We start from the raw sequence: 57,039 nt of genomic DNA on the forward strand, positions 1-57,039 counted from the left end.
ATGACAACTCGGCGGGCCCGCGTGCGGGCTAGAGGGGCACGACCAGGGGGGTGCCCGCTACCGGGTCGGGGACCACCACGCAGGGGAGGCCGAAGACGCGCTCGATCAGGTCGGCCGTCACGATCTCGCGAGGGTCGCCCTGGGCCACCACGGCGCCGCGGTGCATGACGACCAGGTGGGTGGCGTAGCGGAACGCGAGGTGCAGCTCGTGCAGCACGGCGACGACGGTGCGGCCCTCGCGGTGCAGGCGGCGGGCGAGGTCGAGCACCTCCACCTGGTGACCGAGGTCGAGGTACGTGGTCGGCTCGTCCAGCAGCAGCAGCGGCGTCTCCTGCGCCAGGGCCATCGCGATCCACACCCGCTGGCGCTGCCCGCCGGACAGCTGGTCCACCGGGCGGTCGGCGAGATCGGTCACCCCGGCGGCGGCGAGCGCCGCGTCCACGGCCTGCTGGTCGGCGCCCGACCACTGGCGCAGCAGCGACTGGTGCGGGTAGCGCCCGCGCGCGACCAGGTCGGCCACCACCATGCCGTCCGGTGCGGTCGGTCCCTGCGGCAGCATCGCGAGCCGGCGGGCGATCTCCTTCGGGGCGTAGCCGCCGAGCGGGCGGTCGTCGAGCAGCACCTGCCCGCCGCGCACCGGCAGCATCCGGGCCAGCGCGCGCAGCAGCGTCGACTTGCCGCAGGCGTTGGGGCCGACGATCACGGTCAGCTCGCCCTCCAGCACGGCGAGGTCCACGCCGTCGAGCACCGGGTCGCCGCCGTAGCCGACCACCAGCCCCTCGCCGCGCAGACGGGACGCACCCTCGGTCATCGACTCCTCCTCCAGCGCGAGGCCAGCAGCGCGATCAGGTAGACGCCGCCGAGCGCGCCGGTCACGACGCCCACGGCCAGCTGGGTCGGGGCGAGCACCCGCTGCGCCACCACGTCGGCGGCGAGCACCAGCAGCGCCCCGGTCAGCCCGGCGCCGACGGTGGGCACGCCGGCGGTGCCGGCGAGACGGCGGGCGACGTGCGGGGCGGCGAGCGCGACGAAGGCGACGGGTCCGGCGGTGGCGGTGGCGACGGCGACCAGCGCGACGCCGACCACGATCGCCAGCAGCCGGGTGCGCTCCACCCGCACCCCGACGCCCACGGCGAGGGGGTCGCCGAGCGGCAGCATCCCGAGCGGTCGGGCGAGCAGCCAGGACGCGGGCAGCAGCACGACCGCCGCCGCGGCGAGCAGGCCGACCTGCGGCCACAGCACCGCGTTGAGCGACCCGGCGAGCCACTGGGCGGCGGTCTGCGCGGCGGTGAGCGAGGCGCGCACCACCAGCAGCTGGTTCACGGCGGCCAGGGTGGCGCTGATCCCGATCCCGACCAGCACCAGCCGGGACCCGGCGACCCCGCGCCGCCAGGCGAGCGCGTAGACGATCCCGGCGCTGAGCAGCCCGCCGGTCACCGCCCCGCCCGCGACGGCCAGCGGACCGCCGCCGACCACGAGGATCTGGAGCAGCGCGCCCGAGGCCGCACCGGTGCTGAAGCCGATCACGTCCGGGCTGCCGAGCTCGTTGCCGGTGAGGGTCTGGAACAGCGCGCCGGAGGTGCCGAGCGCCGCGCCGACCAGCAGCGCACCGAGCACCCGGGGCGCGCGCACGTCCTGCACGAAGTACACGGCCAGCGGGTCGGACGATCGGCCGGTGAGCGCCTGCACCACCTGCCCGAGGTCGAGGCCGTAGTCGCCCAGGGTGAGCGCGACCAGCGCGAGCAGCACGATCGCCGCCAGCACGGCCAGGTGCGCGAGGGCCGCCCGCCGACGGAACCGGAAGCGGAACGGCCCGATCGGCAGCACGGCGTGACGCCGCGCCGCGCGCTCCGTGCCCACGATCCCGCCGCTCACAGCGCCGGGATCCGCGGTCGGCGCACCAGCGCGACGAACACCGGGGCCCCGCACAGCGCGGCGACGATGCCCACCTGCACCTCCTGCGGCGCGAGCACCACCCGGGCCAGCACGTCGGCGACCAGCAGCCAGGCGGGGCCGAGCAGCGCGCAGGTCACCAGCACCCACCGCTGGTCGGAACCCATCAGCGCCCGCGCGAGGAACGGCACGGCCAGCCCGACGAAGGACAGCGGACCGACGGCGGCGGTGGCGGCCCCGCAGAGCAGGGTCACCGCGAGCACGGTCAGCACCCGCGTGCGGCGCACGCGCACCCCGAGGGCGGCCCCGGTCTGGTCGCCGAGCGCCAGCGCGTTCAGCGACGGCCCGAGGGCGAGCGCGAGCAGCACCCCGATCGCCACGAACGGCCCGACGGCGGTCAGCACGGACCAGCCCCGGCCCTCCAGCGATCCGGCCACCCAGAACCGGAACTCGTCCAGGGCGGCGGCGTCGGCGAGCACCACGGTCTGGGTCAGCGCGGACAGCGCGGCGGTGATCGCCACCCCGGCCAGCGCGAGGCGGGCCGGGGTCGCGACGGTGCGCCCGGCACCGCCGAGCAGGTACACCCCGGCGGCGGCCACGGCCGCACCGGCGAAGGCGAACCACAGGTACGCGTCGATCCCCTGCACGCCGAGCAGCGCCACCGCGAGCACCACCGCCAGCCCGGCACCGGCGTTGACGCCGAGCACGCCGGGATCGGCCAGCGGGTTGCGGGTGAGCGACTGCATCAGCGCCCCGGCCAGCCCGGTCGCCGCCCCGACCACCACGCCGACCACGGTGCGCGGCAGCCGCAGGTCGTGCAGCACCCCGGAGGCCGTGGAGACGTCGGGGGCCAGCAGCAGGTGCCAGACCCGGCCGAGCGGGATCGGGTTGGACCCCACCGACAGGCTGAGCGCGACCGCGAGCAGCAGCACGCCGAGCACCAGCAGCAGCCCGAGACCGCGCCGGGAGGCGGAGCGGCGAGCGCGCCCCGGCCCACGCAGGTCCGGCGAACCCGGTGCGCCCAGGCCCGCACCGCGCGGTGCCGAGGCGTCCCGCAACGGTCCCGGACCGCCGGACGTGCCCCCGGTCACCGGGGGTCGGTCGGACCGGACAGGCCCTCGTCCGCCGCGCCGGTGCCACCCGCAGCCGCTCCGGCGCGTCGGCGCTGCACCGCGGTCACGGCCACGAACGCGACCCCCGCCAGTGCGAGCACCCCGCCGACCGCGATCCCCACCACGGGGGTGCCGGACCCGGCATCGGCGGCGGCCACCTCGACGGTGACGGCCGTGGCGGTCGGGCTCGGCTCGTCGGTCGCGGCCACGGTGGGCGCTGCCGAGGCCTCCGCTGTCGGCGTCTCCTCGGGGGCGCCGGGCTGCACCTGCACGACGGCGCCCTGCCCGGTGACCGAGGTGGCGCCGCTGCCGGTGGTCCCCCCACCGGCCGTGGTGCTGCCGGCGGCCGCCGCGGACCCGCCGGAGGTGCCGGTGGGCCCGCTCGCGCCGGTCGACCCGGCGGGCACGACCACGGTGAAGTCGGTGCCACCGCTGCGGGTGTAGCCCTCGACGCCGAGGTAGTTCCCCTGGGCGTCCGTCAGCTCGGCGCTGGCGAGGAACCGCAGCCAGTGCGCGCCCGCGGTGATCCCGGCGGGCAGCGTGAACGACCCGCGCACGGTGCCGGAGGCGGGGATCGCCTGCTGGTGCACCACGCCGGACCCCTGGATCGCGGTGTCGCCGTAGCCGACCCCGTCGTCGATCTTCACGTAGACGGTCTCGCCGCCGGGGAACCCGCTCAGCGTGAAGCTGATCGTCGCGCCGGGTGCCAGCGAGGTCGGGGACACCGAGGCCGCGGTGCCCGGGGTGTCCGAGCCGGCGCCGTCCGGCGGCAGCGCGAGCGCGGGACCGGCGACGGCACCGAGCAGCACCGGCAGCGCCAGCAGCGCACCGATCACCCGGGACCGCGCCCGGCCGCGCGCGCCGCCGTGCCCGGCGCTCATGCCGCGACCTTCCGCCGCCGCAGCACCAGCCCGCCGGCGACGCACACCAGCAGCAGCACCAGGCCGCCGCCGATCAGCCAGCCGTCAGTGGCGGACAGCCCGGAGGCGTCCGCCACGGGTGCGGCGACGGTCTCCGCGTCGTCGGCGGGAGCCGCGGTGACGGTCTGCTCCTCGGCCTCCTCCGAGCCCCCGGCGTCCTCGGCGGTGGTGGTCACCACGACGGCCTCGGGCACGGTGGCGCCGGTCCAGCCGACCAGCTCGCCCTCGGCGTCCAGCACGGCGATCTTGTGCTCCCCGGCGGGCAGCAGGCCGACGTCCACCTTGACCTGGCGGTTCGCGTCCACCTGCACCCAGCCCACCGCGGTCGGCTCGGAGTACGCGTACAGGTACACCCACGTGCCAGGGGCGGCGCCCGCCAGCGTGAGGGTGACGACCGTGCCGTCCTGCACGCCGGACACCCGGCCCGCGTTCTCGGCGGTGAGGCCGGTGCCGTCGGCGGCCGGCGGGGCCGGGACCGTGGTCGGCGCCGTGGTGCTGATCGCCGTGCTGATCGTGGTGCCGATCACCGGGCGGGACGCCGTCGTCGTGACGGTCGTGGTGGTGGCGGCCTCGGTGGTCGAGGGCACAGTGGTCGCGGGGGTCGACGGCGCGGCGACGACCAGGTACGCCCAGCCGAGGATCTCGCCGACGCGGCCCAGGTCGCCGGACTGCACGGCGAGCTTGGTGGTGCCGACCGGCAGCGTCACGCCGGCCAGCGGTGCGACCACGGTGCCGGCGGAGGTGACCCGGAACCAGGTGCTCCACGGGTAGCGCGGCGATCCGTCGGCGGCGTACGCGGTGAGGAAGGCCCAGTCACCGGCGGCGGCGCCCGGCACGGTCACGGTGAGCGCGGTGTCGGTGCGGGACAGCGTGACGCCGCCCGCGGCGGCGGCGGTGAGGTCCTCGGTGGCCTCGGCCGGGTCCGGGGCGCCGTTCGGCTGGTACTCGCCGACCACGAAGGAGTCAGACAGCAGCGTGCGCACGGTGTCACCGGTCTTCAGCGAGCCGGTGAGCACCCGCAGGGTGTGGCTGCCCTGGGTGAACGCCGGGGTGGAGCCGAGCGCACCGGCGGTGGTGCCGTCCGGCAGGGCGATCTCCGCGTCGATCGTGCCGTCCGCGGGGTTCGCGTCCACGGTGGCCCAGATCGTCTTGTTGGTGTGCACGGTGGTGTCGAGGCGGCTGTACGCGCCCTCGTCGATCTTGATGCCGAGGCGGGAGCCGCCGTCGGTGGGGTGGCACCAGCCGGCACCGGTGACGTGCAGGGTGCCGCCGACGCTGCCGTCCCCGACCACGGTCAGCGTCGGGGTGCTGCTGGTCGGCACGCAGGTGGTGACCTCGCCGCCGTCGCCCGGGTCGACCCACGGCGTGCCGCCCACGACGAGCGGGGCGCTGGTGACGGTGCGCTGCACGTCCCCGGTGAGGAAGCGGCCGGACTGCAGGGTGAGGGTGAGGTACTGCCCGGCGACCAGCCCGGCCGGGGCGTCGAGGGTCACGTCGAAGGAGCCGTCGGCCGCGATCGGCAGCACGTGGGTGGTGCCGGCGTCGGCGGCCAGCAGCGCCCAGATCGTGTCGTCGCCGGAGGCGGTGGGGTGCTGCACGACCTCGCCGGCCGGGCGGGTGTACTGCTGGCCCTCGCCCCGGTTCAGCTTGATCGCGACGATCGAGGCGGCGGTGCCGGCGGTGTCGGTCCAGCCGGTGCCGCGCAGCCGGATCGTGGACGTGCCGCCGGCGGCGACCTGCTGCTCCACCCACGCGACGGCGGTGCCGACCTGCACGGTCTCGTGCGCCCACGACGGCTCGGTGACGACCGGGGTCTCCGGCTCCGGGTCGGTGGTCGGGGCGACGACCTGGAGGGTCACCGTCTCGCCGCGGCTCCGGTCCCCGGTGAGCATCGAGCCGGTGAGCAGGTTCAGGGTGTGCTCGCCGGCGGCCCAGGCCGCGGTCGCGTTCTGCGCGGTCGGCAGCGGCAGGTCGGCACTCCACGTGCCGTCCGGCTGCGCCTGCACCATCGCCCAGATCGTCTTGTTCCCCTGCACCTGCCCGGTGGCCGGGTTGGTGACCGTGCCCGTGGTGCTCACCGAGCCGCCGTCCAGCTTGATGGCGATCACGGAGCCGGCGTCACCGGCGGTGGTGACCCAGCCGGTGCCGGAGACGTGCAGGTCCTCGCCCAGGACCACCTGGTCCGGGACGGTGATCGTCACGCCGGTGTCGGAGGTACCGGTGTGCTGGGCGGCGGTGGCGGCCCCGGCGCCGGCGGCCGTCAGGACGACCGAGAGCGCCGCGGCGACCAGCGCGCGCGGGAGACGGGCAGCGGACATGTCGGTCCTTCGTGTGCGGAGGGGTGGAGGTCCCGGGCTCAGGTGAGTGCGGCGACGACGGAGTCGACGATCCCGCCCATGAGGAGCGGGCCGCCGGTGGAGGTCCAGAGCGAGCCGTCCACGAGGATCACGTGACCCTCGCGGTAGGCGTCCAGGTCGGTGAAGCCGGGGGTCGCCTCGGCCTGGGCGAGCGCGGAGCCCGCGGCGTCGACGTCGGCGGACTCCCCCGCGTCGGGGTTGCCCAGCGAGGAGCCGCCGAGGCTGCCGAAGAACAGGTAGTCCGCGTCGATGTCCGCCAGGTTCTCCAGCGACACCGGCTCGGAGTGCCCGCGCCCGCGCCGGTCCTGGCTGGCCGGGCGGTGCAGGCCGAGGTCGGTGAGCGCCTGGCCGGCGGGCAGCTCGGTGAGGATCAGGCTGGCCGAGGTGCCCTGCCAGCGCACGATCGAGAACGTGTCGTCCGCGTAGCCGGTCAGCGCGGCGGCGGCCTCGGAGACGTGCGCGTCGTAGTCGTCGATCACCTGCTGCCCGGCGTCGGCCAGGTTGAGCGCGTCGGCCACGTTCGTGAAGGTGGTGCGCCAGTCCCCGCCCGCGTAGCCGGCGTAGTAGGTGGGGGCGATGGCCCGCAGCACCGCGATCACGTCGGGGTTGTTGTTGATGCTGGTGCCGTCCACCAGGATCAGGTCCGGCTCGGCGGCGCCGATCGCCTCGAAGTTCGGCTGCGCCACGGCCCCGAGGATCGGCACGTCGCCCGCCTGCTCGGCCAGGTACGCCGGGACGCCGGACTGCCCGCGCCCCGCGGTGGTGCCGATCGGCTCGACCCCGAGGGCCAGCGCCCCGTCCAGGGTGGGCTCGCTCAGCGTCACCACGCGCTGCGGGTGCACCGGCACCTGCATCTGCGTGCCCTCGACGTCCGTCACGGTGCGGGTCTCGCCGGTGGCGGTGCTGGCGGGGGCGGAGGCGCCGCCGGAGCAGCCGGCGAGAAGGACGGCGAGCAGGGCGACGAGCGCCGCGCCGGTCCGCCGGCTCACTGAGGTCATCACGGTCACTGCTCTCGAGCACGAGGGGGTGGAGGTTCGACAGCGAAGCGTAGCCTAACCTTCATCCGCTCAAACCGAGGCGCCCGTCAGCCGGGCCAGGAAGGGGTGTCCGTGACCGTCGACGCCACGCCCAGCCCGCTCGTCCGCCGCACCGTCCGGCACGGCATCACCGTGCGCCACCTCACCGTCGGCGCGGTCCGCCCGCTGACCAGCCGGCTGGTCCGGATCACCCTGACCGGTCCCGACCTCGCCGGGTTCGCCGCCGAGGGCCCCGCCGACCACGTCAAGCTGCTGTTCCCCGACCCGGCCACCGGCGAGATCGCCACCCCCTTCGCCCCCGACGGCAGCCGCGTCCCGCCGACCGGCCCGGTGATCGCCCGCGACTACACGCCGCTGGCGTTCCGCCCCGACGCGGGCGACGGCGGCGAGCTCGACGTCGACTTCGTGCTGCACGGCGACGACGGCCCCGCCTCCGCCTGGGCCGCCCGCGCGCAGGTCGGCGACCCGCTGGCCGTCGCGGGCCCCCGCGGCTCGCACCTGGTGCCGGACGGCCTGGAGCACCTGGTGCTCGTCGTGGACGAGACCGCGTTCCCCGCCGCCGCCCGCTGGCTGCGCCTCGCGCCGCCCGCCGTCACCGCGACCCTGCTGCTGATGACCGACGACCCCGCGCAGGCGGCGTACCTCGAACCGTCGATCGGCCCGCGCCGGGTCACCACCACCGTCACCACCGACCCGGAGACCGCCCTGCGCGCGCTCGGCCCGATCGCGCCGACCACGCTGGTGGTGCTGGCCGGTGAGGCCACCGCCCTGGTCCCGCTGCGCCGCTACCTGCGCCGCGACCTCGGCCTGCCCGCCGCGCAGGTGGACGCCTCCGGGTACTGGAAGCGGGACGTGGCGGCCCTCGACCACCACGCCCCGCTGGACCCGAGCGACCCGGACTGACGCCGGGTCAGACCCGCGCCCTCACGCCACGCGCAGGCTGGTCAGGCAGGTCAGGTCCTCCTCGCCGGTGCTCACCGTCGCCGTCCCCTCGCGCCCGTCCACCGTCACCGTGACCGTCGCGGTGCGTCCGGCGGGCAGCCAGAACCCGAGGAACCCGTTGTCCTCCAGCGGCCCGGTCGCATCCACGTAGACGTCACCGGACTCGTCGTCCACGATCCGCACGCTCGCGTCCTGCCCGCCCAGCTCGCCGGTGCAGGTGGTCAGCGAGTGGAAGAAGCAGTCGTGGGTGCCGGTGACGTAGGGCGCGATCGACAGGTAGTGCTTCCCCTCGGGCACGGGCACGCTGACCTCGGCGCCGGTGCTGTCGGACAGCAGCACCGCGTCCGGGCGCACCGAGGCGCGCAGGTCGGTGCGGCGCTGGTCCAGCGGGGTCGCCTCCAGCGACGCGATCAGGGTCTCGGCACCGAGGGCGGCCAGGGTGTCCAGGTCGGCGTCGGCCAGCGTCGCCGGGTCGACGACCATCACCGGGTCGGAGCCGTCGCTCGGCGCGGCGGCGGCCGGCGCGTCGGTGCTCGACGACGCGGCGGCGTCCGGCGCCGGGTCGTCGGCGGTGCACCCGGCGAGGGCCAGGGCGAGCGAGATCACAGCGGCAACGAGAACGGCGGGGCGGCGGGACGTCGTCATCCACCCACGCTAGGCAGCAGGATCGCCGGGCCGCCTGGGGCGGAGGTCCCCCGATCGATCGACCAGCGAAGCGTCCGGATGGTCCGGGTTCGTCCCACGTCGCACCCGGGACCCAGGTCCCGCACCCACCCCCGCCCGACGCGTGCTAGCCTCCTCCGCGAATACCTGAGTTCCCCAGGGTTGTTACCCGCCGTCGTCGCGGGGCAAGACCTGAGCCGCAGCGATGCGACTCAGGTCTTTTTTGTGCCCAGAATGCGACGCCGGCCCTCGATGAGGAGTGCACATGACGTCCGCGACGACGCGCGACAGGGCCGAGGAGATCATCCGGGCGGTCGGAGGACCGTCCAACGTCCTCAGCCTGACCCACTGCGCCACCCGGCTCCGTTTCGAGCTGCGCGACGCCTCGGCGGTCGACCAGGCCGCCGTGGAGGCGGTGCCCGGCGTGATGGGTGCCGTGCCGCAGTCCGGCGACCGCTACCAGGTGGTGGTCGGCGGGGCGGTGCAGACCGTCTTCACCCAGATCATGCACCTGCCGGAGATGGCCGGCGTGGGCGCGGGCCGGCAGTCCGACGCCGACGTCAAGGCCGCTGCCCGGTCCAAGGCCCGCGGCAAGGTCGCCTGGCTGGACGGGGTGTTCGAGTACCTGTCCGACTCGTTCCGCCCGCTGCTGGGCGTGCTGCTCGGCGCCTCGCTGATCATCGCCTTCGCCGCCGTGCTCGACGCGCTCGGCGTGGTGGACTTCCGCGCCGCCGACAAGCCCGCGACCTGGGTGTTCGTCGACGCGATGTGGCGCGCGGTCTTCTACTTCCTGCCGATCATGGTCGCCTACAACGCCGCCAAGAAGCTCCAGGTCGACCCATGGCTCGGCGCGACCGTGATGGGCGCGGTGATGACGCCGAACTTCATCTCGCTCACCGACGCGGCGACCACGGTGTGCACCACCAACGCCACCCTGGGCACCTCCTCCTGCGTGGCCGACGTGTTCGGCCTGCCGATGCAGCTCAACGACTACGGCGGCCAGGTGTTCGTGCCGCTGATCATGGTCGCGGTGCTCGCCCCGCTGTACCGCGCGCTCAAGCGGGTGTTTCCGGAGAACATCCAGATGGTCTTCGTGCCGTTCCTGTCGATGGTCGTGATGATCCCGGTCACCGCGTTCCTGCTCGGCCCGCTCGGCATCTGGATCGGCTCCGGCCTCGGCGACGGCCTGGCGTGGCTCAACGGCAACGCGCCGATCGTGTTCGCGATCGTGATCCCGCTGATCTACCCCTTCCTGGTGCCGCTCGGCCTGCACTGGCCGCTGAACGCGCTGATGCTGGTCAACATCAACACCCTGGGCTACGACTTCATCCAGGGCCCGATGGGTGCGTGGAACTTCGCCTGCTTCGGCGCCACCGCCGGTGTGCTGGTGCTGTCGATCCGCGACAAGGACGTGCAGATGCGCCAGACCGCCACCGGGGCGCTCGCCGCCGGTCTGCTCGGCGGCATCTCGGAGCCCTCGCTGTACGGCATCCACCTGCGGTTCAAGCGGATCTACCCGCGCATGCTCGTCGGGTGCCTGGTCGGCGGCCTGATCATCGGCCTGCTCGGCGGCGTCGACACCACCGCGTTCGCCTTCACCTCCCTGCTGACGATCCCGGTGTTCGACCCGATGCCGCTGTACGCGATCGCCGTCGGTGCCGCTTTCGTGGTGTCGATGGTGCTGGTCATCGTGTCCGACTACCGCACCCCGGAGCAGCGCGCCGAGGCGAAGGCCGCCAAGGAGCAGGCCGAGGCCGACCTCGCGCTGGAGGCCGCCGGCGGCACCGTCGACGCGACGCCCGCGGCACCCGCAGCCCCCACGGACGCCGTCGTCACCCCGGTCGCCGGCACGATCGTGCCGATCGAGGAGGTCGCCGACCCGGTGTTCGCCTCCAAGGCGCTCGGTGAGGGCGTCGGCGTGGTCCCGTCGGACGGCACCGTCGTCGCGCCGGTCGCCGGCACCCTGCTCACCGTCGCCGACACCGGCCACGCCTTCGGCATCATGACCGCCGACGGGGTCGAGGTGCTGGTGCACGTCGGCATCGACACGGTGAAGATGGCCGGCACCGGCTTCGCGCTGGCCGTCGCGAAGGGCGACCACGTGGCGGCGGGCGACCTGCTGGTCACCGTCGACCTGGACGCGGTGCGCGACGCCGGCTACGACACCACCACGCTGGTCACCGTCGTCAACGCGCGCAGCCTGACCACCGTCACCCCCCGCCCCGCGGGTACCGTCGTGCTCGGCGACGTCGTCATCGACGTCGAGCCCTGACCGACCTCGTGCGGGCCGTGCCAGCCTCCGGGCACCGGCACGGCCCGCGCGACCGGCCCCACCGGTGAGGAGCGCCGTGCACATCCTGCGCGTGTTCAACAACAACCTGGTCCTCGCGCGCGACGACTCCGGCAGCGAGGTGATCCTCACCGGCCGCGGCCTCGGCTTCCAGGTCAAGCCGGGCGACGCCGTCGACCCCGAGCGCGTCGTGCGGGTGTTCCGGCCCGACCACGGCCGCGACCCCGACCACCTCGCCGGGCTGCTCGCCGACATCCCGCCGGAGCACGTCCAGCTGGTCGGCGACGCCCTGACCGAGGTCGGACTGCACGCCGTCGTCGCCCGCCCCGCGCTGGTCGTCGCGATGGCCGACCACGTCTCCTCCGCGCTGTCCCGCGTCGCCGCCGGGCAGACGATCGAGTACCCGCTGCTCGCCGAGGTCACCCACCTCTACGCCGAGGAGCACGCGCAGGCGGTGGCCCTGCTCGCCGCGATCAACACCCGCGTGCCCACGCCGCTGCCGCCCTCCGAGGCCGTCGGCCTCGCGCTGCACCTGGTCAACGCCGGGCTGGCCACCGGCGACCTCGCCTTCAGCTACACCATGACCGGCCTGATCCAGCAGTTCCTCGACGTCACCGCCTCCGCGCACGGCGTCGCCCTGGACACCGGCGGCGTCAGCGTCGGGCGGTTCATCACCCACCTGCGCTACCTGTTCGTCCGCATCCACCAGCGCCGCCAGCTGGACGACGCCCGGCACTCCGCGATCGGCGACGCGATCCGGCAGACCTACCCCGAGGCCGTCGACACCGCCGACCGGCTGGCGCGCCTGGTCGAGGTCCGGCTCCAGGCCACGCTCACCCCCGACGAGGTCGCGTACCTCGCGCTGCACGTCGCACGCGTGGTGGCCGACGCGCAGGGCGAGGCGGCGTAGGCGCGGATCCGGCCGGAACCCCCGCGCCGTCCGGCACGTTCACCGGACGATGACTGCCTCTCGCGTCGGCTACGCCACCGCCACCACCGACGGCCTGGTCTGGGGCGACCCCACCGGCACCCACCTGCTGCTCATCCCGGACGCGCTCACCCACCGCCGCCACGGTGTCGACGCGCCGATCGCCGTGCACCCCTGGGACACGGTGCTGTCCGTCGAGGTCGACGTCCCGCGCCGCCGCTCCCGCCGCCCCGGCGCCGCCTCCGTGCTGCTCGCCGCGGTCTCGGAGGGCGTCGGCCTGCCGTGGGAGCCCTCGATCGCCCCGGTGCAGGTCACCGTCTGCACCCACGACGGCGAGCAGCAGATCGAGTGCGACGGCTACATCGGCGGGTGCTGGGCCCGGGACGTCGACGTGCTGGCCGCCGCCGCGCACCTGCTGGTCGCGCACCCCGCGGCCCGGCGGGCGCTGGCGCTGCCGACGGAGGTGCTGGCCGACCTCGCGGCGGCGACCGGGGTGCCGGCGGGCGAGGAGGCGGCGTGGCTGGCGGAGCGGTGGGGCACGGAGTGCGGGTGCTGATCCGCTGAGCGCTGCTGGCTCCGCCCCCAGGATTCGAACCCGGACTGCAAGGCTCCAAAGGCCTGCGTGCTGCCGTTACACCAGGGCGGACCGCGACCACCCGGCCGCCGGCCGCGCATCGCGTCGGCTGCCAGTCTGCCAGCACCGGCGACCGGCCCGGACCTGCCGGGGCGCGGGACGGACGCCCCACCGATGCCGACGGCCTGCCAAGATGGCCGGATGGCTGCTGATCCTCGACGCCCCGCGCGCCCGACGCGCGCCCGGATGACCGCGACCCAGCGGCGTGAGCAGCTGCTGGACGTGAGCCGCCGGCTGTTCGCGGAGAAGGGCTTCGAGGGGACCTCCGTCGAGGAGATCGCCGCGCGTGCCGAGGTGTCCAAGCCGGTGGTGTACGAGCACTTCGGCGGCAAGGAGGGCGTCTACGCGGTCGTGGTCGACCGGGAGATCCAGGCGCTGACCTCGGCGCTGTCCGGGGCGCTGGACGGCGGCGGCCACCCCAAGGTGATGGTGGAGCGCTCGGCGCTGGCGCTGCTCGGCTACATCGAGGACTCCGAGGACGGCTTCCGGATCCTGGTGCGCGACTCGCCGGTTGCGCAGGCGACGGGGACGTTCTCCAGCCTGATCGGTGACGTGGCGACGCAGGTGGAGCACCTGCTGGCGGAGCAGTTCACGCGGCAGGGCCTGGACCCGCGCACCGCCCCGATCTACGCGCAGATGCTGGTCGGCATGGTGGCGCTCACCGGTCAGCACTGGCTGGACGCCCGCAGCCCGAAGAAGGCGGACGTGGCCGCGCACCTGGTGAACCTGGCGTGGAACGGGCTGTCCGGCCTGGAGCGACGCCCCCGGCTCAGCACCGCGCAGCAGCCCGCCCCGCGCCGCCGCAAGGCCCCCGCGCCCGACCAGGGCGACTGACCCCGCGCGCGGCCCATCCGCGCACTCGCCCGCGCCGCGCCGAGTTGTCAGTTCTTGTCGCTTCGAGCCGCCGCGAAGCGACAACTCCTGACAACTCGCCGCGCGGAGGGGGTGGATCGCGCCGCGTCGAGTAGCCTCGCCCGCATGTCCGGTGACCTCCAGCCCGCAGGTGAGGCGGGTGCGCTCGGGCCCCGCGACGAGGTGGACCGGATCGTCGAGGCGTGGGCGCACGAGCGGCCGGACCTGGACGTCGCCCCGCTGGCGGTGCTGTCCCGGGTGAGCCGGCTGGCCCGGCACCTCGACCTGGCCCGGCGCGGGGCGTTCGCGCACCACGGGCTGGAGACCTGGGAGTTCGACGTGCTGTCCGCGCTGCGTCGCGCGGGGGCGCCCTACCGGATGTCGCCGGGGGCGCTGCTGACCCAGACGCTCGTGACCAGCGGGACGATGACGAACCGGATCGACCGGCTGGCCGCACGCGCCCTGGTCGAGCGGCTGCCCTCCCCGGACGACCGGCGCGGGGTGCTGGTGAGCCTGACCGACGAGGGGCTGCACCGGGTGGACGCGGCGATGTCGAGCCTGCTGGAGGTCGAGCGCCGGCTGCTCGCCGGGCTGGACGAGGCGGAGCGCACCCGGCTGGCCGATCTGCTGCGCGTGGTCGTCGCCCCCTTCGACACCCCCTGACGTGGACCCCGGACGCACGCGACCCCCGGTCCCGGCGCGTTCGCCAGGACCGGGGGCCACCCGCTCGACCGCTCAGGCGGCCTTGCTCAGCGCCTCCGACAGCTTGACCCGACGGCCGGTGCGCAGCACGGACCGCTCGTAGATCCGCGCGCCGATCGCGATCACGGCCACGGCCGACAGCGCGAGGATGCCGAGCGACAGCAGCGGCTCCCACCAGGACGCCTCGCCGAGGAACAGCCGCACCGGCATGCCGACCGGGGCGCTGAACGGCACGTAGGACATCACGGTCAGCACCAGCGAGTTGTCGTTGAACACCACGACCAGGAAGTACGGGATCATCACCAGCATCATCACCGGGGTGAGCACCGGGCCGGTGTCCTCGATCCGGGAGACCAGCGACGCGCTGGCCGCGAAGATCCCGGCGAGCAGCACGAAGCCGACGATGAAGAACAGCACGAACCAGGCGACCGGGGCGCCGACCAGGCTGAGCACGTCCTGCTGACCGGTGACGACCAGGCCGATCACGGCGGTGGCGGCGATGGCGGCGGTCTGCCCGAAGGCGAGCGCGCTGTTGCCGAGGATCTTGCCGGCGAGCAGCCCGCGCGGCGGGACGCTGGACAGCAGGATCTCCACGATCCGGGACTGCTTCTCCTGCACGGTGTTCTGCGCGATCGTGCTGCCGAAGGACAGCGCGGACATCATGAACGCCAGGCCGAAGGCGAGCGAGACGATGTAGCGCAGTCCCTCGCTGGTGGTGGGCTCGTCGATCAGCTCGACCGGCGGGGTGACCGCGAGCGCGGAGAGCACGCCGTCCGGGGCGGAGTCCAGGCCGACCACGACGATCCCGAGCACGTTGTCCGGGTCGTCGTCGGGCAGCACGGCGGCCTCCGCCTCGCCGTCCTCGACCAGGGTGCGCGCGGCATCCGCGCTGTCGGCGGTCACGGCCTCCAGCCCGTCGACGCCGTCCACCACCGCGGCGGTCTCCGGGACGACGGCCACCTTCGTGTCGCCGCCGGCCATCGAGTCGCCGAGCACGCTGGACAGCACAATCCCGCCGAGGATCAGCACCAGCAGCACCGCGGTCGAGATCAGGAAGGACTTGGAGCGCACCTGCGTGGTGATCTCGCGCTCGGCGACCATCAGGGTCGTCTGCACGGTGCTCGGGTGCGTCGGGCGGGCGGCGGGGCGCTGCGTGGGGCGCGCGGCGGAGCGCGGCGTGGGGGTGCTCATCGGACGGTCTCCTTCTGGCGGGCGCCGGCGGCGGGCGCGTCGTCGTGGCGCTCCTCGTCGGTGACGATGTCGCGGAAGATCTCGGCCAGCCGGGGGCGGACCGGGGCGAACTGCGTGACCGGGGCGGCGTCGAGGGCCGTCCGCAGCACGCGCTGGGCGGTGGCCTCGTCGGCGTCGAACAGGGCGTAGCCGCCGTCGAACTCGACCACCTGCACGCCGGGCTCGGTGCGCAGCCAGCCCATGTCGCCGCCGGAGGCGATCTCGTACCGGGGCTCGGCGTACTGCTCGCGCAGCTCCTCGCGGTGCCCGGCGGCACGGATCTTCCCGCCGGCGATCACCACCAGGTCGTCGCAGAGCCGCTCGACCACGTCGAGCTGGTGGGAGGAGAACAGCACCGGCACCCCGCGGTCGGCGTGCTCCTGGAGCACCCCGAGCACCACGTCGACCGCCATCGGGTCGAGGCCGGAGAACGGCTCGTCCAGGATCAGCACCTCGGGCTCGTGCACCAGCGCCGCGGCGATCTGCGCCCGCTGCTGGTTGCCGAGCGACAGGTCGTCCACCGCGTCGTCCAGGCGCTCGCCGAGGCCGAGCCGCTCCAGCAGCGCGTGCGAGCGGGCGGTGGCGTCCCGGCGGTCGTAGCCGTGCAGCCGCGCCAGGTAGGCGATCTGCTCGCCGATCTTCATCTTCGGGTAGAGGCCGCGCTCCTCGGGCATGTACCCGAAGGACCGCCGGCCGTCGTCGGTCAGCGGCGAGCCGTCCAGCGTGATCGTGCCGGAGTCGGCGCTGAGCACGCCCAGCACGATCCGCATGGTCGTGGTCTTGCCGGCGCCGTTCCCCCCGACGAAGCCGGTCAGCGTGCCGCGCTGCACCGTGAACCCCACGTCGTGCAGCACCTGGCGGTCCCCGAAGGACCGGTTGATGCCCGCGAGCTCCAGCATGTCTCTCCCACCCTCGTCGTCCGTCGCGACCCCTCGGGCCGCCTGAGGTCAACGCTAGGCAACCGACCGGTGCCGGCACCTCCGGCGCGGGGCTGAACCCGCAGGCCGGCGAGGTGGGCGGCGCCTCCGTCCCGAGGGGGAGGCGCCTGGTCCGTCAGGCGGGGATCACTCCCCCGTCAGGCCGTGCTCGTAGGCGAAGACCACCGCCTGCACCCGGTCGCGCAGGGAGAGCTTCATCAGCACGTTCGACACGTGGGTCTTCACGGTGGCGCGGCCGAGCACCAGGTCCGCGGCGATCTCGTCGTTGCTCAGCCCGCGCGCCACCAGCCGCAGCACCTCCAGCTCGCGCTCGGTCAGCGAGCCCACCGCGTCCGGGCAGGTCGACCCGCCGGGGCACTGCCCGTGGCTCGCGGTGGCGGCCGTCGCACCGGCGCCCGCACCGGCACCGCCGCCGGAGACCGCCCGCGCGATCACCGCCCGGGTCACCTCCGGGGAGAGCAGCGCGTCACCGGCGGCCACCGCGCGCACCGCGTCGGCGAGCTGCTCGGGCCGGGAGTTCTTCAGCAGGAACCCGGCCGCGCCGGACTGCAGGGACTCCAGCAGGTAGTCGTCCCGGTTGAACGTGGTCAGCACCAGCACGGCGCTGCGCACCTGGGGGTCCGCGACGATCTGCCGGGTCGCCTCCAGGCCGTCCATGTCCGGCATCTGCACGTCCATGCACACCACGTCCGGCGCCAGCGCCCGCGCCTGCGCGACCGCCTCCCGCCCGGTGGCGGCCTGACCGACCACGGTGATGTCGTCGAAGGTGCCGAGGATCGTCGCCAGCCCGGCGCGCAGCAGCGCCTGGTCGTCGGCCAGCACCACCCGCACCGGCCGGTCCGGCCCGAAGCCCGGTGTCTCGTCCGTCATCTGCCCCGCGTCCATCTGCCCTGCGTCCCCATCCGTCGTGCCCGTCATCTCACGCAGTCCCCGCCCGCGGCGCCGCGATCGGCACCCGCGCCCGCACCAGGTACCCGCCGCGCGCCCGCGGCCCGACCTCGAGCGTGCCGCCGTCCGCCGCGACCCGTTCCCGCATCCCGACCTGACCGAGCCCGCCGGACGGCACCCGGCCGCGTCGCACGCCCGTCCCGTCGTCGGCGACCTCCAGCTCGACCGCGTCGGGGGCGTAGCGCAGCCGCACGTCCACCCGCGCGCCGACCCCGGCGTGCTTGCGGGCGTTGGTCAGCGCCTCCTGGGCGATCCGGTACAGGTTGAGCGACACCAGCGGCGGCAGCGGCACCGCGTCGCCGACCACCTGGAAGCGCGCACGCGTCCCGCCCTCGCCGGCCTGGTCCACCAGCACCGGGATCTGCTCGACGGTCAGCGAGGCGAGGGCGGCACCGGCCTCGGTGTCCTCGGCGTCCGGGTCGGCGGAGCGCAGCGTGCTGAGCATGCCGTGCAGCTCGCGGATCGCGTCGCGGGCGGAGTCCTCGACGTGCTCCAGCGCCTCGGCCGCGAGCGCGGGGTCGGCGCCCAGCACCGAGCGCGCGGCGGCGGCCTGCACGCCCATCATCGAGACGTGGTGCGCCACCGCGTCGTGCAGCTCGCGGGCGATCCGCAGCCGCTCGATCGCCACGGCCTGCTCCTCGACGCGCTGCCGCTCGGCGGTGAGCAGCCGGCCGCGCCAGGCGGTGCGGGCCCGCTCACGGGCGGCCTGCCAGGCGTGCTCGCCGAAGTAGTAGGCACCGGCGAAGTACAGGATGTTCGTCAGCACCTGCACCATCAGGTACGACACCAGCGGCGAGAACGCCCCGGCACGGGACAGCCCGGGGATCGCGTCCGGGTCGGTGATCGCCTGGAACACCGTGCCGAGCACCCAGACGAACATCCCGACGATGATCCCCACGCGCACCCACAGCGCGACCATGCGCCGGTGCTCCCAGGCGCCGACCGTGTAGATGGCCATGAAGAGCGCGATGTTGAGGAACAGCGTCTCCGACACCTGGAGCACGCTCGCGGCGACGAACACCGCCGACACCCACACCGACACCTGGCTCGGCCACGTGCGGCGCCAGGCGAGCGGCAGCATCGCCGCGGCGAGCACCAGCACCGACACCCAGCCGGCGGCGGGCTCGTCGTACAGCCCCACGGTCTGCATCAGCGCCATGCTCAGCACGGAGCCGACCAGCATGCCGACCGCGAGCAGCAGGTCGGACCGCCGGTCGTCGGCGGTGATCGGAGGACGTCGCCAGCCGGGGACGTCCGGGTCCTGGGCGGCGCCCACCAGGGCGACGGCGGGATCGCTCGGCACCGGGTCACCGTACCCTTGGCGGAATGGCCCACCTGCTCGGCGGCGAAGCGCTGCACCTGTCCTTCCCCACCAAGGAGGTCTTCGGCTCCGTCACCGTCGGGCTGTCCGAGGGCGACCGCGTCGGCATCGTCGGGCGCAACGGCGATGGCAAGTCCTCGCTGCTGGCGATGCTCGCCGGCAACCTGGCCCCGCACGGCGGGCGGGTGACGGTGCGCGGCGGCGTGCACGTCGGCGTGCTGGACCAGCAGGACACCCTCGACCCGACGCTCACGGTGGGCACCGCCGTCGTCGGCGACCGCGCCGAGCACGAGTGGGCCGGCGACGCCCGGATCCGCGACGTCGTCTCCGGCCTGGTCGGCGACCTGCCCTGGGACCAGCGGATCAGCGACCTGTCCGGTGGTCAGCGCCGACGGGTGGCCCTGGCCGCGCTGCTCGCGGGCGACGACGACGTGCTGATGCTGGACGAGCCGACCAACCACCTCGACGTCGAGGCGGTGACCTGGCTGGCCCGGCACCTGAACCGCCGCTGGTCCGCGAACGCCGGCGGGCTGCTGGTCGTCACCCACGACCGCTGGTTCCTGGACGAGGTGTGCACCGCCACCTGGGAGGTGCACGACGGGATCGTCGAGCCCTTCGAGGGCGGGTACGCCGCCTACGTGCTCCAGCGGGTCGAGCGTGACCGGATGGCCGCCGCCTCCGAGGCCAAGCGGCAGAACCTCATGCGCAAGGAGCTGGCCTGGCTGCGCCGCGGCGCCCCCGCGCGCACCTCCAAGCCGAAGTTCCGGATCGACGCCGCCAACGTGCTCATCGCCGACGAGCCGCCGGTGCGCAACCCCGTCGAGCTGTCCCGGATGGCCACCGCGCGCCTGGGCAAGGACGTGGTGGACATCGAGGACGTGTCGGTGCACTACGGCCCGAAGCGGGTGCTGGACGACGTCACCTGGCGGATCGCCCCCGGCGAGCGCACCGGCGTGCTCGGCGTGAACGGCGCCGGCAAGTCGACCCTGCTCGGCCTGGTCACCGGTGCCGTGAAGCCGACCAGCGGCCGGGTGAAGCGCGGCAAGACCGTCCAGGTCGCCACCCTCACCCAGGAGCTGGCCGAGCTGGCGGACATCGCCGACGACCGGGTGTCCGACGTGATCGCCCGCTACCGCACCACCTACGTCGCCGGTGGCAAGGAGATGTCGCCCGGGCAGCTGCTGGAGCGGCTCGGCTTCACCAACGCCCAGCTGTCGACCCCGGTCAAGGACCTGTCCGGCGGTCAGCGCCGTCGGCTCCAGCTGCTGCTGATCCTGCTGGACGAGCCCAACGTGCTGGTGCTGGACGAGCCGTCCAACGATCTCGACACCGACATGCTCGCCGCCATGGAGGACCTGCTCGACACCTGGCCGGGCACCCTGCTCGTCGTCTCGCACGACCGCTACCTGCTGGAGCGCGTCACCGACCAGCAGTACGCGGTGCTCGACGGCGCGTTCCGGCACGTGCCCGGCGGCGTGGACGAGTACCTGCGCCTGCTGGAGCGCTCGCGCGCCGGTGGCAGCGGGCCGGTGTCCGACCACCCCACCGCCGCGCGCGCCGCCGACCCGGCGGACGCACCCGCCGACGCCGCCCCCGGCCTGGACGGCGCCGCCCTGCGCGCCGCCCGCAAGGAGCTCGCCGCCGTGGAGCGCCGGGTGTCCAAGATCCAGGGCCAGATCGCGATCCTCGACACGAAGATGGCCGAGCACGACCCCGCCGACTACGGCGGCCTCACCGCCCTGGGCGAGGAGAAGCACGCGCGGCAGGCCGAGCTCGCCGCCGAGGAGGAGCGCTGGATGGAGCTCGCGGAGGCTGTGGAGGGCTAGCTGTCGTCCCCCGGGAGGAGGCGACGGCGCGCCGACTCCAGGATCACCACCACCACGCTCGCGAGCACCACGAGCGCCCCGAGCCTGGTCGCCGGCCAGAAGCCGACGAGCAGACCCGCCAGGAGCACGAGCGCCCCGATGCCGGCGCCCTGCCATGCCGTCCGTGCCATGTCCCGGCCCTCCGTCGATCGCCACGACGGTCGGTCGGCGGCCGTCGGCACCGCCCCCGCGGCACCGTCCCACGACACCACCCGCACGCGGCCTACTCAACGGCCACGCGGCACCTCGCCCATATGCCGAGAAAAGCCGCAGGGATAGCCCTCGGCACGAGGGAAAACCCTGGGCATCCCTCCGGCGCGCAGGTCGTCCGGTCACCGACCCGCCCCGCACCTACGCTTCACCGCATGACCGACATCGCCGTCCGCGTCGCCCTGGTCGAGGACCACGCGCTGCTGCGCGCGCTGCTCGCCGAGCACCTGGCGCGCGAGGACGGCCTGGCGCTCACCGCCTGCGTCGGCACCGCCGAGCAGGCGCGGCGGCAGATCACCCGGGGCACCGCGGACGTCGCGGTGCTGGACGTCGGGCTGCCGGACGGCGACGGCATCGCGCTCGGGGTGCTGCTGCAACGGTCCGACCCGGACCTGCGGGTGCTGCTGCTGTCGGCGCAGGACGCGCTCGAGCCGATGCTGGTGACCCAGCGGGCGTGCGCCTCGCCGTGGAGCTTCCTGTCCAAGCGCTCGGCGCTGGCGGCCGACCGGCTGGCGGAGGCGGTGCGCTGGGTGGCGGAGGGACGGGTGGTGATCGACCCGGCACGCAGCGGCGACCTCGGGCGGGAGCGGGACGCGATCGAGGGGCTGAACGCCCAGCAGGTGCGGGTGCTGCGGCTGGTCGCGCGCGGCCTGACCAACACCGCCGTCGGGGCCGCGCTCGAGATCTCGCCGAAGGCCGTCGAGGCGGCGATGTCCACGGTCTACCGGGTGCTCGGCGTCGCGGCCGACCGGAACCCGCGGGTCGCGGCGGCGCTCGCGTACCGGCGGCACGCGGACCTGCGGGAGCACGCCGGGGCGGACCGCGCGGACGCACCCTGACGGCGTCACTAGGATCGACGCATGTCCCGCATCCTCAGCGCCGTCGCCTGGCCCTACGCCAACGGCCCGCGCCACATCGGTCATGTCGCCGGCTTCGGCGTCCCCTCCGACGTGTTCAGCCGTTACATGCGCATGGCGGGGCACGACGTCCTCATGGTCTCCGGCACCGACGAGCACGGCACGCCGATCCTGGTGCAGGCCGAGCAGGAGGGCGTCAGCCCGCAGCAGCTCGCGGACCGCTACAACCGCGTGATCGTCGAGGACCTCGCGCAGCTCGGCCTGTCGTACGACCTGTTCACCCGCACCACCACGCGCAACCACTACGCGGTCGTGCAGGAGATGTTCCGCACGGTGCACAAGAACGGGTACATGGTCGAGCAGACGACCATGAACGCGATCAGCCCGAGCACCGGGCGCACGCTGCCGGACCGCTACATCGAGGGCACCTGCCCGATCTGCGGCTACGACGGCGCCCGCGGCGACCAGTGCGACAACTGCGGCAACCAGCTCGACGCGATCGACCTCAAGAACCCGCGCAGCCGGATCAACGGCGAGACCCCGAAGTTCGTGGAGTCGAACCACTTCTTCCTGGACCTGCCGGCGTTCGTGGACGCGCTGGGCGGCTGGCTGCGCACGCGCACCGACTGGCGCCCGAACGTGCTGAACTTCTCGCTCAACCTGCTGGACGACGTGCGCCCGCGCGCGATGACCCGCGACATCGACTGGGGCATCCCGGTGCCGCTCGAGGGCTGGGAGTCCAACCCGAACAAGCGGCTGTACGTGTGGTTCGACGCGGTGATCGGCTACCTGTCCGCGTCGATCGAGTGGGCGCGACGCTCCGGCGACCCGGAGGCGTGGCGGCAGTTCTGGACCGATCCCGAGTCGCTGTCGTACTACTTCATGGGCAAGGACAACATCACCTTCCACTCGCAGATCTGGCCGGCGGAGCTGCTCGGCTACACCGGCGGCGGGTCGAAGAGCGGCGCCCCGGGCCCGTACGGTGACCTCAACCTGCCCACCGAGGTCGTCTCCAGCGAGTTCCTCACCATGGAGGGCAAGCAGTTCTCCTCCTCGCGCGGCGTGGTGATCTACGTCCGCGACGTGCTGAGCCGGTACCAGCCGGACGCGCTGCGCTACTTCATCTCGGTGGCGGGCCCGGAGAACCAGGACGCCGACTTCACCTGGCAGGACTTCAAGCGCCGCACCAACGACGAGCTGGTCGCCGGCTGGGGCAACCTGGTCAACCGCACGGCGAGCATGGTGCACAAGAACTTCGGCGAGATCCCCGCGCCGGGCCCGCGCCAGCCGGTGGACGAGGCGCTGCTCGCGCAGACCACCACCGCGTTCGGCCGGGTCGGCGAGCTGATCGGCACGCACCGGCACCGCGCGGCGATCTCCGAGGCGATGCGGGTGGTGCAGGAGGCCAACCGCTACGTGTCGGAGACCGAGCCCTGGAAGCTCAAGACGGACCCGGAGCGCCTGGGCACCGTCCTGCACACCACGCTCCAGGCGGTCGCGGACTGCAACACGCTGCTCTCGCCGTTCCTGCCGCACTCCGCGCAGCAGGTGCACGAGACGATCGGCGGCACCGGCACGGTGGCCCCGCTCCCCCGGATCGACGAGGTCACCGACCTGGACGACCCGTCGCGGGCCTACCCGATCATCACCGGCGACTACCGGCTCGGTGACACCGTGCCCGCGTGGCGGCCGAACGCGATCGTGCCCGGCACGCCGATCGCCAAGCCGGAGCCGGTGTTTACCAAGCTCGACGACTCGATCGTCGAGGAGGAGCTCGACCGGCTGCGGCAGGGCTGAGGTGGCGCGCTCCCGGGACCGGGGCTGGCCCCCGGTCCCCGAGCCGCTGCCCGTGCCCGTCGTCGACGACCACACCCACCTGGAGTCGGTGCTGGCGATGCCGGCCCCGGCGGGCGGCGACGACCCGGCGCCCGCACCGGCGACGGTGGACGACCACCTGGACCGGGCGGCGTCGGTCGGCGTGACCCGGATGGTGCAGGTCGGCTGCGACCTGGACGCGGTGGCGTGGACGGCGGCGGCGCTGACCGTCGACGCCGCCGCACCCGGCTCGGCCGTGCCCCCGGGCGCCGTGCTGCGACCGGGGCGGCGGGCGCTGCTCGGCGCGCTGGCGATCCACCCCAACGAGGCCGTGCTGCACGCCGGGGTGCACGAGGTCGCGCCGGACGGGCTGGAGCCCGACCCGCAGGACCGGCACGCGGTGCCGCTGGACGAGGCGATCGGCCGGGTGGCGGACCTCGCGCGCACGCACGAGCGGGTGCGGGCCATCGGCGAGACCGGACTCGACTTCTTCCGTGCCGGACCCCGGGGTCGTGCCGTGCAGCGCGAGGCGTTCCGCGCGCACATCGCGCTGGCGAAGGAGCTCGACCTCGCGCTGCAGATCCACGACCGCGACGCCCACGAAGACGTCATCGAGGTGCTGCTGGCCGACGGCGCCCCGGAACGGACCGTCTTCCACTGCTACTCCGGCGACGCCGCGATGGCCGAGGTGTGCGCCGAGCAGGGCTGGTTCCTGTCCTTCGCGGGGCCGGTGACCTTCGGCGCCAACACCGACCTGCGGGCCGCCCTGCGCACGGTGCCGCTGGACCTGGTGCTGGTCGAGACGGACGCGCCGTACCTGACCCCGCACCCGCTGCGCGGGCGGCCGAACTCGCCGTACCTGCTGCCCTGGACCGTGCGCCGGGTGGCCGAGGAGCGCGGGCTGCCGCTCGCCGACGCGTGCCGGGCGCTGGCCGGGACCGCCGAGCGGGTCTACGGCGCGTGGTGATCCTGCCGACGCACGTGGGGGATTCCACTGGGGCGGCCTTCCGCTCCGGGTCACGGATCGGTTACGGTCGGACGGTTGTCCCGTCGGCGCCCCTCCACGCCGGCGTCCCGATCGTGCTGGAGCCCTCCGCGTGCCTGCGCCCGACGAGCACCCCGTGCTGAACGACGGCGCGAGCCTGCCGACCAGCCGCCGGGACCTGCGCCGGCAGCGTGCCGCGGTCCCCCGCCGCTCCCGGCTGACCCGCTTCGCGGCCCAGGGCGCCGCCCTCGTGCTGGTCGCCGGCGGCACCACCGCCTTCGCCGGCCTGCACAAGGACGTCACCCTCGAGGTCGACGGCGTTCCCACCGAGGTCAGCGCGTTCGGCCGGACGGTCGGCCAGGTGCTCGCCAGCGCGGACGTCGAGGTCGGCGAGCACGACCTGGTCGCCCCGGGCCTCGGCGAGCACATCGCCGACGGCGGGCAGATCGTGGTGCAGCACGGCCGGCAGATCGACGTCGAGGTCGACGGCGCCACCCGCACCGTGTGGACCACCGCGCTCACCGTCGGCGAGGCGGTCGACGGCCTGGGCCTGCGGGCCGACGACTCCCTGATCTCCGCGTCCCGCTCCGCCTCGCTGAGCCGCGACGTGCTGCGGGTCTCCACCCAGAAGACCATCCACCTGGCAGTCGACGGCCAGGTGATCGACGGCGTGACCAGCGCGGGGACCGTGCGGGACGCGCTGCGCGGGATCGGCCTGGTGCTGAACGAGGGCGACCGGGTGTCCGTGCCGCTGGACGCCACCGCCACCGACGGGCTGGTCGTGCTGGTCACCCGCGCGGCCACCGCCGGCGAGACCGTCACCGAGGCCGTGCCCTTCGAGGAGCAGGAGGTCGAGGACCCGACGCTGGTCAACGGCACCCGCAAGGTCGAGACCAAGGGCAAGGCCGGCGTGCGCACCACCACCTACGCCACCTCGACCGTCGGCGGTGCCGTCGTGTCCCGCACCGTGGTCGCCTCGGCGATCACCGTGGAGCCGGTGACCCAGGTGATCAAGGTCGGCACGATGCAGATCTCCGCCGACGTCTCCGTCGAACCCGGCTCCGCGCAGGAGATCGGCAAGCAGCTCGCCGCCGCGCGCGGCTGGGGCGACGACCAGTTCGCCTGCCTGGTCCAGCTGTGGAACAAGGAGAGCGGCTGGCGGGTCAACGCGGAGAACACGTCGTCCGGCGCCTACGGCATCCCGCAGGCGCTCCCCGGGTCGAAGATGGCGTCGGTCGCGGACGACTGGCGCACCAACCCGTCCACGCAGATCACCTGGGGTCTGAACTACATCCAGGGCCGCTACACCGATCCCTGCGGGGCCTGGTCGTTCTTCCTCTCGCGCAACTTCTACTGAGCGCGGGTCGGTCCGCCCGGCTTGGCAGCGGATCACGAATGGGTTACGGTCGCGTGTCGCTCGTGACGGTCACCCTCCGGTGGGCCCACGGGCACCGTGCTCGGTGCACCTCGCCGGGCTGACAGCCGGATCGGGGATCCGGGACCGACGGGTGCGACACCTCCCTCCAGGTGGCCGCCACCGCCGCGCACGACCCCTCGGGGCCGAGCCTGCGCAGCACCGCCGGGCGTCGCGACCGCGGCGCGACCCGAACCCCGTGCCCGGGACCGTCGTCGTCTGGACCTCCGTGACCTCAACGCTCCGCCGCGCCCGTATGCGCGCCGCCCTCACCCTGGCCACCCTCCGCACCCGGATCGTCCGCAACACCACGGACGTCCCGACGGACGGGTCCCAGACCCGCAGGACTGCACCCGACGAGCGCCGGAGGCGGCAGGGCCGCGTGCGCCTGATCGGTGCCGCGACCGCCGTGGTCGTCCTCGCCAGCGGTGGCGTCGCCGTCGCCGACGCGCACAAGACCGTCAGCCTCGACGTGGACGGGGTCGTCACGCACGTGTCGACCTTCGCCGGCTCCGTCGACGGCCTGCTCGACGAGCAGGGCGTGGACCTCGGCGTCCGCGACACCGTGTCCCCGCAAGGCGCCCTGGGCGACGGCACCGACGTGGTCGTGCGGCACGCCCGCCAGATCACCGTCGAGACCGACGGCGCGCAGGAGACCCTCTGGACCACCGCGCTCACCGCCGACGAGGCGCTGGAGATGCTCGCCACCCGGGGTGACGACGTCCGGCTGGTCGCCTCCCGGTCCACCGCGGGCGGCCGCCCCGACCTCTCGCTCGAGCTGACCCTGGACGGGCCGGCCGACGTGGTCGTGGACGGCGGCACGCAGACCGTGGACGACGGCGCCACCACCGTCGCCGAGGCCCTGGACCACCTGGGCATCATCCTCGGCGCCCTGGACCGGGTCAGCGTCAGCACCACCGGCGGTCGGGTGACGGTCGTCGTCAACCGGGTCGTCGTGCAGGACGTCACCACCACCAGCGAGGTGCCGTTCGGCGCCGTCGAGCAGCCGGACGCCGAGCTGTACGTCGGACAGTCCAAGGTCACCACCGCCGGCGTCGTCGGCGTGCGGACCGTGGTCGAGCGCGTCACCACCGTCGACGGCCAGGAGACCGGCCGCGACCTGCTGTCCGACGACGTCACCCAGGCGGCCGTGGACCAGGTCACCAACGTCGGCACCGCCCAGCGCCCGGCCGTCGCCAGCACGGCGACCCCGGCCACCGGTGGCGGCGACGCGGCGGGCCTGAACTGGGCCGCGCTGGCCGCCTGCGAGTCCGGCGGCCGCACGAACGCGGTGTCCGGCAGCGGCAAGTACTACGGGCTCTACCAGTTCTCGCTGAGCACCTGGAAGGCGGTCGGCGGCGCCGGCCTGCCCTCCGAGGCCTCCGCCGAGGAGCAGACCGCCCGCGCCCAGGACCTGTACAACCGGTCCGGTGCCGGGCAGTGGCCGCACTGCGGCAAGAACCTGTTCTCCTGAGCGCGCCGGTAGGCTCGCCCGCATGACCACGAACGAGGGCCCCGTCTCCACCGAGGCGGGGCCCTTGCTCGGTCCGGCGGAGATCCGTGCGCTGGCCGAGCAGGCCGGCATCCGTCCCACCAAGACCCTCGGGCAGAACTTCGTGCTCGACGGCGGCACCGTGCGCAAGATCGTCCGTGGCGCGGACCTGGTGCCCGGCGAGCGCGTGGTCGAGGTCGGACCGGGTCTCGGCTCGCTCACCCTCGGCCTGCTGGAGGCCGGCGCCGACGTCGTGGCGGTGGAGATCGACCCGGTGCTCGCCGGGCTGCTGCCCGGCACGATCGCCCGGCACGTGCCCGGCGCCCGGGTCGAGACGGTGGACCTGCCCGACGTGGTGGCCGGCGATCCCGGTCCGGCGCCCGAGGCACCGAGCCTGACCGTCGTGCGCGGCGACGCGCTGGACGTGCGCGCGCTGCCCGGCCGCCCACCGACCGCGATGGTCGCCAACCTGCCGTACAACGTCTCCGTGCCGGTGCTGCTGACCTTCCTGGAGCGGTTCCCCACCCTGGAGCGGGTGCTCGTGATGGTGCAGGCCGAGGTCGCCGACCGGCTGGCCGCCCCGCCCGGATCCCGCACCTACGGCGTGCCCTCCGCCAAGGCCGCCTGGTACGCCTCCGCGCGCCGCACCGTCACCGTCGGGCGCAGCGTGTTCTGGCCGGTGCCCAACGTCGACTCCGCGCTGGTGCGCCTGGACCGCCGGGAGCCCCCGGTCACCACCGCCACCCGCGAGCAGGTGTTCGCCGTGGTGGACGCCGCGTTCGCCCAGCGCCGCAAGATGATCCGCGCCGCGCTCGCCCCGATCGCCGGGAGCAGCGAGGAGGCGTCCCGCGCGGTGACCGCCGCCGGCGTCGACCCCACCGCCCGCGGTGAGCAGCTGGACGTCGCCGCGCTCGCCCGGATCGCCACCCACCTGCCCGCCGAGGCGCTGCGGCACCGCGCCGGCTGAGGCGCTGCGGCACCGCGCGGGCTGACGGGCGCAGGTCCCGCGACGGCACCCGGCGGACCTGGCACAGTGGGGCACGTGACCGACCTGCGTCTCGCCCCCCGCACCGGACGAGAGGTGCGCGTGCGCGCGCCCGGCAAGGTCAACCTCTCGCTCCGGGTCGGCCCGCGCCGCCCCGACGGCTACCACCCCGTCGCCACCGTCTTCCAGGCGGTGTCCGTGTACGAGGACGTCACCGCGAGCCGCTCCGACGACCTGCGGCTGACCGTCGGCGGCCCGCAGGCCGAGCAGGTCCCCACCGACGGCACCAACCTCGCCCTGCGCGCCGCCCGGGCGCTGGCCGAGCGCACCGGCGTCGACGAGGGCGTGCACCTGCACCTGCACAAGGGCGTCCCGGTCGCCGGGGGCATGGCCGGCGGCTCCGCCGACGCCGCCGCCGCGCTGCTCGCCTGCGACGCCTACTGGGGCACCGCCCTGCGCCGCGAGGAGCTGCACGACCTCGCCGCCGGGCTGGGCTCCGACGTGCCCTTCCTGCTGATGGGCCAGACGGCCGTCGGCCAGGGCCGGGGCGACCTGCTCACCGCCGCCCTCAGCCGCGGCGAGTACCACTGGGCCTTCGGCGTCCAGGACTCCGGGCTGTCCACCCCCGAGGTCTACGCCGAGCTCGACCGGATCGCCGCCCCCGAGGAGATCGACCCCGAGGCCGACGTCGCCCTGCTGCACGCCCTGCGCGCCGGGGACGCCCCCGCCGTCGGCGCGCTGCTGCACAACGACCTCCAGCAGGCCGCCGTCGAGCTGGCTCCCCACCTGGTCGAGACCCTGGCCGTCGCCGAGGACGCCGGGGCGCTCGGCGTGATGGTCTCCGGCTCCGGCCCCACCGTCGCCGCGCTGGCCCGCAGCCGGCAGCACGCCCTGGTGATCGCCGCCGCGATGACCGCCGCCGGGGTGGTCGACTCGGTGCTCACCGCGTCCGGCCCGGTGGCGGGGGCGCGGGTCGTCGCAGGGTCGGAGGTGCTGTGAGGCTCAGGCCTCGACGCGCACCCGCAGGGCGTAGTCCGCGAAGCGGAGGACGTCCTCGGCGTCCACCGGGATGCGCTGGTGCGGGCTGAGCCGCGTCCAGGACCGACCGCGGGAGACATACGTGCCGTTGGCCGATCCCAGATCGCTGACCCAGACCTGGCCGTGCGGTGTCAGGCCGACCTCCAGGTGGTCGCGGGACAGCGTGCGGGTGCTGTCCGGCAGCGCCAGCGCGTGCGCGTAGCGCGTCGGGTCCGAGGGGAGGCGTCCGAGGATGACCGTGCCACGCATCGCGATCTGCGTCCCGTCCGACAGCTCCAGCACGACGCGTCGGACCTGCGTGCCGGGCCCGCCCACCGTCGGCTGCGGCACCGGTGGGACCGCCGCCGCCCCGGTCTGGGTCATCGGCGCCCCGGGACGCACGGTGGGCAGCGGCGGTGGGGTGACCTGCACGAGCGCGGCCGGCGGCAACGGGGCGACCGGTCCGGGCGCGGCGACGGCGACGCGCCGCTTGGGCATCCTCACGCGTCCACCGGCCCCAGCGCGTGCAGGGTCAGCGTGGCCGTCACCATCGAGAACAGCTCGAGCAGCGGCTCGGCGAGATCGACCGCCGGTGACGTCCCCGCGATCAGGAACACGCCTGCGTCGGTCGGCACGAACGTGTGCAGCACGACCGCGCGCACCTGGAGCCCGGACGCGTCGATCTCGACGTCCTGCACCCCGAAGGACTGCACGGCCGGGCCCGCCTCGGGCAGCTCGGTGACGGTGACCGATCGCCAGGTGTCGCCCCCGGCGAGCGGCTGGGAGCGCTGGAGCTGATCGACGATCGCGTCCACCGGGGTGTCTCCGTGCTCGGTGGGCGGTGCGGGCAGCAGCGTGACCGTGAGAGCCCCGGGCACGACGCCGTCACCGGCCGCCTCGGCGAACATCGCGCAGTAGCGGGCGCCGCCGTCCCACGCCTGCGCGGTCAGCTCGCGCAGGAACCGGACGAGCTGCGCGCGGTGCTCACGCAGCTCCGGGGCCTCGGTGATCCGTCGGTTCACCAGATCGGCTACCGCGCCGTCGCGGGTCGACGGCCGCAGGTCGACCTCGGTCCAGCTCGGCGGGATGCGGAGCCCGAACGCGTCGGTGCCGGTGGTCATGCGTGCTCCTCCGTGGAGATCGGGACGGTCCGGGCGACCTGGACCATGAGCATCGGCGCGGCTCCGACCTGCGCGTAGCCGCGCCCGACCGGCAGCTCGGTGTCGAGGTCGCTGCGGCGCAGCCGGGCACCGATCAGGTCGCCGTCCACGAGGTTCGTGGGCTTGAAGAGCAGACCCTGGCGGTACTTGCGCACCTCGACGAGCCAGCCGGAGAACCCCTTGGACAGCACGTCGGTGTGCCCGGCGAGGGCGAAGGCCAGCCTGCTCTCGGCCGCGCGCGGGATCACCGTGCGCAGCCAGGCGTCGGCCTCGATGTCGCGCAGCAGGTCGGCGTCGTCCACCGCGACCAGCACGCCGGGCCCACCGGGCTCGGTCACGAGCAAGGGTTCGAGCACCTCGCGCGTGACATCGGCGTCCGTCAGCACCGCCCGGACGCCCGGTCCGCGCAGCGACCGCAGCGGGCTGGACCGCGGCGCGAGCACCACGACGTCAGCACCCGAGTCGAGCGCCGACCGGGTGAGCGTCAGCAGCGCCGTGCTCCGGCCCGAGGCGCCGGGCCCACCGATCACGAAGCCGGCCGGTCCGCCGAACAGATCGACCGCGACCGGTGCCACGTCCTCGCCACCGACCCCGATCAGCAGTCCCCCGTCCGGCAGGCCGGCCGCACGGCGGCGCAGGTCTGCGGGGTCGAGCAGCGCGGGCATCGTCTCGACGCCGAACGGACGGCGGTCGCGCGGCACCTCTCGGTCACGCTCTCGCAACGTCGCCGCGAGCCCCGCGATCGACTCGCGCTGCCCCGGCCCCGAGGCGTCCGAGCCCACGACCGCCAGCTGCACCTCGATCCCGCTCCCTGCTCGGAAGCCTCGACCGGGCACGAGGTCGTCCGGGATCGTGCGAGGGTTGAGGCCGACCATCGAGTAGTCGCCCCGCTCGATCAGGCGCAGCGCGATCTTGTCGTCCACCAGCGAGCCGACCCGACCGTTCATGAGCTGACGATCACCCGTCACGACGACGTGGATGCCCGCGCTCGCACCCTCGCGCAGCAGCACGGTCATCGCTTCGACCAGCACCCCGTTGTCCACCGGCTCGAAAGCCGCGACGTAGCCCTCCCACGAGTCGAGCAGCACCACGATCCGCGGGAGGCGTTGCGCGCGGGGCACGGTGGCGCGCTGCTCCCCCGCACCGGCGAAGCCAGCGGTCGCGAGCAGCTCCTGACGACGCTTGAGCTCGGCCCGCAGCCGGCCGACCAGGCGTCCGGTCTCGTCGTGCTGGCTCCGCGTGGTGACGGCACCGACGTGCGGCAGGTCGCGCAGCACCAGCAGTCCGCCGTTCCCGCAGTCGATCCCGTACACGTGGGCCTGGTCGACCGGGTAGACCTGTGCGACGCCGGCGGCGATCGTGCGGAGCGCGGTGGTCCGCCCCGATCGGGCGGCACCGATGATCGCCAGGTGGCCGGTCTCCCCCTCCAGGTCGAGCAGCGCCGGGGGCTGCTGCTGATCCGCCGCGCGGTCCTCGCGACCGAACGGCACCGCAGCGCCCGCGTCCGTCGGCCCGGGCAGGCCCAGGTCGGCGACAGTGATCAGATCGGCGAGCGCGGGCAGCCACGGTCGGCGCGGGGCGGGGACCCCGAGCGACGCCGCGGCCCCGCGCACCGCCTGGACGAGCTCCGAGAGGTCGGTCCGTTCCACATCACCGGCGTCGGCGGTGTCGCGTCCGGACCTCTCCGGCGCGGGCCCCGCCAGATCCGCCAGCGCCACCCGCTGCACCACGGGCGCATCGACCGTCTCGGCCACCGAGGGCGAACGTCGTCGTCCACCGACCCGCCCCGACTGGAACGGGATCAGCGAGGTGGACCCGAGGCGCACATAGGCGCGTCCCGGGGTCGACTTGCCGATCCGCGCGGCGTCCGGGGCGTCGATCACATCCGCGCTCTCCGCCGCGTCGGTGACCCGGAGCGCGATCCGCAGGTTGGTGTTCGCGCGGATCTCCGAGGACACGACCCCGCTCGGGCGCTGGGTCGCGAGCACCAGGTGGATGCCGAGCGACCGGCCGCGCTGGGCGATGTTGACCAGGCCGGTGACGAAGTCCGGCAGCTCACGCGCCAATGAGGCGAACTCGTCGATCACGATCGCCAGGCGCGGTAGCGGCGGCAGGCCCGGTCGCCGCGCCACCAGGTCGAGGTAGTCCTCGAGGTCCTTGGCACCGGCCGCGGCGAGGGCGTGCTCGCGGTACCGGAGCTCGGCGCCGAGCGACTTCAGCGCCCGCTCGACGAGGTGCGTGTCCAGGTCGGTCACCATGCCGACGGTGTGCGGCAGGTTCACGCAATCCTTGAACGCCGCACCACCCTTGTAGTCCACCAGCACGAAGGTCATGCCCTCGGGGCTGTTCGCCACCGCCAACGAGGCGACCAGCGTCTGCAGCAGCTCGCTCTTGCCGCTCCCGGTGGTCCCTGCCACCAGGGCGTGCGGGCCGTCGTGGGCGAGATCGATCCGGAACGCCCCGTCGATCGACTCACCGACCGTCGCCACGGTGGACCGCGGGTTCAGCAGCCACCGTGCCGCCACCGCGTCCGGTGTCGGCGGCTCCAGCCCGATCACGTCGAGCAGCCGGCTGCTGTCGGGGATCGCCGCGTCGGAGACCTGCGGGCTGGCGTCCTCCATCGGCGCGACGGCGCGCCCGACCCAGTCCAGCCACTCCTCGTCCACCCAGTCCGGACGGACCCCCGGCACCGGGTCCTCGCGGTGACGACGGATGACCAGCGCCTCCGGCCCGGCGATGTCGACAACTGTCGCGCACTCTTCCGGCAGCAGCCGGTCGTCGTCGTCCAGGCAGATCGAGTAGACACCGAGCGCGGGGCCCTCGGTCAGCACCCGGGTCACCCCGGGCATCGCCCGCAGCCGGTGCGCGCCGTCGAGCACGACCACGACCGCCGGTTCCCGCGTGCGGACCTGCTGCTGTGCCGCCTCGCGTCGCACATCGATGATCTGCTGGAGCTCTGCGATCCGCCGGGCCAGCGACTGCGCACCGAAGCCGACGGTCCGCAGGCACTCCTGGCCGAACAGCGGACGAGCGTGCGGCAGCCACGTCACGAACTCCCAGTCGGCGGAGGTCGCGGCACCGTCACGCTGCGTGTCCGGCGTGCTGAGCAGGTAGAGCTGCACGTCGCGCGGGCTGTGCAGCACCCCGATCTGCGCGACGAACCACCGGGCGAGACGACGGGCCGCCCCGTCGGGGCCCGCGACCCCCAGCACACCCTCCGTGGGCAGGTGCACCGCAGCCGGGGCGTCCCGCACCTCACGGACGACGGTGCGCTCGTGCTCGAGCCGTTCCGGGTCCTCGAGCTGGACAGCGGACGGCTGCGACGCGGTGCCGCACCGGAGCGCGAGATGGTGCTCGTCACCGGCGCGGCGCTCCCACAGGCGCGCCGTCGGCGTCGTCGCGATCACCGCGACCTCGGCCGCGTCCGGGTAGAGGAACAGTCTGCGGTAGCGCTCCTGGACCAGCGCCTCGGCCGCGTCCGCCTCGATCCGGGCGGTGAGCTCGGCGTGCTCCGTGACCTGCTGCCGGTAGCGGGACCGCCCCTGCTTCCGGCTGTTCAGGACGTTGCCGATCATCATCACCGGCGACATCAGGCCGAAGGCCAGCATCCGCGGATTGGCCAGCGCGAGCGCCATCACCCCGGAGAACACCAGCGGGATGAGCGACGTCAGCCACGGCAGCCCCTGGCGTGCCGGCTCGGCGGGGGTCGGCGGCAGCCGGAACCTCGCCGGCGGCTCGGGAGGCAGGAACCGTGGTGGCCGGTTGTACCGGACGGTCGCCGTGTCGGCGGAGGGCTCCACGGCGGCGGGCTCCGCCGTCGCGACACGCACCTCGACGATCCGGTCGGCCAGCACCACCTGGTCACCCGGATCCAGCCGGACCCGGCCCTGCACGGGCACGCCGTCGACCTCCGGCGGCGCGGAGTCGGCACCGCTCTCTTCACCCGGGACGGGGTGCACCACCTCGACCGTCCGGTCGTCGTGCACCACGAAAGCCACCGGCGTCCCGTCGAGATGCACGGTGCCGTGTCCGGCGTGCAGGGCCCGCCCGGCGCCGTGCCCGCTCACGGTGCGGATCTGCACGAGGCCGGGGGTCGGGCGGACGACCCCGCGCGGCTGGTGACCCACGCCCAGCAGGCTCACCCACGAACCCGACCGCATCCCGGTGTCCCGGATCAGGGTCTCGCCCGGGTAGACGGTCCCGTCGACCCCGACCGCCACGTCGGCACCCGAGAGGTCGGCGGCGAGCAGGTTCACCAGGATGGACTGCAACCGGACGAGCGACATGTCGCCCGAAATGTCCAGGAATACCTCGCACGAGTGATGTGTCGCCGCATCGTGCGCCGTGACGGTGAGCCGCACCGGTCGTCCCCCTGGAGCTGCACGCAGATCGTGATTGCGCGCGGTGTTGGCGTGCTAGTTTCGCGGAACTGTATCCCACGCGGGTATTCGTTCGGCGTGGGTCCCGCACTATCGAGAGCAGGGGCGAGCATGGCCAACCTGAATGTGACGTACCAGGAGCTGCGTGACGTGTCGACCAAGCTGACAGGCGGTCAGCGCACGGTCGAGGACGAGCTGTCGGCGCTCAAGAGCGCGGTGGACAACCTGGTCGCGGCGGGTTTCCAGACGGACAGCGCCTCGGGCGCGTTCCAGGGGTCGTACTCGGAGTTCGACTCCGGGATCCGTCAGGTGATCTCGGGGCTGGAGGGCATGAGCTCGTTCCTGACCGCTGCGGCGAACGCCTACGAGCAGACCGACTCGGACCTCGCCTCCGCCGTTCGCAGCTGACATGGCGCACGTGCGTGGCACCCGACCGAAAAATGGGACTTAAGTCCCGGCAATGTCGGGTGCCGCGCCTGTTCGCGTCAATCACGATCATCGGCGCAACGCCGCGCAGGGGGAGGTATCCGGTGGCTGACCGGTTGTATGTCGCGGGGGATTCTCTGTCCTCGTTGGCGACCCGCATGAGCGATGCTGCGGCGCTGCTCGACAACGAGGTCTCCGGCCTGTCCGGGCGCGAGGCGGGTGTCGGGCACCAGGGCGTGGTCAGCGCAGTGGCGGGGTTCGAGCGCCACTGGGGCGACGGCCGCACCCGCGTGCGCAAGCAGGCCGAGCAGCTCGCGCAGATCCTGCGCGACTCGATCGTCGCCTACGACGACACCGAGTCCCAGCTGACCTCCGCCCTGCGCGAGGGCGGAACGCGCCCGGCAGGCGCTGCGAGGGCGGTGTGAGCCGCCCGGGTGACTGGCAGCTCGTCGGCCTGTGGACCGATCCGACCCCGGGCGAGTCCTGGCAGGTCCGCGAGATCGCGAGCGTCTACGGCGCGACGTCGTCGGCGGCGAACCAGACCGGCCAGCTCGTGCGAGCTGCGTTGCAGGCGTCGGGGACGGGGATCTGGCACGGGCAGGCCGGGGATGCGTTCCGTGAGCAGCTCGGACAGTTCCCCGCACAGGTCGAGGCCTGCGAGACCTCCTACGCCACTGCGCGCGACGCGATGAACTGGTGGGCCGGGCGCCTCGAGGACAACCAGGCAGGCGCCGACCGCGGCCTCGAACAGGCCCGTGCCGCCGACGCCGACCTGCGTGCCGCCCAGGTGGCCCTCGACGCCGCGATGAGCAGCGCCCGCACCACCAGCAACGCTCTGGAGCAGATCGAACGCAACCAGGTCCGCTACGCCACGACCACCCCACCGGCGGGGTGGAACGCACCGACCCCGGGTGAGATCGCCCGCGCCCGCCGCGCCGCCTCGACCGCGGCCACCGCCCGGGCCGCCGCCGAGCGTGCGAGTGCTGACGCCCAGTCGCGTCTGGACGTCGCCGCCCGGCTTGTCGCCGAAGCCGCCGCGTCTTACCAAGAAGATGCCGCGACCGCGATCAACCGCATCGAGCAGGCCACCGACCAGGCATTGCCCGAGAACAGCCTCTGGCGCAAGATCTACGAGTCCGACGCCTGGGGCGTCATCGTCACCATCGCCACCGTCGTGGTCATCGTTGCCGCCATCGCCGCGTTCATCCTCACCGGACCCATCGCCGCGATCGTCGGGATGATCGCCACCATCGCCGGCGTGCTCCTCATGCTCAACGACGTCATGGCCTGGCGAGCCGGCGACGCCGAAGGCTGGCAAGCAGCACTCTCCGTCGTGCTGACCGTGGTCCCCGGCGGCGTCCTGCTCAAGGCAGGCAAACGCGCCACCAGCCTCCTCGCCGACACCGCGACCGCCATCGCCCCCCGCTTCACCGGCCTGGCCACCGGATTCCTGCGCACCGCCCGCGGCGTCGCCTCCGAAGGCCTGCTCCGCATCACCCGCATCACCGACCCCTGGGTCGCACGCATCAACGAAGCCATCGCCCCCGGGTTCCGACAGACTCAGGCGAACCTCGGCGCGACCACGCACCCGTGCGGGCTGCGGTACAGCGACGGCACACCCCGGACGCCCGCCCAGCAGATCGCAGACCCGCAGATCCACCCGAGCAACGCGCGGATCGTGCCGGACGACTACGACTCATGGGGCGGGACCGGCAGCAGGGAGGCGTTCCTCGCGCAGTACTCCCACATCGACCCCGCTTCCGGAGATCGCTGGTGGGACTTTCCAACGTCTGACGGCGCGATTCCGGGAACCCAGGTGCGCACTCCTGCATCAGCGTTCGACAAGATCGAGTTGTCACGAACAGGGTACGACAACGGTTCCTACTTCTCGCGACCGGGTGCAGATTTTCCTTCGATCGCCGTACCGCCCGACCGGCTCTCCGCACCCAGGAACAACTATTCAGTCGACATGTCACACCCGCTCGTCACCTCTGGCGACCTCGAAGTACAATGGTCTGTCGCCGCGCCAGGATTCGGGCAACCCGGCGGCGCTGAACAATGCGTGCTCCTCCTCGACGGGCGAGAACTCCAGGCGCACGAAATTAAGGGGCTCGGCCTCTTCGGTATCGACCAGATGTGGAAGTGAATCGCATAATGGACTCAACGTCAGACAGGAAAGCACAGCTTTCGGCAATTGCCGCAGCATGCACGCGCGCTGGCTTCATCAACGGCATCGACTTCGCCGTCTGGGGAAACACTGAGTTCATCGGCTCTGAGAGCCTCGAACTCGGACTCGACGGTGAGGATTTCGTGATCTGGAGCCAGGACCGCGGTCGTCGGATCGAACTCGGCCGGAGCGCATCTGCCGACGAGGCGCAAAGGATCTTCCTCGACGAGGTGGCCGATTCGGCGGGACATCAAGGGCGAGGCCCGCGGGCAGGAATGCACCGCACCCCTGACGAGATCCTCGCCCGCATCCGCCGCCGCCAACCGCTGCCGAAGACGCCAGATGAGGTATGAGAGGCGAGCGCAGCATCGGTAGCGATCAATGCTTCATTGATACCCAACGCGCTTGCAGCGAGCGAGCTCGAGCGATACCGACTTTTCGGGATCGACCAGATGTGGACGCGAGGCGGAACATGGGCACAGGGACCGACAAGACGGCGCAGCTCTCGGAGATTGCCGCTGCATGCACTCGAGCTGGCTTCATCAACGGCATCGACTTCGCCGTGTGGGGAAGCACAGACTTTATCGGCTCGGATATCCTCGAACTCGGCCTCGACGGCGAAGACTTCGTGATCTGGAGCCAAGATCGCGGCCGCCGAATCCAGCTCGGCCGGAGCGCCTCTGCCGACGAAGCGCGGCGAATCTTCCTCGACCGAGTGGCCGAGTACGCAGGATATCGAGGGCGAGGCCCGAGATCTGGCATGCGCCGCACGATCGTCGAGGGGCTCACGCCCGATGAGATCATCGCTCAGATCCGCCGCGAACGAGGCCTGCCGGAAGCACCGGCCGATGAATGACAGGACGTCCCTGGAAGTGGAATAGAATGAGACACCGCAGGCCTCATTGTTCGCCCGCGTCCCGACCACCCGTGGATACAAGTCACGGGGCGAATCATTGACAAGCAGAGCCTTTGGGGTTCTTGTCTCCATGGACGAGTCTGGAGCCCGCTATGACAGCGGAGTGGATCAAGACGGTCCCGAACGAGGGATCGTTGTCGTCTCCTCTCAGCCCCCGTACGACTACTGGATGGAGGACGGTCGCGAGATGACTTGGGCTGGGCAGTCCATAGCACGTCGCACTGCCGGACATTTCACAAGAACGGCTCTTGGGCACCCAACGTCTCTTTTGTCGCCGGCTAGTCCCTCAACGCACGTGCGCACCCACACAATCTGCGCTCCGGAGCTCACGCCTGGGCTCGACGTGGATGCAGGACCGAATATGGGGGCCGGAGTGGACCAGAAAGAGCATCTCTCGCGCATAGCCGAAGCATGCACGAAAGCGGGCTTCATCAATGGGACCGATTTCGCAGTGTGGCACAACACGGAGTTCGCCGGAACCGACTTCATCCAACTTGGCCTCGACGGAGAAGACTTCGTCATCTGGCACTACGAACGCGGGTACAGAATCGAATTCAGCCGGAGCGCTTCCGCGGATGAAGCGCAGCGAATCTTCCTCGACAGGGTGGCCGAGTTCGCAGGCTATCGAGGACGAGGTCCACGCGCCGGTCAGCGCCGCAGACGCGCCGAGAGACTCACACCCGACGAGATCATCGCTGATCTCCGCCGACGGCGAGGGCTGCCGGAAAAACCGGTCGACGAATGAGGGGATACACCTAGGAGCAGGAGTCACCACGGGCACCGAATAGTTCCCACCACCCGGAATTCAGGCGATTGAGAACCAATGACCGATGACGAACTGATCAACGACTCTGTCCTGGACGACATCGCGGATGCCTCCGCAAGATCCGGATTTCTCAGCGGCGAGGACTATGCGATCCGGGGAAGACCCACCGATCTGGGCAGCGAGGTTCTCGAACTAGGCCTCGACGGCGACGAGTACGTCGCGTGGCACCGCGAACGGGGCCAGCGGTGGGAAATTCTACGATCGAGCGAGCCCGAACAGATCAAGATCGCCTTCCTTGAGAAGGTCGCCCGTAAAGCAGCAGCTTTCGGGCGCGGCTCTTACGCGAGAGGAACAGAGTGATCGACCACACGCATTACCTGTACGACGGGCTTGAACGAATCGCTCGATCCTGTACGGAGGCCGGATACCTCGATGGCGAGGACTTCGTCGTCTGGGGCGTCTCGAAGTATGCCAGCAGCCTCTTTCTCGAGGTCGGCGTACAGGGGGATGAGTTTCTGGTCCGCCTGGCAGAACGCGACAGCACCATCGAGTACCTGCGCACCACCTCCGAGGGTGAGGCCCAGGCGAAGATCCTCGAACTGCTCGCCAATTTCGCCGCACCTGCGGGTCGGGGACCATACGCAGGGCGACGTGGCGCACCTCGCGCCAATGAGACGTACGAGGAAACTCTGGCAGCGATCCTGAAGCGCCCCAGCAGTTGATCCGCCTCGAACGCACAGCACCTGCGAGTCCGACGACCACGGGAGGTTTCCGATCGTGAGCTGGATCCGGCGTCACGAACGTCCGGAGCCACACCGAGAGGATGATGCTCCGATCGACCCGGTGCTGAGTCGGGCGGTCATCGTGTTCGTCGGCGAGGGGTTCTCCTTCTACCCGAGACCCTCCTGGGCGCGCGTGGTCGACGAGATGCCGGACGCCGACCTTCCAGCGCTGGAGCGCGCAGTCGCGGGGATCGACCGGGACTTCGCCTCGGTGACGATCGACTGGGAGACGCTCGGCTGGCACGGCGGTTGCCGGTTCGCCGAGCAGCAGATGCGCGTCATGCACCCCGAGCTGAGCGAGGACGCGATCGGCGCCCTCGGCTGGCACCTGAGCTACATCACCCGCTGACGGAGTCGGTCGCCGTGAAGCACCCCGCTCACCCCAGCCGGTCGAGCCCCCGCCGCAGCCCGCGCACCGCCTGCGCGATCCGCTGCTCGTTCTCGATCAGCGCGAACCGCACGTGCTCGTCGCCGCCGGGGCCGAAGCCGACGCCGGGCGAGACGGCGACGTCGCACTCGCGGACCAGCAGCTCGGCGAACTCGATGGAGCCGAGGTGCCGGTACGGCTCGGGGATGCGCGCCCAGGCGAACATGGTGCCGCGCGGGCGCAGGATGTCCCAGCCGATCCGGCCCAGGCCGTCGACCAGGGCGTTGCGCCGGGCCTCGTAGACGCTCGACAGCTCGGCCGGGTACTCGGTGGCCTCGTTGAGGGTGACGGTGGCGGCGATCTGGATCGGCTGGAAGGTGCCGTAGTCCAGGTAGCTCTTGAGCTTGGCGAGCGCGCCGACGACGTCCTGGCGGCCGACCAGGAACGCGACGCGCCAGCCGGCCATCGAGTACGACTTCGTCATGGAGTAGAGCTCGACGGCGACCTCGGTGGCACCGGTGCACTGCATGATCGAGGGCGGCGTCCAGCGGTCGAAGCACATGTCGGCGTAGGCGAGGTCGTGCACGAGCACCACGTCGCGCTCGCGCGCCCAGTCGACCAGGCGTTGCAGGTCGGCGAGCTCGACGGTGGTGGTGGTCGGGTTGTGCGGGAACGACAGCACGACCACGCGCGGCTTGGGCCAGCCGAGATCCCAGGACTCCATCACGCGGTCGATGTAGCCGGAGCCGTCGCTGCCGTCGCCGATCGGGACCTGGCGGGCGTCGGCGCCGGCGAAGTACGGGCCCCAGATGTGGATCGGGTACGAGGGGGTCGGCACGATCGCCGCGTCGCCGGGCTGGAGCAGCACCCACATCAGGTGGCTGAACCCCTCCTTGGCGCCGATCGTGGAGATGATCTGCGTCTCGGGGTCGAGGGTGACGCCGAACCGGCGCTGGTAGTGCGCGGCGACGGCCTCGCGCAGCCGGGGGATGCCCCGGGAGGCGGAGTAGCGGTGGTTCCGGGTGTTGCGCGCGGCCTCGGCGAGCTTGTCCACGGCGATCTGCGGGCTGGGCAGGTCCGGGTTGCCGAAGCCGAGATCGACCACGTCCCGGCCGGCGCGCCGCGCCTCGACCTTGAGGGTGTCGATGATCGTGAACACGTACGGGGGCAGGCCCGGGATCCGGCGGAACTCCATGTCCGGACGGTAGCGGCCCGGCGGGGTGGGCGCGCGGCGGTCCGCGGGCCGGTCGGCGTGCCTCCCGGTCGATACGGTCGGCCGGGTCAGCTCCGCGATCCGGAGCGGGCCTCCAGCGCCGCCGCGTACAGGTCGCGCTTGGGGATGCCGGCCACCTGGGCGATCTCGGCGACGGCGTCCTTGAGCCGCTCCCCCGCGTCGGCCCGGGCGAGCACCTCGGCGACCAGGTCGGCGGTGGACGCGACCTCGCGGGCGGGCGCGCCGGACACGACGACCGCGATCTCCCCACGCACCTCCCCGGCGGCGGCCCAGGCGGCGAGCGCACCGAGCCCGTCGCGCAGCACCTCCTCGTAGGTCTTGGTCAGCTCGCGGCAGACGGCGGCGGGCCGGTCGGCGCCGAAGGCGGTGGCCATGTCGGCCAGGGTGGCGGCCAGCCGGTGCGGGGCCTCGAAGAAGACCATCGTGCGCGGCTCGCGCTCCAGGGCGGTCAGCGTGCGCAGGCGCTCGCCGGGCTTGCGCGGCGGGAAGCCCTCGAAGCAGAACCGGTCGGTCGGCAGCCCGGACAGGGCCAGCGCGGTCAGCACGGCGCTCGGGCCCGGCGCGGCGGTGACGGTCAGCCCGGCGTCGACGGCGGCGGCCACCACGCGGAACCCGGGGTCGGAGACGGCCGGCATGCCGGCGTCGGTGACCACGAGCACGGTGCCGCCGCCGGCCACCACGTCCAGCAGCTCGGGGATGCTGGCCTGCTCGTTGTGCTCGTGGTGGCTGACCACCCGCCCGCCGATCGTCACGTCCATCCGCACGGCCAGCGCACGCAGCCGACGGGTGTCCTCGGCGGCGACCACGTCGGCCTCGACCAGCAGGCGGCGCAGCCGGGGCGAGGCGTCCTCGACGTCGCCGATCGGGGTGGCGGCCAGCACCAGGCGGCCGCCGGCGGTGCGGTCTGCGGGGGTGGGGCGATCGGGAGTCACGCGGGCCAGCCTGCCACCTCGACGCCGCCCGCCCCGCACCGGACTCGCAGGTCCGGCCCAGCCGGGACCCCTAGCATGGCGGTCGTGCCGCAGACCCCCGACCAGCCCGGAGCGCCCGACGCCCGGGACGAGGACGACCTGCCGGTCCCGCAGTGGATCGCGACCACGGCGCCCGACGAGCCGGACGACGCCCCGGAGGCCGATCCGCGCGACGCCGACGCCCCCGCCACCCGGCGCGCGCTGCGCCTGCGCGACGACGACCCCGGCCTGTCCACCCACGACCGGCTGCTGGAGGCGCTGCTCGGCGCGCGCAGCCTCGCGCTGGACGCCACCCGGCAGGCCCGGATCAGCGGCTGGCTGTGGTCGCTGGCGGTCACGGTGATCGGCGGGCTGCTGCGGTTCTGGGACCTCGGCCGCCCGCGCGAGCTGGTGTTCGACGAGACCTACTACGTCAAGCAGGCGTACTCGCTGCTCCAGCAGGGCTTCGAGGGCGTGTGGGGCGACGACCCGAACGCGGCGTTCGCGGCCGGCGACGGCTCGGCGCTGACCTCCAAGGCCGAGTACGTGGTGCACCCGCCGGTCGGCAAGTGGCTGATCGCGCTGGGCATCCAGGCCGGCGGCGGGATCGAGCACGCCTGGGCGTGGCGGCTGTCCTCGGCGGTGGCCGGCACGATCGCGGTGCTGCTGGTCGCCCGGATCGCCCGTCGGCTGTTCGCCTCGACCGCGATGGGTGCGGTGGCCGGTCTGCTGATGGCGGTGGACGGCGAGGCGATCGTGCACTCGCGCACCGGTCTGCTGGACAACTTCGTCATGGTGTTCGCGCTGGCGGCGTTCGGGGCGCTGCTGCTCGATCGCGCGCAGGCCCGGCGACGGCTGGCCGCGCGCACGGCGGCGGTGCTGGACTCCGGCGGACCGCTCGGGTGGGGGCCGGGGCTCGGCTGGCGGTGGTGGCGGTTCGTCGCGGCGGTGCTGCTCGGGCTGTGCATCGGCACCAAGTGGTCCGGGATCTACTTCCTCGCGGTGTTCGGGCTGCTCAGCGTGCTCTGGGACGCCACCGCGCGCCGGACCGTGGGCGTGCGCGCCTGGATCCCCGCGGCGCTGCTCAAGGACGCCGTCCCCGCCGGCGTGGTCGTGGTGCTCACCGCCGTCGCGACCTACCTGGCGACCTGGTGGTCCTGGTTCGCCCACCCCGGCGCCTACCTGCGGCAGTGGGCCGCCGAGCACCCCGGCGAGGGCGTGACCTGGCTGCCCGAGTCGCTGCGGTCGCTGTGGAAGTTCCACACCGACATGTGGCACTTCCACACCACGCTGACCTCCCCGCACGACTACGCGGCGCACCCGCTGGGCTGGATCGTGCAGTGGCGGCCCACGTCGTTCTACTACCCGAAGTCGATCTCCACGCTCACCGGCGAGGCGGCCCAGCAGGCCTGCGGCGCGTCCACCTGCTCGCAGGCGATCACCTCGCTCGGCAACCCGGTGATCTGGTGGTGCGGGGCGATCGCGCTGATGGTCGCGGTGGTGTGGCTGGTGCGCCGACGCGACTGGGTGGCCGGTGCGGTGGTCTCCGGGATCGTCGCGGGCTGGCTGCCGTGGTTCGCCTACGCCCACCGGACGATCTTCACGTTCTACTCGATCGCGTTCACGCCCTGGGTGGTGCTGACACTGGTGTACGTGCTCAGCCTGCTCACCGGCAGCCGCGATCCCGTGCAGCGACGGCGCGGCATCGTGATCACCTCGGCGCTGGTGACCGTCGTGCTCGCGGTCAGCGCGTTCTTCTACCCGATCTGGACCGGGTGGGTGGTGCCGTACGACTTCTGGCACATCCACATGTGGCTGCGCTCCTGGATCTGAGGCGCGTGCGCCGCTGCCGACGTCGGCCATCGGCAACCCTGGGTGAGGAGAGGCGGGAGATGACGGCAACCGAGGTCGCTCAGGCGCTCAGGAGTTTCGAGGAGCGCTTGCGTGGCCTCGATGCGCCCGTCGTCGACCGGCTCCGCCCCGGGTTGACGCGCGCCGAAGCGGACTCGATCGCGGCGGAGTTCGGGGTCCGGCTGAGCGACGACGCGGCGGCGTGGTGGATGTGGCACGACGGGGACCGGGAACGCTCTGAGGACGACCGGGGCACGCCCAGCCTGACCCCGTTCTCGGTGTTCTGCGGGCTGCGTTCGGCTCTGGAGCAGTCGGCGAGGGCGCACTCGAACACCTGGCTGCCCGATGCGGAGCTCGACCCCGCTCGCCCCGACCTCGACTGGCGCTTCCACCCGCAGTGGGTGACGCTCCTGCAGAGCGGGACACCCCTGATCATCGACTGCGGAGAACCGGACCTGGCCGACTCGCCGACCGGGGTCTGGGCCGCGGACGGCGGGCTCGGGTCGACCATCGCCCTGACCGAGCGCATCGGGTGGTGGCACTGGGCGCTCGACAACGGGTACTGGCTCGTCCGACCCGACGGCAGCTGGGACCGGGACCTGGCACGAAGCCCTGGGGCACTCGTCGGGCTGCACGCCCGCGACCACGCCGAGTGAGGCCGACCCCATATGCCGAGTTCGGTGGTTCGTGCGAGAAAACAGGCACGGAACCACCGAACTCGGCCCGAACCACCGAACTCGCGGGCAGGGGCCGCGCAGCAGCGCAGGGGGTCAGCTGAGGCCGAGGTTCCAGGTGACCTGGGGGGTGGGGTACCAGGCGAGGCCCTGGGCGTCCCAGTAGGGGCCGTGGGCGGCGATCCGCTCGCGGAAGGAGTCCCAGTCCCGGCCCTCGCGCGGGGTCCATGCGACCTCGGCCACCGCGGCGAGCCGGGGCAGCAGCATGGTCATCAGGTCGTCCAGCGAGCGCAGGGTCTCAGTGAAGACGCAGGCCTCGACCCCGATCACCGAGCCCTCCGGCAGGCCGGGCACCACGTCGGCGGGCTCCCACTCGTAGGCGTCGCGCAGCTCGACATGGCCGGCCCACTCCAGGCCGAGGGCGGTGCCGGCGTCGTACTTCATGTCGAGGTAGACCTTCGACGCCGGGGACATCAGCAGCCGGGCGCCCGCCTGCGCGGCGGCGACGAAGGACGCGGGGTCCACACGGGTGTCCCAGTACTGCACGACGGTGCCGGGCTCGAGCGGGGTGTGCGCGATCTCCTGCCAGCCGACCACCTTCTTGCCGGCGGAGCGCACGGCGTCGGAGGCGAGCGCGACCAGGCGGGCGTACTCCTCGGGCTCCATGGTGAGCACCTCGTCGCCGCCGATGTGCACGTACTCCCCGGCGGTGATCGCGGCGACGTCGGCGAAGACCTCGCGCAGGAAGGGCTCGGTGGTGGGCAGGTCGGCGTGCAGGCGGCTGAAGCCGACCTCGATCCCCTGGTAGACGTCGGTCGGCTCGCCGGTCGGGGTCAGGTCGCCGTAGGCGTGCAGGGCGGCGTTCACGTGCCCGGGCACGTCGATCTCCGGCACCACGCGCACCCCGCGCACGGCGGCGAACGCGACCAGGGCCTCGAACTCCTCGGTGGTGAGGAAGCCGCCGGGGTCGCCGTCCACGGCGGTCGGCCCGGAGCGCTCGGCGAGCAGCGGCCGGGACGGCAGGTCGATCCGCCAGCCCTGGTCGTCGGACAGGTGCAGGTGCAGCACGTTGAGCTTGTAGTACGCCATCAGCTCGATGACGACGCGCAGGTCGCCGGGGCCGAAGAAGTGCCGGGCCAGGTCGAGCGACAGCCCGCGCCAGCCGTGCACCGGGGCGTCCTCGACGTGCACCGGCCAGGCGGCGTAGGTGTCCCGGTACGGGCGCAGCAGCTGGTGCAGGGTCGCGAGCCCGCGCACCAGCCCCTCCGGGGAACCGGCCTCGATCTCGACGCGCTCGGCGGAGACGTCCACCCGGTAGTGCTCGCCCGGGTGGGCGGCGGGGTCGACGCGCAGGGCGACGTCACCGGGCTGGTCCGGTTCGGCGACCTCGCGGTAGCGGACCTCGACGGTGGAGCCGGACACCCGGCTCAGCACCTCGGCGGCGAGGACGCCGAGCGAGACCTCGGCCGGCTCGGTGCCGACGGTGACGGTGGTGGCGGCGTCCACGACGAACGGCGCCCCGGTCCGGGTCTCCACCAGCGTGGGGGCCGGGACGAGACGGGGCGGGGTGGTCGGAGCGGGCACGGCAGTCCTTCCGGAGGGTCGGGTCGTCGACGGGCACACGGCCCGGCCCCCGGGGGACAGTCTGCAACGTCGCAGCCCTCCCGCGTGACCGGTTCGGGGGTTTCCGCAGCCGGGTCTCGTGAACGTGCCTGTCTCCACGGTGACCCCGCGCGGGCCGGTCCGCATCACGAGGGCGTCACGATCGCGCATCGGTCCTGCGCGATCGGCCACGCGGGCGGTCACCGCGCCCCTACTGTCGGCGCCATGCGGACGACGACAGCAGGTCAGGGGCTCGTGGGGCGACGCGTCCGGCGCGGGGCCGCCGGGGCGGTGGTGGCGCTCGTGCTGGTGCTCGCCGGCTGCTCGGCCGGCGCGGACGACGCCAGCAGCACGGGCGGCGAGGCGGCGGCGCAGCAGGACGCCGGCGACGGGTTCGCCGCCTCCGGCGACGTGCAGGACTCCTCCGCCTCCGGGGACGACGGGGCCGCCGTGGGCACGCCGGTGTCTGCGGACGCCGCCGGCCGCCAGGTGATCACCACCGGGGAGGTCGCCCTGGTCGCGGAGGACCCGCGGGCCGCCGCCGACGCGGTGGTGCAGGCGGTGGAGGCCGCCGGCGGGCGGGTGGACGGGCGTCAGCAGTCCACCACCACCGCCACCGGAACCGCGGAGGGCGACGCCCCCGTCGGCGAAGGATCCTGGGCCCGGCTCACCGTGCGGGTGCCCGCCGACGAGGTCACCCCGACCGTGGACGCGCTGGACGCGATCGGCACCGTGTCCACCCTCGACATCCGCTCCGAGGACGTCACCGGCACCGCGCAGGACCTGGACGCACGGATCCGCGCCACCGAGATCTCGGTGACCCGCCTGGAGGACCTGCTGTCCCGCGCGACCACCAGCGCCGACGTGATCGCCGCCGAGCAGACGCTCTCCGAGCGGCAGAGCACGCTGGAACAGCTGGAGTCGGAGCGGGCCCGGCTGTCCGAGCAGGTCGCGCTGTCCACGCTGACGATCAGCATCACCACCGATCCCGTCGTGGTGGCGGAGACGCAGGAGGAGGACGGGTTCCTCGACGGGCTGGCCGCCGGGTGGACCGGGCTGCTGACCGTGCTGCGGGTGGCGCTGGTCGTGGTCGGTGCGGTGCTGCCGTGGGCGGTGCTGGCCGGTCTGGTGCTCGCGGTGGTGCTGTGGGTGCGGCGGTGGCTGCGCGCACGACGCCCGGCCGTGCCGACCGCCGAGCCGGTGCCGGTCGTGGCGGCGCCGGGGCCCGACCTGCCGCGTGCGCCGCAGGTCCCCGGGGACGACCGGCGCTGAAGGTCAGGCGCGGGCGGGCACCGCGTCCGGGTCGGTGGCGGCCAGCCGGCGGGCCAGCACCGCGCAGGTGGCGAGCTGGATCTGATGGAAGATGATCACCGGCAGCGCGACCCCCGCGGCGGCGACCGGCCCGAACAGCACGGTCGCCATCGGCAGACCGGTGGCCAGGCTCTTCTTCGACCCGCACATGAGCAGGGCGATCCGGTCCGGGCGGCGCAGGCCGATCCACCGCCCGCCGGCCCAGGTGAGCGCGAGCATCGCGGCCAGCAGCGCGGCGCACACCAGCACCAGCACGATCAGCACCGTCGCGGTCAGCCCGGACCACGCGCCGGAGCGCTGCGCCTCGGACACCGAGCCGTAGGCGACCAGCAGGATCGTGCCGCGATCCGTGAGCAGCGTGACGATCTTGTGCGAGCGGATCCAGCCGCCGATCCACGGCTGCACGATCTGACCCAGCACGAAGGGCAGCAGCAGCTGGAGCAGGGTGCCGCCGGCCGAGCCGCCCACCGGGCCGCCCGCGCGGGACATCAGCACGCCGACCAGCAGCGGGGTCAGCACGATCCCGAGCACGTTGGAGACGGTGGCCCCGCAGATCGCCCCGGCGACGTTGCCGCGCGCGATCGAGGTGAAGACCACCGAGGACTGGATCGTGGACGGCAGCAGCGCCAGGTAGAGCAGACCGGTCTGCAGCTCGGCGGGCAGCACCGAGGTCGGCAGCAGCTGCACCGCGAGGCCGAGCACCGGGAACACCAGGTAGGTGGCGGCGAGCATCCCGCCCTGCAGGCGCCAGTTCCGCAGGCCGTCCCAGACCTCCTGGGTGGCCATCCGCGCGCCGTACAGGAAGAACAGCAGCACCACCGCGGCGGTGGACACGTGGTCCAGCACGGTCGCGACGCCGCCGGAGGCCGGGGCCAGCAGACCGAGCACGAAGACCGCGACGATCATCGCGACCAGCGGGTCGACCCAGGTACGGATCGCGGTCCAGGTGCGGGACCACGGCCCCGGGGTGGTGGGGGTGGTCTCGTGCGGCACCCGGACATCTTGCCACCGCCGCAGGTCGGCCTCGTGTTCACGGCGCGTTCGCCCGGCGGCGGCACAGTGCGCTCATCCGCACCTCACATCCCCGGGAAGGTCTCTGCGTGCACACCCTCCGACGTCTGCCGGCTGCGCTGCCGGCCACCCTCGCGGCCGCCGTGCTGCTGCTCACCGTCCCCGCCGCCGGCGCCCTGGCCGCCGACGACCCCGCGCCCACCGATCCGGCGATCGGCGCGCTGGTGATCAACGAGGTCGAGTCCAACGGCGACGACACCGACTGGATCGAGCTGATGAACACCGGCCCGGTCGCGCTCGACCTGAGCGGCTTCGTGATCAAGGACAACGACGACTCGCGGACCGACGCGATCGCGGCCGGCACCACGATCGCCCCGGGCGCACTGCTGGTCCTGGAGGGCGAGACCGCCACCGACCCCGACTTCACCTTCGGCCTGGGCGGCAACGACGCGGCGCGGATCTTCCTGCCGGACGGCACCACCCTGGTCGCCGAGCACGCGTGGACCGCGCACGCCACCACCACCTACGGGCGCTGCCCCGACGGCACCGGCGACTTCGCCACCACCAGCACCTCCACCCAGGGCCTGCCGAACGACTGCCGGCCGGCCGTGCGGATCAACGAGATCGAGTCCTCCGGCGGCACCCCCGGCGACTGGGTCGAGCTGGTCAACGTCGGCACCGGCGCCCTCGACGTGAGCGGCCTGGTGCTCAGCGACTCGGACGACACCCACGCGTACCCGATCCCGGCCGGCACCACGATCGCCGAGGGCGGGTTCCTGGTGCTGGAGGAGGCCGACTTCGACTTCGGGCTCGGCGGGGCGGACAGCGTCCGGCTGTTCCAGACCGACGGCAGCACCCTGATCGACGAGTACGCCTGGACCGCGCACGCGGGCACCACCTACGGGCGCTGCCCGGACGGCACCGGCGAGTTCGCCACCACCGACCGCGCGACCAAGGGCTCCGGCAACGTCTGCGGCGGCGGGGTCGCCCCCGAGGCGTGGCCGGGCGGATCCGCGGTGCGCACCCTCGACGCGGCGGGCACCTACGCCGGTGACATGAGCGGCATCGACTACCAGCCCTCCGGCACCAGCGCCCCGGGCACGCTGTGGGCGGTGCAGAACGGCGACGGCCTGCTCTACAAGATCGTGCCCGACGGCCAGGGCGGCTGGGCTCCGGCCACCGCCGACGGCTGGTCCGCCGGCAAGACGCTGGCCTACCCGGCCGGCACCGACCTGCCCGGATCCGTGGTGGACGCCGAGGGCGTGACCCTGGTGGCCGACGACCCGGCGAACGGCGTCTACGTCTCCTCCGAGCGCGACGGCGGCGCGGCCAGCGGGGCCAGCCGGCCCTCGGTGCTGCGCTACGACGTGACCGGGTCCGCGAGCACGCTGGTGGCGACGCGCGAGTGGAACCTCGCCGCCGACTTCCCCAATCTCGGCGCGAACGCGGGGCTGGAGGGGATCACCTGGATCCCGGACAGCTACCTGACCGCGCACGGGTTCGCGGTGGACGGCGGCGCGCGCTACGTGCCGACCGCCTACCCCGGTCACGGTGACGGCCTGTTCTTCATCGGCGTCGAGGGCACCGCCTCCGTCTACGCCTACGCGCTGAACGCCGACGGCACCTTCGCGCGCCTCGCGACGATCACCACGGACTTCGCCCTGGTGGCCGACGTGCAGTTCGACGCCGAGCAGGCCGCGCTGTGGGTGGTCTGCGACGAGGCCTGCGCCGGGCGCACCGCGCTCTACGAGATCGGTGCCGACGGCGCCTTCGCCGCCACGCACGTCTACGAGCGGCCCGCCGGCATGGCGAACCTGGCGAACGAGGGCTTCGCGGTCGCCCCGCAGGCCGAGTGCGTCGACGGCAGCAAGGCGACCTTCTACGTGGACGACGCCGCCACCGACGGGCACTCGCTGCGCGGCGGGACGATCGCGTGCACGGTGCCGGACCCCGGGACCACGCCGACCGATCCCGGCACGCCGACCGACCCGGGGACGACGCCGACGCCCCCGACCGACCCGGGCACCACGCCGAGCACCGGCGCGCCGGTGGCGGTCGACCCGGCGACGATGACCCCGGCGACACGGAACGGCGTCTCGGCCCCGGCCCGCGCCACCGCGGGCGGCGAGGTCACCGTCTTCGTCGGGCTCGCGTACGCCGGGCAGACCGTGGACGTGTGGCTGCACTCGACGCCGGTGCACCTGGGCCGGGTCGAGGTGCGCGCCGACGGGCGGGTGCGGGTCGCGCTGCCGGCCGACGCCCCGGCGGGCGCGCACCGGGTGGCCGTGGTCGCCGCCGACGGCACGCTGATCGGCTGGGACGCGTTGCAGGTGGTCGCGGCGCGCTCGGCGGCCGGGCAGCTGGCGGTCACCGGCAGCGAGGGGGCGCCGCTGGCCGCCTCGGGCGCGGCGCTGGTCGCGGCCGGTGCGCTGCTGGTGCTGGCCCGCGGGGCGCGTCGCCGGGCCGCGGGGTCAGGCGCCGCAGAGATCTGATCCACACCCCAGGTACGACGAAGGCCCGCCGGAGGATCGCTCCCCCGGCGGGCCTTCCGCCTGTCAGCCCGACGCGGCGTCAGAGCACCGCCGCCGCGGTGAGCTGCGACAGCGGCTCGGACAGCGCGTCCACCGCGTCCGCCAGCTCGCGCACCTGGTCCTCGGTCAGGTCGGTGTACAGCGTGAACCCGGCGTCGAAAGAGCCCTGCGCGGCCAGCAGAGCGTCCAGCGCGTCGAACCGCTCGTGCAGCTCGTCCACCAGGTCGGGGTCGGACTGCTCGACCACCGGCTCCAGCACCCCGAAGGCCACCCGGGCGCCGTCCACGTTCGCGGCGAAGTCCCACAGGTCGGTGTGCGACCAGAACTCCTCCTCGCCGGTGACCTTGCCGGTGGCGACCTCGTCCAGCAGCTCCTTGGCGCCGTTGCCCACCTGGTCGGCGGTCACGGTGAAGCCGTCGGCGTGCACCCGGTCGTACAGCTCCTGGGTGTCGGCGAGCAGCTTGTCGGCGTACTCGGCGCGCTCCTCGGTGGTCAGCGGCGGGGCGTAGGCCGGGTCGGCGGCGTCCACCGGCCACAGGTCCTTCTCCAGCCGGTGCCAGCCGGTCCACTCCTCGCCCTCGGCCAGGTCGGCCTCGCGGGCGTCCATCATCGGGTCGAGGTCGCCGAAGGACTCGGCCACCGGCTCCACCCGCTCCCACGGCACGCGGGCGGTGGCGTAGGTGGCGCGGGCGGTGTCGTCGTCGCCGGCCTTGTACGCGGCGACCCAGGTCTCGGTCAGCGCGAGCAGCTGCTCGGTCTGGTCCTTGACGTAGAACACGTACTGCTCGGCGGCGGCGGTCAGCTGCTCGCCGTGCTCGCCGGTCGGGCCGACCTCCTGGCCGGAGTCGGTCACCGTGAAGGCGTTGCGGATGCCGTCGCCGACCATGCCCGGCTTGCACGCGGTCACGTAGGTGCCGGGCTGCACCTGGACCACCAGGTCGCGGGTCAGGCCGGGACCGACGTTCTCCACCTCGGAGATGATCCGCAGGCCGTCCTCGGCCAGCAGGTAGAACTCGGTGATGTCGTCGCCCGAGTTGCTGACCGTGAACACGATCGAGCCGCTGGGCGCCTCGGCGGTCGAGACGTCGCAGGCGTCGGCCGAGGAGTCGACCGTGATCGCGGTCGGCCCGCCGCTGCCCGAGCCGTCGGCGGTCGGCGCGGCGTTGTCCACGCAGGCCGAGGTCAGGAGCAGGGTGGCGACCGCCACTGCCCCGAGGGGAGCCAGGCGTCGGTTCATACGTGTTCTCCGTGCGTCGTCGGGGTGGGGTGCGCGTCCTGCGGGGGTGCGGCGACCGTGGGGGCGGCCGGGCGCGGGCGAGGGCGACGCCAGACGACGAGCAGGAACGCGGTCATCGTCGGCACGAGGTACACCAGCCACGCGGCGAGCTTGAGCCAGGTGGTCGCCGGTGCGAAGTTGAAGACGCCGAACAGCAGCGAGCCGTACCAGGAGGTCGGCGGGATCGTGCCGGAGACGTCGAAGGCGAGGTTGTTCAGGCCGGGCAGCACGCCGGCCTCCTGCAGGTCGTAGACGCCGTAGGAGACGACGCCCGCCGCGACGACCACCAGGAACAGCCCGGTCCAGGCGAAGAACCGGCGCAGGTCGATCCGCACCGCCCCGCGGTAGATCAGCCAGCCGAGCACCACGGCCACGCCGATCCCGGCCACCGCGCCGACCACCGGCTCCCAGGTGGTCCCGGCGGACTGCGCGCCCGCCCAGAGGAACAGCGCGGTCTCCAGGCCCTCGCGGCCGACGGCGACCAGCGCCATCCAGAACACCGCCGAGCCACCGTTGGCCATCGCCCGGTCCAGCCCGGCCTCCAGATCGCGCCGCAGGTACCGGGCGGTCTTCGCCATCCAGAAGATCATCCAGGTCAGCAGACCCGCCGCGACCAGCGACAACGTGCCGCCGATGATCTCCTGCGCCTCGAAGGTCAGCCCCTGGGGGCCGAAGGTCAGCAGAGCGCCGAAGCCGAGCGAGACCACCACCGCCAGACCCACGCCGGCCCAGAGCCGGACGAGCTGGTCGCGGCGGCCCGACTTCACCAGGTAGGCGACGAGGATGCCGACCACCAGCGAGGCCTCGAGCCCCTCGCGCAGGCCGATCAGGAAGTTGGCGACGAACATGACGCTCCGTGCGGTCCGGTCACGCCCGGGACCAGCCAGGTTAGCCTTACCTCAGCAGCGCGGGGACAAGAGTGGACCCTGACCAGCCTGCGCGCAAGCACCGCCCGGATGCTGGCGCCGAATCACTCCGTCATCGGCAGCACGTCATAGGTCAGGTGCGCGAACTGGCCGAAGCGCTCGACGTCCCGCAGCCGCAGCCGGTCCGGCCCCAGCCGACGCGGCAGCACCGGCGCTCCCCCGGTCAGCGCCGCCGGGGCCACCGACAGCTGGATCTCGTCCAGCGCCCCCGCATCGAGGAACTGCCCCGCCAGGTCACCACCGCCGACCACCCACACGTCGCCGTCGGCCGCCAGGTCGCGGAGCATCGGCAGCGCGTCGGCCACCGCACCGCGCACGAAGCGCACGTCCGCCCCCGCCGGCACCGGCAGCTCCCGGGTGGTGAACACGACCATCGGCCGCTCGCCGTAGTACGTCGGCCACTTCCCCGGCTGCGCGAGCAGGTCCTCCTCGCGCAGCACCCACTCGTAGGTGGAGGAGCCGGACACCAGCACCGTGATCCCCGCGAGGAAGGCGTCGTGGTCCGGGCGCTCGGAGTCGTCCACCGCGAACAGCCACTCCAGCGAGTGCTCCTCGTCGGCGATCCAACCGTTGACCGTCGTGGCGGTGTTGAGCACGAAGCGCGTCATGGAGCGACGGTAGACCGCGGGTCCGACATCCGGGACGGCACGAGGCCCGGGACCGCGGGGGTCCCGGGCCTCGTGATCAGCCGTGATCAGCCGTTGGTGACGATCAGCGACTCGTAGATGAACATCGACGGCTCGATCTCGATCACGAGCTGCGCCGGGTCGGCCACCGCGTACGCCAGCGGGAACGTCACCGAGGCGCCCGGCAGCACGGCCGTGGACGGGCGTCCGTCCATCGTCACGCTGTCGTAGATCTCGGTCGCCTCGGTGCCCGCCGAGCTGGCAGTCGAGTAGAACAGGACCGGGTCGAAGTTCTCCGCGGTGCCGTTCGCGATCGTCACGTTCATGACGATGTAGCTCGGGCCGCCCTCCAGACCGACCGCGTACTCGCCCGGCGTGTACGGCTGCGGGGCGCCGACGGTGATCTCCAGGCCGTCCTCGTACAGGAAGACCTCGTCGAAGCCGATCGTCATGTCGTCCACGACGGCGGCGTCGTCCGCGGCGTCATCGGCGGCCGGGGCGTCGGCGTCGGTGTCGTCGGCCGGCTGGTCGGCCTCCTGCTCGATCTGCTGCGAGGCGTCGTCCAGGGCGTCCGACACCTCGTCCAGCACCGCGGAGTAGAAGATCTGCGACACGATCACACCGGTGATCGCCACCACCGCCATGATGATGCCGGCGATGCCCATGCCCTTGCCCTGCTGCTTGCCCTTGCCGATCTGGACCAGGGCGATGATGCCCACCACCAGGCCGGCCAGCGCGAGCACGAACGCCAGGTTGTTGACGATCGGCACCAGGCACAGCACCACGGCGACGATCCCGAGGATCATCGAGGTGAGCGCGAGGCCCTTCTTCGGCGCGGCGCCGACCGGACCGCCCGGCACGCCGGGACCCGGGTAGGGGTAGGCCGCCGCCTGCGGGGCGCCGTAGCCCGGGGCCTGCGGCGCGGCGTAGGCCGGGGCGCCGTAGGCGGGGGCCGCGTCGGCACCGGGCACGCCGCCGTACACCGGCGCGGCCGGGGCCGCGGGGGCGCCGGGAGCCGCGGGGGCGCCGTACTGCGGGGCCGGGTACGCCGGGGTGGTGCCGTCCTGCGGCACGCCCGTGGGCACACCCGGTTCCGGAGGGGTCGAGGTCACGTGAGCATGCTCCTTCGCACGGGGAGGGGACGGCGGGCGGGCCCGCCTGGTTCTGTGATCGGCCTGTGAACCTACCGGCTGGAGCCGACATCGTCGCTGATCACCCGTATGCCATGGTCACGGCGGTCGGCCCGGTGCTCACCTGCCGGGTGCGCGCGGGGTGGATGACCGCGGGTCAGGAGGCGGTGCTGCACCTGCCCGCCGGGCTGCGCAGGGTGCTGCTGCCCGTCTGACCCCGCGCACGGGGCCGGTGGTGGGCCTGTGTGGCGATCTTCGCGGCCGTGGTGGCGCCTGACCTCGCGCACGGGCCGGCGGTCTTCTGCGGGACGACACCCGGGGACCACCCGCCGGGAGAACGACGACGGCCCGGGATCCGTGGATCCCGGGCCGTCGACTCGGTGGAGCTGAGGGGATTCGAACCCCTGACCTTCTCATTGCGAACGAGACGCGCTACCAACTGCGCCACAGCCCCAGATGCGGTGATCAGCCTAGCACCCGTCCCGGGCTGCTCACGACACCGCCCGGCGCCGTCACATCCCGGCGGCGCGGCGCCGGGCGAGCACCGCGTCGAGGTCGATCGAGCCGGTGGGGGTGCCGTCGGCCTCGACCGCGGCACCGGGCGCGAGCGGGGTGCCCGTGGGGGCCTCGGCGCGCGCCGCCGGGGCGGCCTCGGCGGTGGTCTCCTCGGCGGCCGGGGCAGCGGGCGCGGCCGGGGCGGTCGTGGCGGCGGGGCGGGCGGCGGTGGATCCCTCGACCTCGCCCAGCGGGGCCGGCTCCCGGCGCGGGGCGCTGGCCTTCATCGTGTAGGTGGGGGCGGGCACCGGCACCGGCGCCCACGAGTCGCCCTCGCGACCGCCGGACCACACCCGCCCGGCACGCTCGGTCTCGGTGCTCACCTGCGGGATCGCCTGGGTCTCGGTGGCGGAGGCGCGCACGGCGCGACCGGCGGCGGTGGTGCGGCCCGGGCGGGCGGCGACGCTGCGACGGGCCTGCTCGGTGGCGGCCTCGATCCGGCGCTGCCACTCGGCCTCGGCCTGCTGGCCCTGCACGACCGCCCGACGGCCGAGGCCGACCACGGAGACGAGCAGCACGCTCGGCGCGACGGCGGCCAGCAGCGGCGTCGCGGTGACGGCGACCAGCACCCAGGTCACGGCGGTGGCGGCGGCGAGCACCCCGGCGAGGGCACCCCGGCGACGGGCGGCGGCACCGCGACGGGCGGTCGCGGCCGCGTGGGCGGCGTGCAGGGTCGCGGCGCGACGGATCGCGTCGGCGCCGATCCGGTCCTGCGTGCCGTGGGGTCGGTCCACGTCGCTGCCTCCACTGTCCGCCCCGGACGTCGTCACGACCGGGGCCCCGGTGCCTGCGTGCAGCAGGCCGGTGCGCTTCTGGTCCTCCCGGGCGCAGTCCGGCCGGACGGCCCGGGCGACGTCGGCGCGCTGCCGGTGGCCCGACCCCTCGGGGCCGGTCACGGCGAGCACCCGCAACGCCGCCGAGAACCGGTCGTCGGTCCGCGACTCGAGAAGCTGCTGCCGGTGCCGCAGCTTGTGCGGCACCAGGTACGCGAT

The 57,039-nt window shown here is 73.6% G+C and carries 51 protein-coding genes and 2 tRNA genes (1 of these 53 cut by a window edge); 27 read left to right on the plus strand and 26 right to left on the minus strand.

All coding sequences use genetic code 11. From position 1 onward, the window contains the following. Positions 1–28 precede the first annotated feature (28 nt). From ACZ5HG_RS15255 to ACZ5HG_RS15280, 6 genes are read right to left on the minus strand one after another with little or no spacing between them, the layout of a single operon-like run. Positions 29–811: an ABC transporter ATP-binding protein gene (locus tag ACZ5HG_RS15255; protein ID WP_464177807.1), complete on the minus strand. Its 783-nt coding sequence runs from the start codon at positions 809–811 to the stop codon at positions 29–31. After that, complete coding sequence (locus tag ACZ5HG_RS15260) at positions 808–1,875, minus strand: FecCD family ABC transporter permease (RefSeq protein ID WP_464177809.1); 1,068 nt, start codon at positions 1,873–1,875, stop codon at positions 808–810. The genes ACZ5HG_RS15255 and ACZ5HG_RS15260 overlap by 4 nt, the downstream gene beginning before the upstream one ends. Beyond that, positions 1,872–2,984: a FecCD family ABC transporter permease gene (locus ACZ5HG_RS15265; protein ID WP_464177811.1), complete on the minus strand. Its 1,113-nt coding sequence runs from the start codon at positions 2,982–2,984 to the stop codon at positions 1,872–1,874. The genes ACZ5HG_RS15260 and ACZ5HG_RS15265 overlap by 4 nt, the downstream gene beginning before the upstream one ends. Further along, complete coding sequence (locus ACZ5HG_RS15270) at positions 2,981–3,886, minus strand: hypothetical protein (protein ID WP_464177813.1); 906 nt, start codon at positions 3,884–3,886, stop codon at positions 2,981–2,983. The genes ACZ5HG_RS15265 and ACZ5HG_RS15270 overlap by 4 nt, the downstream gene beginning before the upstream one ends. After that, positions 3,883–6,243: a hypothetical protein gene (locus ACZ5HG_RS15275; RefSeq protein ID WP_464177815.1), complete on the minus strand. Its 2,361-nt coding sequence runs from the start codon at positions 6,241–6,243 to the stop codon at positions 3,883–3,885. Before ACZ5HG_RS15275 ends, ACZ5HG_RS15270 begins: the two co-directional genes overlap by 4 nt. Positions 6,244–6,281: 38 nt before the next feature. Beyond that, positions 6,282–7,280, minus strand: coding sequence for an ABC transporter substrate-binding protein (locus ACZ5HG_RS15280; RefSeq protein ID WP_464177817.1), 999 nt, complete (start codon positions 7,278–7,280; stop codon positions 6,282–6,284). Between the two features lie 111 nt (positions 7,281–7,391). Here ACZ5HG_RS15280 and ACZ5HG_RS15285 point away from each other — a divergent pair, with 111 nt between their 5' ends. Continuing rightward, positions 7,392–8,222 carry a siderophore-interacting protein gene (locus tag ACZ5HG_RS15285; RefSeq protein WP_464177819.1) on the plus strand — a complete coding sequence of 277 codons (831 nt, stop codon included), beginning with the start codon at positions 7,392–7,394 and terminating at the stop codon, positions 8,220–8,222. A 21-nt stretch (positions 8,223–8,243) separates the two neighbouring features. On the opposite strand, the gene ACZ5HG_RS15290 is transcribed toward ACZ5HG_RS15285, so the two are convergent. Then, positions 8,244–8,906, minus strand: coding sequence for a CueP family metal-binding protein (locus ACZ5HG_RS15290; RefSeq protein ID WP_464177821.1), 663 nt, complete (start codon positions 8,904–8,906; stop codon positions 8,244–8,246). A 283-nt stretch (positions 8,907–9,189) separates the two neighbouring features. Between ACZ5HG_RS15290 and ACZ5HG_RS15295 the strand changes: the two genes are divergently transcribed. From ACZ5HG_RS15295 to ACZ5HG_RS15305, 3 genes are all read left to right on the plus strand, one after another. After that, positions 9,190–11,196, plus strand: a complete 2,007-nt coding sequence (locus ACZ5HG_RS15295) for a glucose PTS transporter subunit IIA (protein ID WP_464177823.1) — start codon at positions 9,190–9,192, stop codon at positions 11,194–11,196. 76 nt (positions 11,197–11,272) lie between these two features. Continuing rightward, positions 11,273–12,124, plus strand: a complete 852-nt coding sequence (locus ACZ5HG_RS15300) for a PRD domain-containing protein (RefSeq protein ID WP_464177825.1) — start codon at positions 11,273–11,275, stop codon at positions 12,122–12,124. Positions 12,125–12,173: 49 nt separating this feature from the next. Next, positions 12,174–12,698, plus strand: coding sequence for a hypothetical protein (locus tag ACZ5HG_RS15305; protein WP_464177827.1), 525 nt, complete (start codon positions 12,174–12,176; stop codon positions 12,696–12,698). 15 nt (positions 12,699–12,713) lie between these two features. On the opposite strand, the gene ACZ5HG_RS15310 is transcribed toward ACZ5HG_RS15305, so the two are convergent. Then, positions 12,714–12,788 (minus strand) — tRNA-Gln (locus ACZ5HG_RS15310). 174 nt (positions 12,789–12,962) lie between these two features. On the opposite strand from ACZ5HG_RS15310, the gene ACZ5HG_RS15315 reads away from it, so the two are divergent. Then, entirely contained in the window at positions 12,963–13,610 is a 648-nt protein-coding gene (locus ACZ5HG_RS15315; protein WP_464182182.1) for a TetR/AcrR family transcriptional regulator, read from the plus strand. Between the two features lie 144 nt (positions 13,611–13,754). Continuing rightward, on the plus strand, positions 13,755–14,291 hold the full coding sequence (locus ACZ5HG_RS15320; RefSeq protein ID WP_464177829.1) for a MarR family winged helix-turn-helix transcriptional regulator: 537 nt from the start codon (positions 13,755–13,757) through the stop codon (positions 14,289–14,291). Between the two features lie 72 nt (positions 14,292–14,363). On the opposite strand, the gene ACZ5HG_RS15325 is transcribed toward ACZ5HG_RS15320, so the two are convergent. From ACZ5HG_RS15325 to ACZ5HG_RS15340, 4 genes are all read right to left on the minus strand, one after another. Further along, the gene (locus tag ACZ5HG_RS15325; RefSeq protein ID WP_464177831.1) at positions 14,364–15,521 is read right to left on the minus strand and encodes an ABC transporter permease; all 1,158 of its coding nucleotides are present in this window, start codon (positions 15,519–15,521) and stop codon (positions 14,364–14,366) included. Then, complete coding sequence (locus ACZ5HG_RS15330; RefSeq protein ID WP_464177833.1) at positions 15,518–16,459, minus strand: ABC transporter ATP-binding protein; 942 nt, start codon at positions 16,457–16,459, stop codon at positions 15,518–15,520. The genes ACZ5HG_RS15325 and ACZ5HG_RS15330 overlap by 4 nt, the downstream gene beginning before the upstream one ends. A gap of 165 nt (positions 16,460–16,624) precedes the next feature. Beyond that, positions 16,625–17,383, minus strand: coding sequence for a response regulator (locus ACZ5HG_RS15335; protein ID WP_464177835.1), 759 nt, complete (start codon positions 17,381–17,383; stop codon positions 16,625–16,627). A gap of 34 nt (positions 17,384–17,417) precedes the next feature. After that, on the minus strand, positions 17,418–18,749 hold the full coding sequence (locus tag ACZ5HG_RS15340) for a sensor histidine kinase (RefSeq protein ID WP_464177837.1): 1,332 nt from the start codon (positions 18,747–18,749) through the stop codon (positions 17,418–17,420). A 23-nt stretch (positions 18,750–18,772) separates the two neighbouring features. Here ACZ5HG_RS15340 and ACZ5HG_RS15345 point away from each other — a divergent pair, with 23 nt between their 5' ends. Next, on the plus strand, positions 18,773–20,593 hold the full coding sequence (locus tag ACZ5HG_RS15345) for an ABC-F family ATP-binding cassette domain-containing protein (protein WP_464177839.1): 1,821 nt from the start codon (positions 18,773–18,775) through the stop codon (positions 20,591–20,593). On the opposite strand, the gene ACZ5HG_RS15350 is transcribed toward ACZ5HG_RS15345, so the two are convergent. Continuing rightward, complete coding sequence (locus ACZ5HG_RS15350) at positions 20,590–20,763, minus strand: hypothetical protein (RefSeq protein ID WP_464177841.1); 174 nt, start codon at positions 20,761–20,763, stop codon at positions 20,590–20,592. The genes ACZ5HG_RS15345 and ACZ5HG_RS15350 overlap by 4 nt on opposite strands. Before the next feature lie 234 nt (positions 20,764–20,997). Here ACZ5HG_RS15350 and ACZ5HG_RS15355 point away from each other — a divergent pair, with 234 nt between their 5' ends. The 7 genes from ACZ5HG_RS15355 to ACZ5HG_RS15385 all read left to right on the plus strand — a co-directional run bounded on the left by ACZ5HG_RS15355 (position 20,998) and on the right by ACZ5HG_RS15385 (position 29,389). Then, entirely contained in the window at positions 20,998–21,681 is a 684-nt protein-coding gene (locus ACZ5HG_RS15355) for a response regulator (RefSeq protein WP_464177843.1), read from the plus strand. Positions 21,682–21,702: 21 nt separating this feature from the next. Continuing rightward, positions 21,703–23,496, plus strand: a complete 1,794-nt coding sequence (gene metG, locus ACZ5HG_RS15360) for a methionine--tRNA ligase (protein ID WP_464177845.1) — start codon at positions 21,703–21,705, stop codon at positions 23,494–23,496. 1 nt (position 23,497) lies between these two features. Further along, the gene (locus tag ACZ5HG_RS15365) at positions 23,498–24,481 is read left to right on the plus strand and encodes a TatD family hydrolase (RefSeq protein WP_464177847.1); all 984 of its coding nucleotides are present in this window, start codon (positions 23,498–23,500) and stop codon (positions 24,479–24,481) included. A gap of 130 nt (positions 24,482–24,611) precedes the next feature. Then, positions 24,612–25,856: an aggregation-promoting factor C-terminal-like domain-containing protein gene (locus ACZ5HG_RS15370; RefSeq protein ID WP_464177849.1), complete on the plus strand. Its 1,245-nt coding sequence runs from the start codon at positions 24,612–24,614 to the stop codon at positions 25,854–25,856. A gap of 286 nt (positions 25,857–26,142) precedes the next feature. After that, positions 26,143–27,387: a transglycosylase family protein gene (locus ACZ5HG_RS15375; protein WP_464177851.1), complete on the plus strand. Its 1,245-nt coding sequence runs from the start codon at positions 26,143–26,145 to the stop codon at positions 27,385–27,387. A 22-nt stretch (positions 27,388–27,409) separates the two neighbouring features. Next, positions 27,410–28,372, plus strand: a complete 963-nt coding sequence (gene rsmA / locus ACZ5HG_RS15380) for a 16S rRNA (adenine(1518)-N(6)/adenine(1519)-N(6))-dimethyltransferase RsmA (RefSeq protein ID WP_464177853.1) — start codon at positions 27,410–27,412, stop codon at positions 28,370–28,372. A gap of 75 nt (positions 28,373–28,447) precedes the next feature. Next, entirely contained in the window at positions 28,448–29,389 is a 942-nt protein-coding gene (locus tag ACZ5HG_RS15385; RefSeq protein ID WP_464177855.1) for a 4-(cytidine 5'-diphospho)-2-C-methyl-D-erythritol kinase, read from the plus strand. Between the two features lie 3 nt (positions 29,390–29,392). Here the strand turns inward: ACZ5HG_RS15385 and ACZ5HG_RS15390 are convergent, their stop codons facing one another. The 3 genes from ACZ5HG_RS15390 to ACZ5HG_RS15400 are packed head-to-tail and all read right to left on the minus strand — an operon-like array spanning position 29,393 to position 34,928. Beyond that, complete coding sequence (locus ACZ5HG_RS15390) at positions 29,393–29,905, minus strand: FHA domain-containing protein (protein ID WP_464182184.1); 513 nt, start codon at positions 29,903–29,905, stop codon at positions 29,393–29,395. A 2-nt stretch (positions 29,906–29,907) separates the two neighbouring features. Beyond that, positions 29,908–30,528 (minus strand): hypothetical protein, encoded by a 621-nt coding sequence (locus ACZ5HG_RS15395; RefSeq protein WP_464177857.1) that lies wholly within the window; start codon positions 30,526–30,528, stop codon positions 29,908–29,910. Then, positions 30,525–34,928, minus strand: a complete 4,404-nt coding sequence (locus tag ACZ5HG_RS15400) for an FtsK/SpoIIIE domain-containing protein (RefSeq protein ID WP_464177859.1) — start codon at positions 34,926–34,928, stop codon at positions 30,525–30,527. The genes ACZ5HG_RS15395 and ACZ5HG_RS15400 overlap by 4 nt, the downstream gene beginning before the upstream one ends. 129 nt (positions 34,929–35,057) lie before the next feature. Between ACZ5HG_RS15400 and ACZ5HG_RS15405 the strand changes: the two genes are divergently transcribed. The 9 genes from ACZ5HG_RS15405 to ACZ5HG_RS15445 all read left to right on the plus strand — a co-directional run bounded on the left by ACZ5HG_RS15405 (position 35,058) and on the right by ACZ5HG_RS15445 (position 40,352). Beyond that, positions 35,058–35,354 (plus strand): WXG100 family type VII secretion target, encoded by a 297-nt coding sequence (locus tag ACZ5HG_RS15405; protein ID WP_464177861.1) that lies wholly within the window; start codon positions 35,058–35,060, stop codon positions 35,352–35,354. A 176-nt stretch (positions 35,355–35,530) separates the two neighbouring features. After that, positions 35,531–35,797 carry a hypothetical protein gene (locus tag ACZ5HG_RS15410; RefSeq protein WP_464177863.1) on the plus strand — a complete coding sequence of 89 codons (267 nt, stop codon included), beginning with the start codon at positions 35,531–35,533 and terminating at the stop codon, positions 35,795–35,797. Further along, complete coding sequence (locus ACZ5HG_RS15415; RefSeq protein WP_464177864.1) at positions 35,794–37,518, plus strand: glycohydrolase toxin TNT-related protein; 1,725 nt, start codon at positions 35,794–35,796, stop codon at positions 37,516–37,518. The genes ACZ5HG_RS15410 and ACZ5HG_RS15415 overlap by 4 nt, the downstream gene beginning before the upstream one ends. A gap of 8 nt (positions 37,519–37,526) precedes the next feature. After that, the gene (locus ACZ5HG_RS15420) at positions 37,527–37,892 is read left to right on the plus strand and encodes a hypothetical protein (protein WP_464177866.1); all 366 of its coding nucleotides are present in this window, start codon (positions 37,527–37,529) and stop codon (positions 37,890–37,892) included. Between the two features lie 119 nt (positions 37,893–38,011). Further along, positions 38,012–38,395 carry a hypothetical protein gene (locus ACZ5HG_RS15425; RefSeq protein WP_464177868.1) on the plus strand — a complete coding sequence of 128 codons (384 nt, stop codon included), beginning with the start codon at positions 38,012–38,014 and terminating at the stop codon, positions 38,393–38,395. A gap of 433 nt (positions 38,396–38,828) precedes the next feature. After that, positions 38,829–39,200: a hypothetical protein gene (locus ACZ5HG_RS15430; RefSeq protein ID WP_464177870.1), complete on the plus strand. Its 372-nt coding sequence runs from the start codon at positions 38,829–38,831 to the stop codon at positions 39,198–39,200. 78 nt (positions 39,201–39,278) lie between these two features. Continuing rightward, positions 39,279–39,581: a hypothetical protein gene (locus tag ACZ5HG_RS15435; protein ID WP_464177872.1), complete on the plus strand. Its 303-nt coding sequence runs from the start codon at positions 39,279–39,281 to the stop codon at positions 39,579–39,581. Then, the gene (locus ACZ5HG_RS15440) at positions 39,578–39,943 is read left to right on the plus strand and encodes a hypothetical protein (protein WP_464177874.1); all 366 of its coding nucleotides are present in this window, start codon (positions 39,578–39,580) and stop codon (positions 39,941–39,943) included. The genes ACZ5HG_RS15435 and ACZ5HG_RS15440 overlap by 4 nt, the downstream gene beginning before the upstream one ends. Before the next feature lie 121 nt (positions 39,944–40,064). Continuing rightward, positions 40,065–40,352 (plus strand): hypothetical protein, encoded by a 288-nt coding sequence (locus tag ACZ5HG_RS15445; RefSeq protein ID WP_464177876.1) that lies wholly within the window; start codon positions 40,065–40,067, stop codon positions 40,350–40,352. Positions 40,353–40,380: 28 nt separating this feature from the next. Here the strand turns inward: ACZ5HG_RS15445 and ACZ5HG_RS15450 are convergent, their stop codons facing one another. Then, positions 40,381–41,565, minus strand: a complete 1,185-nt coding sequence (locus ACZ5HG_RS15450; RefSeq protein WP_464177878.1) for an aminotransferase class I/II-fold pyridoxal phosphate-dependent enzyme — start codon at positions 41,563–41,565, stop codon at positions 40,381–40,383. A gap of 86 nt (positions 41,566–41,651) precedes the next feature. Beyond that, entirely contained in the window at positions 41,652–42,536 is an 885-nt protein-coding gene (rsmI, locus tag ACZ5HG_RS15455; protein ID WP_464177880.1) for a 16S rRNA (cytidine(1402)-2'-O)-methyltransferase, read from the minus strand. Positions 42,537–42,611: 75 nt separating this feature from the next. Here rsmI and ACZ5HG_RS15460 point away from each other — a divergent pair, with 75 nt between their 5' ends. Next, positions 42,612–44,387 carry a dolichyl-phosphate-mannose--protein mannosyltransferase gene (locus ACZ5HG_RS15460; RefSeq protein WP_464177882.1) on the plus strand — a complete coding sequence of 592 codons (1,776 nt, stop codon included), beginning with the start codon at positions 42,612–42,614 and terminating at the stop codon, positions 44,385–44,387. A 59-nt stretch (positions 44,388–44,446) separates the two neighbouring features. Further along, complete coding sequence (locus tag ACZ5HG_RS15465) at positions 44,447–45,061, plus strand: SMI1/KNR4 family protein (protein ID WP_464177884.1); 615 nt, start codon at positions 44,447–44,449, stop codon at positions 45,059–45,061. Between the two features lie 114 nt (positions 45,062–45,175). Here ACZ5HG_RS15465 and ACZ5HG_RS15470 read toward each other — a convergent pair whose 3' ends face one another. Next, a complete protein-coding gene (locus ACZ5HG_RS15470; protein WP_464177886.1) occupies positions 45,176–46,663 on the minus strand; it encodes a family 20 glycosylhydrolase in 1,488 nt (495 codons plus the stop codon). A 243-nt stretch (positions 46,664–46,906) separates the two neighbouring features. On the opposite strand from ACZ5HG_RS15470, the gene ACZ5HG_RS15475 reads away from it, so the two are divergent. Continuing rightward, the gene (locus ACZ5HG_RS15475) at positions 46,907–47,953 is read left to right on the plus strand and encodes a DUF4349 domain-containing protein (RefSeq protein ID WP_464177888.1); all 1,047 of its coding nucleotides are present in this window, start codon (positions 46,907–46,909) and stop codon (positions 47,951–47,953) included. 3 nt (positions 47,954–47,956) lie between these two features. Here ACZ5HG_RS15475 and ACZ5HG_RS15480 read toward each other — a convergent pair whose 3' ends face one another. Beyond that, on the minus strand, positions 47,957–48,985 hold the full coding sequence (locus ACZ5HG_RS15480) for a bile acid:sodium symporter family protein (protein WP_464177890.1): 1,029 nt from the start codon (positions 48,983–48,985) through the stop codon (positions 47,957–47,959). Between the two features lie 107 nt (positions 48,986–49,092). Between ACZ5HG_RS15480 and ACZ5HG_RS15485 the strand changes: the two genes are divergently transcribed. Continuing rightward, positions 49,093–51,495 carry a lamin tail domain-containing protein gene (locus tag ACZ5HG_RS15485; RefSeq protein WP_464177893.1) on the plus strand — a complete coding sequence of 801 codons (2,403 nt, stop codon included), beginning with the start codon at positions 49,093–49,095 and terminating at the stop codon, positions 51,493–51,495. A 79-nt stretch (positions 51,496–51,574) separates the two neighbouring features. Here ACZ5HG_RS15485 and efeO read toward each other — a convergent pair whose 3' ends face one another. From efeO to ACZ5HG_RS15515, 6 genes are all read right to left on the minus strand, one after another. After that, the gene (gene efeO / locus ACZ5HG_RS15490; protein ID WP_464177895.1) at positions 51,575–52,771 is read right to left on the minus strand and encodes an iron uptake system protein EfeO; all 1,197 of its coding nucleotides are present in this window, start codon (positions 52,769–52,771) and stop codon (positions 51,575–51,577) included. Then, positions 52,768–53,658 carry an iron uptake transporter permease EfeU gene (gene efeU / locus ACZ5HG_RS15495; protein WP_464177897.1) on the minus strand — a complete coding sequence of 297 codons (891 nt, stop codon included), beginning with the start codon at positions 53,656–53,658 and terminating at the stop codon, positions 52,768–52,770. The genes efeO and efeU overlap by 4 nt, the downstream gene beginning before the upstream one ends. A gap of 122 nt (positions 53,659–53,780) precedes the next feature. Beyond that, entirely contained in the window at positions 53,781–54,344 is a 564-nt protein-coding gene (locus ACZ5HG_RS15500) for a dihydrofolate reductase family protein (protein WP_464177899.1), read from the minus strand. Positions 54,345–54,430: 86 nt separating this feature from the next. Next, positions 54,431–55,474 carry a DUF4190 domain-containing protein gene (locus tag ACZ5HG_RS15505; protein ID WP_464177901.1) on the minus strand — a complete coding sequence of 348 codons (1,044 nt, stop codon included), beginning with the start codon at positions 55,472–55,474 and terminating at the stop codon, positions 54,431–54,433. 399 nt (positions 55,475–55,873) lie between these two features. After that, positions 55,874–55,946, minus strand: a tRNA-Ala gene (locus tag ACZ5HG_RS15510). 58 nt (positions 55,947–56,004) lie between these two features. Then, positions 56,005–57,039, minus strand: the 3' portion of a protein-coding gene (locus ACZ5HG_RS15515) for a hypothetical protein (protein WP_464177903.1). Its footprint extends 48 nt past the window's final position; only the last 1,035 of its 1,083 coding nucleotides appear in the window; its start codon lies off the right edge, out of view — the gene reads right to left on this strand; its stop codon occupies positions 56,005–56,007.

Source organism: Cellulomonas sp. GTC20042 (assembly GCF_055389595.1).

Bases quoted from the DNA above. Each gene is read 5' to 3' on its own strand.
- ACZ5HG_RS15395 (WP_464177857.1), bottom strand. From the start codon at position 30,528: ATGACCACCGGCACCGACGCGTTCGGGCTCCGCATCCCGCCGAGCTGG.
- ACZ5HG_RS15330 (WP_464177833.1), bottom strand. From the start codon at position 16,459: ATGCTGGAGCTCGCGGGCATCAACCGGTCCTTCGGGGACCGCCAGGTG.
- ACZ5HG_RS15320 (WP_464177829.1), top strand. From the start codon at position 13,755: ATGTCCGGTGACCTCCAGCCCGCAGGTGAGGCGGGTGCGCTCGGGCCC.
- ACZ5HG_RS15315 (WP_464182182.1), top strand. From the start codon at position 12,963: ATGACCGCGACCCAGCGGCGTGAGCAGCTGCTGGACGTGAGCCGCCGG.
- ACZ5HG_RS15450 (WP_464177878.1), bottom strand. From the start codon at position 41,565: ATGGAGTTCCGCCGGATCCCGGGCCTGCCCCCGTACGTGTTCACGATC.
- ACZ5HG_RS15325 (WP_464177831.1), bottom strand. From the start codon at position 15,521: ATGAGCACCCCCACGCCGCGCTCCGCCGCGCGCCCCACGCAGCGCCCC.
- ACZ5HG_RS15345 (WP_464177839.1), top strand. From the start codon at position 18,773: ATGGCCCACCTGCTCGGCGGCGAAGCGCTGCACCTGTCCTTCCCCACC.
- ACZ5HG_RS15350 (WP_464177841.1), bottom strand. From the start codon at position 20,763: ATGGCACGGACGGCATGGCAGGGCGCCGGCATCGGGGCGCTCGTGCTC.
- ACZ5HG_RS15460 (WP_464177882.1), top strand. From the start codon at position 42,612: ATGGCGGTCGTGCCGCAGACCCCCGACCAGCCCGGAGCGCCCGACGCC.
- ACZ5HG_RS15465 (WP_464177884.1), top strand. From the start codon at position 44,447: ATGACGGCAACCGAGGTCGCTCAGGCGCTCAGGAGTTTCGAGGAGCGC.
- ACZ5HG_RS15335 (WP_464177835.1), bottom strand. From the start codon at position 17,383: ATGGACGCGGGGCAGATGACGGACGAGACACCGGGCTTCGGGCCGGAC.
- metG (WP_464177845.1), top strand. From the start codon at position 21,703: ATGTCCCGCATCCTCAGCGCCGTCGCCTGGCCCTACGCCAACGGCCCG.
- ACZ5HG_RS15355 (WP_464177843.1), top strand. From the start codon at position 20,998: ATGACCGACATCGCCGTCCGCGTCGCCCTGGTCGAGGACCACGCGCTG.
- ACZ5HG_RS15420 (WP_464177866.1), top strand. From the start codon at position 37,527: ATGGACTCAACGTCAGACAGGAAAGCACAGCTTTCGGCAATTGCCGCA.
- ACZ5HG_RS15295 (WP_464177823.1), top strand. From the start codon at position 9,190: ATGACGTCCGCGACGACGCGCGACAGGGCCGAGGAGATCATCCGGGCG.
- ACZ5HG_RS15410 (WP_464177863.1), top strand. From the start codon at position 35,531: ATGAGCGATGCTGCGGCGCTGCTCGACAACGAGGTCTCCGGCCTGTCC.
- ACZ5HG_RS15290 (WP_464177821.1), bottom strand. From the start codon at position 8,906: ATGACGACGTCCCGCCGCCCCGCCGTTCTCGTTGCCGCTGTGATCTCG.
- ACZ5HG_RS15255 (WP_464177807.1), bottom strand. From the start codon at position 811: ATGACCGAGGGTGCGTCCCGTCTGCGCGGCGAGGGGCTGGTGGTCGGC.
- ACZ5HG_RS15270 (WP_464177813.1), bottom strand. From the start codon at position 3,886: ATGAGCGCCGGGCACGGCGGCGCGCGCGGCCGGGCGCGGTCCCGGGTG.
- ACZ5HG_RS15275 (WP_464177815.1), bottom strand. From the start codon at position 6,243: ATGTCCGCTGCCCGTCTCCCGCGCGCGCTGGTCGCCGCGGCGCTCTCG.
- ACZ5HG_RS15425 (WP_464177868.1), top strand. From the start codon at position 38,012: ATGGGCACAGGGACCGACAAGACGGCGCAGCTCTCGGAGATTGCCGCT.
- efeO (WP_464177895.1), bottom strand. From the start codon at position 52,771: ATGAACCGACGCCTGGCTCCCCTCGGGGCAGTGGCGGTCGCCACCCTG.
- ACZ5HG_RS15435 (WP_464177872.1), top strand. From the start codon at position 39,279: ATGACCGATGACGAACTGATCAACGACTCTGTCCTGGACGACATCGCG.
- ACZ5HG_RS15305 (WP_464177827.1), top strand. From the start codon at position 12,174: ATGACTGCCTCTCGCGTCGGCTACGCCACCGCCACCACCGACGGCCTG.
- ACZ5HG_RS15280 (WP_464177817.1), bottom strand. From the start codon at position 7,280: ATGACCTCAGTGAGCCGGCGGACCGGCGCGGCGCTCGTCGCCCTGCTC.
- efeU (WP_464177897.1), bottom strand. From the start codon at position 53,658: ATGTTCGTCGCCAACTTCCTGATCGGCCTGCGCGAGGGGCTCGAGGCC.
- ACZ5HG_RS15500 (WP_464177899.1), bottom strand. From the start codon at position 54,344: ATGACGCGCTTCGTGCTCAACACCGCCACGACGGTCAACGGTTGGATC.
- ACZ5HG_RS15475 (WP_464177888.1), top strand. From the start codon at position 46,907: ATGCGGACGACGACAGCAGGTCAGGGGCTCGTGGGGCGACGCGTCCGG.
- ACZ5HG_RS15405 (WP_464177861.1), top strand. From the start codon at position 35,058: ATGGCCAACCTGAATGTGACGTACCAGGAGCTGCGTGACGTGTCGACC.
- ACZ5HG_RS15390 (WP_464182184.1), bottom strand. From the start codon at position 29,905: ATGCCCAAGCGGCGCGTCGCCGTCGCCGCGCCCGGACCGGTCGCCCCG.
- rsmA (WP_464177853.1), top strand. From the start codon at position 27,410: ATGACCACGAACGAGGGCCCCGTCTCCACCGAGGCGGGGCCCTTGCTC.